The organism is Schaalia odontolytica (assembly GCF_002847525.1).
Classification (GTDB): domain Bacteria; phylum Actinomycetota; class Actinomycetes; order Actinomycetales; family Actinomycetaceae; genus Pauljensenia; species Pauljensenia odontolytica_B.
The window spans coordinates 77615-124710 of record NZ_PKKM01000008.1; the positions used below are offsets into that span (position 1 = coordinate 77615).

Annotated in this window: 40 protein-coding genes (1 of these 40 cut by a window edge); 20 read left to right on the forward strand and 20 right to left on the reverse strand. The window is 65.8% G+C overall.

Going from position 1 to position 47096, the window contains the following annotated elements; all coding sequences use genetic code 11:
- Positions 1–1648: the 5' portion of a DNA primase gene (gene dnaG, locus CYJ22_RS06730; RefSeq protein ID WP_007589531.1), read on the reverse strand. 326 nt of this gene lie to the left of the window's left edge; only the first 1648 of its 1974 coding nucleotides appear in the window; its start codon is at positions 1646–1648; its stop codon lies beyond the left edge, outside the window.
- 45 nt (positions 1649–1693) lie between these two features.
- The gene (locus CYJ22_RS06735; RefSeq protein WP_101602035.1) at positions 1694–2998 is read right to left on the reverse strand and encodes a deoxyguanosinetriphosphate triphosphohydrolase; all 1305 of its coding nucleotides are present in this window, start codon (positions 2996–2998) and stop codon (positions 1694–1696) included.
- A 184-nt stretch (positions 2999–3182) separates the two neighbouring features.
- On the opposite strand from CYJ22_RS06735, the gene CYJ22_RS06740 reads away from it, so the two are divergent.
- The 4 genes from CYJ22_RS06740 (at position 3183) to CYJ22_RS06755 (ending at position 8636) form a co-directional block, all read left to right on the forward strand.
- Positions 3183–5228 (forward strand): glucose PTS transporter subunit IIA, encoded by a 2046-nt coding sequence (locus tag CYJ22_RS06740; RefSeq protein WP_101602036.1) that lies wholly within the window; start codon positions 3183–3185, stop codon positions 5226–5228.
- A gap of 206 nt (positions 5229–5434) precedes the next feature.
- A complete protein-coding gene (locus tag CYJ22_RS06745; RefSeq protein WP_101602038.1) occupies positions 5435–5911 on the forward strand; it encodes a DNA recombination protein RecF in 477 nt (158 codons plus the stop codon).
- Positions 5912–5937: 26 nt separating this feature from the next.
- The gene (locus CYJ22_RS06750) at positions 5938–7437 is read left to right on the forward strand and encodes a hypothetical protein (RefSeq protein ID WP_101602040.1); all 1500 of its coding nucleotides are present in this window, start codon (positions 5938–5940) and stop codon (positions 7435–7437) included.
- Positions 7416–8636 (forward strand): S8 family peptidase, encoded by a 1221-nt coding sequence (locus CYJ22_RS06755; protein ID WP_101602043.1) that lies wholly within the window; start codon positions 7416–7418, stop codon positions 8634–8636. Before CYJ22_RS06750 ends, CYJ22_RS06755 begins: the two co-directional genes overlap by 22 nt.
- Positions 8637–8730: 94 nt before the next feature.
- Here the strand turns inward: CYJ22_RS06755 and aroD are convergent, their stop codons facing one another.
- From aroD to CYJ22_RS06800, 9 genes are all read right to left on the reverse strand, one after another.
- Positions 8731–9555: a type I 3-dehydroquinate dehydratase gene (gene aroD, locus CYJ22_RS06760; protein ID WP_101602046.1), complete on the reverse strand. Its 825-nt coding sequence runs from the start codon at positions 9553–9555 to the stop codon at positions 8731–8733.
- An 11-nt stretch (positions 9556–9566) separates the two neighbouring features.
- Positions 9567–10859, reverse strand: a complete 1293-nt coding sequence (dusB, locus tag CYJ22_RS06765; RefSeq protein WP_207760520.1) for a tRNA dihydrouridine synthase DusB — start codon at positions 10857–10859, stop codon at positions 9567–9569.
- A 40-nt stretch (positions 10860–10899) separates the two neighbouring features.
- Positions 10900–12288: a glycine--tRNA ligase gene (locus tag CYJ22_RS06770; protein WP_060566737.1), complete on the reverse strand. Its 1389-nt coding sequence runs from the start codon at positions 12286–12288 to the stop codon at positions 10900–10902.
- 805 nt (positions 12289–13093) lie between these two features.
- Positions 13094–13798, reverse strand: coding sequence for a hypothetical protein (locus tag CYJ22_RS06775; protein WP_101602049.1), 705 nt, complete (start codon positions 13796–13798; stop codon positions 13094–13096).
- Positions 13795–14688, reverse strand: a complete 894-nt coding sequence (locus CYJ22_RS06780) for an ATP-binding cassette domain-containing protein (protein WP_101602052.1) — start codon at positions 14686–14688, stop codon at positions 13795–13797. The genes CYJ22_RS06775 and CYJ22_RS06780 overlap by 4 nt, the downstream gene beginning before the upstream one ends.
- Positions 14685–15074: a GntR family transcriptional regulator gene (locus CYJ22_RS06785; protein ID WP_101602054.1), complete on the reverse strand. Its 390-nt coding sequence runs from the start codon at positions 15072–15074 to the stop codon at positions 14685–14687. Before CYJ22_RS06785 ends, CYJ22_RS06780 begins: the two co-directional genes overlap by 4 nt.
- A 443-nt stretch (positions 15075–15517) precedes the next feature.
- Positions 15518–16414, reverse strand: a complete 897-nt coding sequence (locus CYJ22_RS06790) for a sugar ABC transporter permease (RefSeq protein WP_101602057.1) — start codon at positions 16412–16414, stop codon at positions 15518–15520.
- A complete protein-coding gene (locus tag CYJ22_RS06795; RefSeq protein WP_165782132.1) occupies positions 16414–18006 on the reverse strand; it encodes an ABC transporter permease subunit in 1593 nt (530 codons plus the stop codon). The genes CYJ22_RS06790 and CYJ22_RS06795 overlap by 1 nt, the downstream gene beginning before the upstream one ends.
- Before the next feature lie 214 nt (positions 18007–18220).
- A complete protein-coding gene (locus CYJ22_RS06800) occupies positions 18221–19444 on the reverse strand; it encodes a sugar ABC transporter substrate-binding protein (protein WP_007589478.1) in 1224 nt (407 codons plus the stop codon).
- Positions 19445–19610: 166 nt separating this feature from the next.
- Between CYJ22_RS06800 and CYJ22_RS06805 the strand changes: the two genes are divergently transcribed.
- From CYJ22_RS06805 to CYJ22_RS06830, 6 genes are all read left to right on the forward strand, one after another.
- Positions 19611–20627, forward strand: coding sequence for a LacI family DNA-binding transcriptional regulator (locus CYJ22_RS06805; protein WP_101602062.1), 1017 nt, complete (start codon positions 19611–19613; stop codon positions 20625–20627).
- Positions 20628–20689: 62 nt separating this feature from the next.
- Positions 20690–21730, forward strand: coding sequence for a metal ABC transporter substrate-binding protein (locus tag CYJ22_RS06810; protein WP_101602065.1), 1041 nt, complete (start codon positions 20690–20692; stop codon positions 21728–21730).
- Positions 21727–22551 (forward strand): metal ABC transporter ATP-binding protein, encoded by an 825-nt coding sequence (locus CYJ22_RS06815; protein ID WP_101602067.1) that lies wholly within the window; start codon positions 21727–21729, stop codon positions 22549–22551. Before CYJ22_RS06810 ends, CYJ22_RS06815 begins: the two co-directional genes overlap by 4 nt.
- Positions 22552–22564: 13 nt before the next feature.
- A complete protein-coding gene (locus tag CYJ22_RS06820; RefSeq protein ID WP_101602069.1) occupies positions 22565–23491 on the forward strand; it encodes a metal ABC transporter permease in 927 nt (308 codons plus the stop codon).
- Positions 23492–23507: 16 nt separating this feature from the next.
- Entirely contained in the window at positions 23508–23897 is a 390-nt protein-coding gene (locus CYJ22_RS06825) for a Fur family transcriptional regulator (protein WP_101602072.1), read from the forward strand.
- 112 nt (positions 23898–24009) lie between these two features.
- Positions 24010–24552, forward strand: a complete 543-nt coding sequence (locus CYJ22_RS06830) for a hypothetical protein (protein ID WP_007589481.1) — start codon at positions 24010–24012, stop codon at positions 24550–24552.
- Here CYJ22_RS06830 and CYJ22_RS06835 read toward each other — a convergent pair.
- Both CYJ22_RS06835 and recO read right to left on the reverse strand, forming a co-directional pair.
- A complete protein-coding gene (locus CYJ22_RS06835; protein ID WP_101602074.1) occupies positions 24549–25373 on the reverse strand; it encodes an isoprenyl transferase in 825 nt (274 codons plus the stop codon). The two genes, CYJ22_RS06830 and CYJ22_RS06835, sit on opposite strands and share 4 nt — an antisense overlap.
- Entirely contained in the window at positions 25370–26107 is a 738-nt protein-coding gene (recO, locus tag CYJ22_RS06840) for a DNA repair protein RecO (protein WP_007589483.1), read from the reverse strand. Before recO ends, CYJ22_RS06835 begins: the two co-directional genes overlap by 4 nt.
- A 242-nt stretch (positions 26108–26349) precedes the next feature.
- Here recO and CYJ22_RS06845 point away from each other — a divergent pair, with 242 nt between their 5' ends.
- Both CYJ22_RS06845 and CYJ22_RS06850 read left to right on the forward strand, forming a co-directional pair.
- Positions 26350–26889, forward strand: a complete 540-nt coding sequence (locus CYJ22_RS06845; protein WP_007589506.1) for a TetR/AcrR family transcriptional regulator — start codon at positions 26350–26352, stop codon at positions 26887–26889.
- 249 nt (positions 26890–27138) lie between these two features.
- Positions 27139–27720, forward strand: coding sequence for a TetR-like C-terminal domain-containing protein (locus CYJ22_RS06850; protein WP_007589516.1), 582 nt, complete (start codon positions 27139–27141; stop codon positions 27718–27720).
- A 70-nt stretch (positions 27721–27790) separates the two neighbouring features.
- Here the strand turns inward: CYJ22_RS06850 and leuA are convergent, their stop codons facing one another.
- The gene (gene leuA / locus CYJ22_RS06855; protein ID WP_101602077.1) at positions 27791–29545 is read right to left on the reverse strand and encodes a 2-isopropylmalate synthase; all 1755 of its coding nucleotides are present in this window, start codon (positions 29543–29545) and stop codon (positions 27791–27793) included.
- A 182-nt stretch (positions 29546–29727) separates the two neighbouring features.
- Here leuA and CYJ22_RS06860 point away from each other — a divergent pair, with 182 nt between their 5' ends.
- The 5 genes from CYJ22_RS06860 (at position 29728) to CYJ22_RS06880 (ending at position 35640) form a co-directional block, all read left to right on the forward strand.
- Positions 29728–31389: an L-lactate permease gene (locus CYJ22_RS06860; RefSeq protein WP_101602100.1), complete on the forward strand. Its 1662-nt coding sequence runs from the start codon at positions 29728–29730 to the stop codon at positions 31387–31389.
- Positions 31390–31801: 412 nt separating this feature from the next.
- Positions 31802–32116 (forward strand): hypothetical protein, encoded by a 315-nt coding sequence (locus tag CYJ22_RS10105; protein WP_007589525.1) that lies wholly within the window; start codon positions 31802–31804, stop codon positions 32114–32116.
- Between the two features lie 444 nt (positions 32117–32560).
- Complete coding sequence (locus tag CYJ22_RS06870; RefSeq protein WP_101602079.1) at positions 32561–33358, forward strand: (Fe-S)-binding protein; 798 nt, start codon at positions 32561–32563, stop codon at positions 33356–33358.
- A gap of 1 nt (position 33359) precedes the next feature.
- A complete protein-coding gene (locus CYJ22_RS06875; protein ID WP_101602081.1) occupies positions 33360–34964 on the forward strand; it encodes a LutB/LldF family L-lactate oxidation iron-sulfur protein in 1605 nt (534 codons plus the stop codon).
- A gap of 1 nt (position 34965) precedes the next feature.
- The gene (locus CYJ22_RS06880) at positions 34966–35640 is read left to right on the forward strand and encodes a LutC/YkgG family protein (RefSeq protein ID WP_101602084.1); all 675 of its coding nucleotides are present in this window, start codon (positions 34966–34968) and stop codon (positions 35638–35640) included.
- A gap of 97 nt (positions 35641–35737) precedes the next feature.
- On the opposite strand, the gene CYJ22_RS06885 is transcribed toward CYJ22_RS06880, so the two are convergent.
- The 5 genes from CYJ22_RS06885 to CYJ22_RS06905 are packed head-to-tail and all read right to left on the reverse strand — an operon-like array spanning position 35738 to position 42289.
- Positions 35738–38203 (reverse strand): excinuclease ABC subunit A, encoded by a 2466-nt coding sequence (locus CYJ22_RS06885; protein ID WP_101602085.1) that lies wholly within the window; start codon positions 38201–38203, stop codon positions 35738–35740.
- 1 nt (position 38204) lies between these two features.
- Positions 38205–39437 (reverse strand): GTPase Era, encoded by a 1233-nt coding sequence (gene era / locus CYJ22_RS06890; RefSeq protein WP_101602086.1) that lies wholly within the window; start codon positions 39435–39437, stop codon positions 38205–38207.
- A 1-nt stretch (position 39438) separates the two neighbouring features.
- Positions 39439–40794: a hemolysin family protein gene (locus CYJ22_RS06895; protein ID WP_101602087.1), complete on the reverse strand. Its 1356-nt coding sequence runs from the start codon at positions 40792–40794 to the stop codon at positions 39439–39441.
- A complete protein-coding gene (gene ybeY / locus CYJ22_RS06900) occupies positions 40791–41240 on the reverse strand; it encodes an rRNA maturation RNase YbeY (protein ID WP_007589511.1) in 450 nt (149 codons plus the stop codon). The genes CYJ22_RS06895 and ybeY overlap by 4 nt, the downstream gene beginning before the upstream one ends.
- Positions 41237–42289, reverse strand: a complete 1053-nt coding sequence (locus CYJ22_RS06905) for a PhoH family protein (protein ID WP_101602088.1) — start codon at positions 42287–42289, stop codon at positions 41237–41239. Before CYJ22_RS06905 ends, ybeY begins: the two co-directional genes overlap by 4 nt.
- Positions 42290–42356: 67 nt before the next feature.
- Between CYJ22_RS06905 and CYJ22_RS06910 the strand changes: the two genes are divergently transcribed.
- Together CYJ22_RS06910 and hrpB are read left to right on the forward strand one after the other, a co-directional pair.
- Positions 42357–42479 (forward strand): toxin-antitoxin system antitoxin subunit, encoded by a 123-nt coding sequence (locus CYJ22_RS06910; protein ID WP_101602089.1) that lies wholly within the window; start codon positions 42357–42359, stop codon positions 42477–42479.
- 41 nt (positions 42480–42520) lie between these two features.
- Positions 42521–45124, forward strand: coding sequence for an ATP-dependent helicase HrpB (hrpB, locus tag CYJ22_RS06915; protein ID WP_101602090.1), 2604 nt, complete (start codon positions 42521–42523; stop codon positions 45122–45124).
- Positions 45125–45149: 25 nt separating this feature from the next.
- Here the strand turns inward: hrpB and CYJ22_RS06920 are convergent, their stop codons facing one another.
- On the reverse strand, positions 45150–45404 hold the full coding sequence (locus CYJ22_RS06920; RefSeq protein WP_034496846.1) for a type II toxin-antitoxin system Phd/YefM family antitoxin: 255 nt from the start codon (positions 45402–45404) through the stop codon (positions 45150–45152).
- 216 nt (positions 45405–45620) lie between these two features.
- Between CYJ22_RS06920 and CYJ22_RS06925 the strand changes: the two genes are divergently transcribed.
- A complete protein-coding gene (locus CYJ22_RS06925) occupies positions 45621–47018 on the forward strand; it encodes a dihydrolipoyl dehydrogenase family protein (protein ID WP_101602091.1) in 1398 nt (465 codons plus the stop codon).
- The last annotated feature ends 78 nt before the right edge of the window (positions 47019–47096 follow it).

The window sequence follows — 47096 nt, forward strand, 5'->3', positions numbered from 1 at the left end:
CGGCCTGGCGCATCATCTGCGTGAAGGCATCGAGCCCGCCGACCGCGCGGATCGCGTCGTGGACGGCGCGGTGCGTGGGCACCGTGAAGGACTGCCCATCGAGCTCCTCGAAGCCCGATCCCACGGCGTAGAGCGGATGTTGGAGGACGGCCTCGAGAGCCTGGCGCTCGATGCGGCTCACCGGGTCCTCGGGGCCTCGGCGCTCGGGGGTGGTGGGGCCGGGGCGGCCCGCTCCCGCCATTTCGATCTCACCCGGGCGCGCCTCGTGCGAGACGACCTCGACGCGACCGGCCGCGCGAATCGCCTGCTCGACCGTGGGGATGTCCATGCCGAGCCACCCCGCCAACTGGCGCGTGTACTCCGCGCGCAGGGCGCGATCCTTGATGTGCGCGACGATGCCGGACGAGGCGCGCAGCCCCTGCACGCGGCCCTCGGCGCTGCGCAGGTCCATCTGAGACAGGACCGAGCGGATCGCGAACTCAAAGAGCGGGATGCGCGAGTTCACCAGGTCGACGATCGCCTGATCGCCCTGGGATAGACGCAGGTCGCAGGGGTCCTGGCCGCCCGGCGCCACCGCAACAAAAGTCTGGGCCGCGAAGTTCTGGTCCTCGCCGTAGGCGCGCAGCGCAGCCTTTTGCCCGGCACTGTCGCCGTCGAAGGTGAAGATGACCTCCGATCCGTGCGCGCGTCCCGTGGACAAGAGCACGCCGGCGGCCGGATCCGCATGGTCACCCAGCAGGCGGCGAATGATCTTGACGTGCTCGGAGCCGAAGGCAGTGCCACACGTGGCCACGGCGTTGGTTACCCCCGCGACGTGCGCGGCCATGACGTCCGTGTATCCCTCGACGATGACAACCTTGTGCTCCGTCGCGATCGTCTTCTTCGCCAGGTCCAGGCCGTACAGCAGCTGCGATTTCTTGTAGATCGGCGTCTCGGGGGTGTTGAGGTACTTGGGCGACTCCTTGTCGCTGTCGTCCAGGCGACGCGCGCCGAAACCGACCGTCGCACCCGTGATGTCGCGGATCGGCCACACGAGGCGCCCACGGAAACGGTCGTACACGCCGCGATTACCCTGCGAGCCCAGGCCCGAAATCTGGATCTCCTGATCCGTGAAGCCCTTCGAGCGCAGGTGGCGCGTCAGGGAATCCCACGAGGCCGGGGCGTAGCCGACCCCGAAATGCGCGCACATCGCTTGGGTGAAGCCGCGCTCGGCGAGGAACGTGCGACCCTTATGCGCCTCGGGGGAAGCCAGCTGCTGCTGGTAGAACTCTTCGGCGACGCGGTGGGCGTCGAGGAGGCGCTGGCGCTTGCCCGGCTCTTCGGTGCGCACGCGCGCCCCGCCCTCTTCGTAGTGGAGGGTGATCCCGGCCTTCGCCGCCAGCATCTCGACCGCCTCGGTGAAAGGCAGGTGGTCGATCTTTTGCACGAAGGAGATGACGTCACCGCTTTCACCGCACCCGAAGCAGTGGAACATGCCCAGGTGGGGGCGGACGTTGAAGGAGGGGGTGCGCTCGTCGTGGAAGGGACACAGGCCCTTCAGGGAGCCGATACCCGCGGGTCGCAGCGCTACGTGTTCGCCGATGATCTCGTCGATCTTCACTGCGTTACGTACCGCTTCGATGTCGTCCTTACGAATCAGACCCGCCATGATCTCAGTCTACCGATGCCCGCCCGCGTCTGCGTCCAATCATGCTCACAGCTGCGAGGACAGCATGCCGCACCAGCGCGCGTGCCACGCGGAGGCCGACACGTCGGTGAGCGAGGCGACCTGGTCGATGACCGCGCGCAGGCGCACGCCGTCGTCGGAGGCGGCCCGCCACTGCGCGGCGAACACGGGTTCCAGGGCGTCGGCCCCGGCCTCGTAGAGGGCGTCGACGAGGTCGGCCAGGAGCGTGCGCTGCTGGTAGTACACCGGCTCGGTCTCGCGCGGGCTCATGACGTAGTGGACGGCCATGCCCTTGAGGATCTGAATCTCGGCGCGAACCTCGCGTGGAACGACGAGGTCCGCACGGTAGCGGCCCAGCGGCTCGTGCCCGAAGGTCTCGCGCGTGGCGGCCACGGTCGCCGAGCAGAAGCGGCCGATCAGCTCGCTCGTCGCGTCCTTCAGGTGTGCGAGGGAAGCGTAGGAGCCGTCGAAGGAGCGCAGCCACACGGGCATGGAGACGATGCGCTCGAGGGCCTCCTCCAGGTCCGAGCGCGCCACCGAGGGCCCGTACCAGTCCAGGGTCGAGGCCACGACCGCCGAGCAGTGCGCGTCATCGAAGAGGTCTGCGGGGTCCAGCTTGCGGGTCGCGACCGCGTCCTCCATGTCGTGCACCGAGTAGGCGATGTCGTCCGAGAGGTCCATGATCTGGGCTTCCAGGCATCGCCGCCCGGCCGGCGCCCCCTGGCGCATCCACGCGAACACGGGCGCGTCGTCGGGGTACACGGAGTACTTGCGGGTCGACTTGGCCAGGTCAGGGCCACCGGCCTTCACCCACGGGTACTTGCAGATAGCGTCCAGGGTCGCCCGCGTCAGGTTGAGGCCCGCGGGAACGCCCCCCGCGCCGATGACCTTGGGCTCCAGGCGCGTGACGACGCGCAGAGTCTGGGCGTTGCCCTCGAACCCGCCGATCGAGGCGGCCGCCGCGTCCAGGGCGCGCTCGCCGTTGTGCCCAAAAGGCGGATGCCCGAGGTCGTGGGACAGACACGCCGCGTCCACGACGTCCGGGTCGGCCCCCAGCTCCTTGCCGAGCTCGCGCCCTACCTGGGCAACCTCGAGGGAGTGCGTGAGGCGGGTGCGCACGAAGTCGTCCGAGATCGGGCCCAGCACCTGCGTCTTTTCGCCGAGGCGACGCAGCGCCGAGGAGTGGAGGATGCGCGCGCGGTCGCGCTCAAACTCGGTGCGCTCGGAGGACTTGTGGTCCTCGGGCACCCAGCGCTCGGAATCGGCGGACGCGTACGGGCGGCGCGCGTCGCCACCATCAACACCGGGGATTGCCAGAGAAAACTCATTCACGTGGCCATTTTACTAGGGAAACGCTTGCGCAGAACGAGCCCGTGCCTCGTTACTGTCAAAGCACCACAAATTACCAACAGAATACTGTGAGATACCACGTCGGATCTTTCAGCATTTGTTCAAACATGCTAATTGTCAAGTGTCGCATTCAGCGTCGAATCCTCATCCACGGAAGGAGTCCCGCGTGTCCAACACGGCACAGGAAATCCTCGATGCGGTCGGTGGCCCCGGCAACATCACCCACTTCACCCACTGCGCGACGCGTCTGCGCTTCGAACTCAACGACGCGTCGATCATCGACAAGGACCGAGTCGAGGCCATTGACGGCGTCCTCGGTGCCGTCCCGCAGTCGGGGGACCGCTACCAGATCGTTATCGGCGGTGCCGTGCAGTCGGTCTTCAACGAGATCAACAACCTGCCGTCGATGAAGTCGGGCGCCGCAGCCTCGAACGACGACGTCAAGGCCGCCGCCCGCGCGAAGGCGCGTGGCAAGAACGCCATCGTCGACGCGTTCTTCGAGTACCTGTCGGACTCGTTCCGCCCGCTGCTTCCCGTCCTCCTCGGCGCCTCCCTGATCCTGGCGTTCCTGGCGGTCCTCGACTCGCTCGGCGTCGTCGACACGCGCGCCGACGTCATCCCCGCGTGGCTGGGCTACGTGAACTCCATGTGGCGCGCGGTGTTCTACTTCCTGCCCGCGATGGTCGCCTACAACGCGTCCAAGAAGCTGGACATCGACCCGTGGGTCGGCACCGCCGTCATCCTGTCGCTGCTCACCCCCAACTTCCTGGGCCTGAGCAACACCTCCTCCTTCACTGAGACGACCTGTACGACCACCGCGCTCGGCTCCGAGCAGTGCGTCACCCAGATCGGCAACCTGCCCCTGCAGCTGGCCGACTACGGCGGCCAGGTCTTCGTGCCACTGCTGATGGTGCCGATCCTGGCGGTCGTCTACAAGGGCCTGAAGAAGATCATCCCCTCGAACGTCCAGATGGTGTTCGTCCCCTTCATCTCCTTCATGGTCATCATGCCGCTCACCGCCTTCCTGATCGGCCCCCTGTCGATCTGGATCGGTAACGGCCTGGGTGGCGGCCTGGCCTGGCTCAACGGCCACGCCCCCATCGTCTTCGCGATCATCATCCCGATCATCTACCCCTTCCTGGTGCCGCTCGGCCTGCACTGGCCGCTCAACGCCCTGCAGCTGGCCAACATCGCGTCGACCGGCTCCGACTTCATTCAGGGCCCCATGGGCGCGTGGAACTTCGCGTGCTTCGGCGCCACCGCCGGCGTACTCTTCCTGTCGATCCGTGACCGCGACACCGACATGCGCCAGACCGCGTCCGGTGCCCTGGCGGCCGGTCTCTTCGGCGGTATCTCGGAGCCGTCCCTGTACGGTATCCACCTGCGTTTCAAGCGCATCTACCCGCTCATGCTCACCGGCTGTGTCGTCGGCGGTCTGGTCATCGGCATCGGTGGCGGCGCCACCACGAACACCTTCGTGTTCACGTCGCTGCTGACGATCCCCGTCTTCACCCCCATGGCCGTCTACGGCCTGGGTGTCGCCGCCGCGTTCTTCACCGCGTTCCTCATGGTCGTCTTCTTCGACTACCGCACGAAGGAGCAGAAGGCTGAGGCTCGCGCCAAGAAGGAGGCCGCGAAGGCTGGCGTGTCCGCTGCTCCCGCCGCCGCCCCGGCTCCCGTTGTTGCCCCCGCCGCTCCCGCAGCTGAGGCCGCTCCGGCTCCCGCTTTCAGCGACGAGGCAGTAGCTGATCTGACGCTCACCGCCCCCATGGCGGGCGAGCTGGTCGCGCTGTCCGACGTGGCCGACGAGGCCTTCGCCGCCGGCGCGCTCGGCCCCGGCATCGCCGTGTCCCCCGCCGCTGGCGCCGTGGTTGTTGCCCCGTGTGACGGCAAGGTGTCCGTCGCGTTCCCGACGGGCCACGCCTACGGCATCAAGTCCGCGTCCGGCGTCCAGGTGCTCATCCACATCGGCATGGACACCGTGAAGCTGGAGGGCAAGGGCTTCACGCCGCGCGTCGCCAAGGGCGACGTCGTCAAGCGCGGCGACGTCCTGGCCGAGGTCGATTGGGATGTCATCCGCGAGGCCGGCTACGACACGATCACCCCAATGGTCGTCACGAACAAGAAGAAGTTCGGCGACATCACCCCAGCCGCTCCCGGCCCGGTGGGTATCACTGACACGGTCGTGACGGTGTCCCCCAAGGAGGCGTGAGCTTTCCGAGCATCACTGACACAGCCGTGGTGGGCGGGCCGGTTGGCCCGCCCACCACTTTTTATTGCATCGTCGGTTATCGACGTTCTTCCCTCGAGCCTGCGCATGTTCTTGCACAAGCCCAAGCGAGGCAGCTAAACTGTTTGACCACTCGGTTACCTTGCCGCAGGAGTGCGAGGTTCCACGGAGCAAAGGAAATTGGAGCGATGCCAGACCTTGCATTCGACTCACAGCGCCACGCACAGGTGAGTGACGACATGAGCGCCGGGGGTGGCGAACTCACCACCTCCGCAACATCGGCAATGATGTTGGCTGCGGCGCAAATATTCGGGCACTGGACGACTGAGAGCGCGGCCCAGAGCATGGGAGATACCGTGCAGTCGTTCCTCACGTCATTTTCGACGAATATGCTGAACGAGGCGCAGTATTTGAGCGATCTCGACACGAAAGTCGCTCAGGCCGTCTCTGACTTTACCGGCACCGAAGAAGATGCCCGCGCTGCGCTGGCAGCCGTCGGTACCGCCCTGCTGGCTCTCAACCAGGGCGAAAGCGCCCAGAAGGTCTATTCCGAGAAGAGCATTGAGCAGATCACCAGCGAGAATACGCCCGCTCAGTCGGAGACCGGCGATGAGTCTGGCGTTCCAGTGGACACAGTCGTTGATTCCGGGCCCGACGAGTACTGAGCACGAGCGCACACAAGGAGACAACAATGGTGTCATCACCCATGTACGACCGGCTCATGGAGTTCGCGAACAGTGCGCCGGACAACGAGAAGCTCTACGGTTGGGACGACGAGCATTCCGCCATCGTCAAGGCCATTCGTGAGGCGCGCGACAAGGTCAATCACTTCAAGGAGTACCAGGGGTTCACTGGCCAGGCCGGCCAGGCGATGTCCGACGAGGCCACGCGCGCAATCAAGCGCTTTGACAAGCAGGCCAACTTCTACATGACCGGCATGTCCTACTACGTTGAGGCGCGCCGCGCGATCATGCTCGCGGCGGAGGACGCGCGCCAGCTCTCCCCCACGCTGTTAGACCCCATGACGGAATCCCTGCGCCACGCGGGCGAGGTGACCATCCCCATCGCCTCAAAGTTCGGCTTGCCCGGCAAATTCGTCAATTCCCTGGTGGCAGACGGCCTGGCTTACGTGGAGGGTGTTGAGGCACAGGCGAATGCCCAGCGCGAGGCGAAGGCCACGGAGATCATCGAGCGCTTCGAGTCGACAATGAACGACCTGAATGCGAGGCTCTCAGAGCACAGCAATACACCCCCAGCCGACGTCGATTTTAACGGCTGGACCCCGATTCCTGAGCTCCCCGCGGATGCCGCTGATGCCCTCAGGAAGGGCCACATCGTCATCTCGCCCCACGAGGGAGGAGCCTACGGTCGTTCCCGTTCGGATGCCTTCGGCAACGCCGGGCTGCGCGGGGCGGACTCGGGCCTGTATCCGGGTGGATACGACGAGGGCGGTGACATCGACCAGCGTGTCATGCACTCCCCGCGCGTCCCCAATCGCTACCTGCCCGAGGGCGACCTCGGATCACGGACGAATCCGATCACGGACCCGCAGGATCTCATGGACGTGGACCTGCTGCACACCCGAGTCAACGGCGATCGGCACGCGAACGGTGTCATCGGCGGTCACACCCCCGCTCCCCCGGTCGATCGCGATCATCCCCTCTGGGGACTCAATACGGCGCGCGCGGCAGAGGCTCAGTCTGCCGGGCGCCTCGGCGGCGCGGGGCTGCTCGGGGCTGGGGCCCTGGGCCTGCGCGGGGCGGCGCGCATGGGTGGACCTGCGTTAGGTGGCCTCGGGCGCACGGGTGTCCTCGGATCCGGCGTCACCGGTCGGATGGGGGCGGCTGCGGGTGCCTCGACGCTGCGCGCCGGATCGTTCAGCGGCACTGGCATGGGCACCTACACGCCCCCGGGCAGCGCGACTGGAGCGGGTTCGGCGGGGCGCGGCACGGGAGGACCTGCGGGACAGCAGGGCGGTTTCATGGGCGGTTCCGGCGCGGGAGCTGGCGGCGGGGCGAAGGACGAGAAGAAACGTCGTCGCCGCAGGTATGAGGCCTTTCGCGTCGAGGACGAGGAGGACGAGGGCATGCCGCGCGGATACGTCAATCCCCTCTCACAGACCTATGGCTCGGATCGTACGATGACCCCAGCGAAACGCAAGGACGACGGATGGGATATCAGCCAGTGGTGAGCGCACGCATTTTTTCGCCGATTGGTCGGGTTTTTAACCTCCGCACTGCTGGTACCCTGTGCTCCACGCTGGCGCTCACGGGCATCGCCACCGGCTACCCGCTCACTCCCGCACGGGCCGATGATCGCCCCATCACGGCGGCTGACCAGGCCTACTACTCCTACTATCACCTGGACTCCGCACGGGCCAAGGGCTACACGGGAGCAGGCGTCACCATCGCGATCATCGATGGCCCTGTCGACACCTCCGTCCCTGAGCTGGCAGGTGCAAACATTACGGATAAAAGCCCATGCTCAGTCACGTCCAGCTCTGCCCACAGAAGCCACGGCACCACAGTCGCTTCCCTATTGGTGTCAGACGCTTACGGGACGGTACCCGATGCCACGCTACTCGCTTACCAGCGCCCCGATGACGCCAGCTTTGTGGGGGCCGATTGCCCGATGAAAGCTGGTATTCTGCCTACGGAAGTATCATCGTTGATCAACAAAGCAATTGATGATGGAGCATCGATCATCAATTACTCCGCGTCCTCGCTTTCACATTCAGACCACCTCAAGTGGGCAATCGCTCGGGCGATGAGTCAAGGAGTCATCATCACTGCCGGTGCAGGTAACGCGCACGAGGACGACAACGAGACATCACTGTCGTGGTGGTCGGGTGTCGTCGGTGTTTCCGCCATTGATACCGACGGAAAGTTCGCTTCCTATTCCTCCTGGGGGCAGGGTGTCACCACGACTGCCGTCGGGGGCCCTATTGTTGCGCGCGATGAGAGCGGACAGATTTCCTCCACTCAGGGCACCTCTTTTTCGTCCCCTATTGTCGCTGGCGCTCTCGCGCAGGCGCGTGCCAAGTGGCCCAACGCTACCTCGAATCAGCTCCTCCAGCTCCTCGTCAATACGGCGAGCACACCTGAGGGCGGCAGAGACATCTACGTGGGGTATGGACCAATTAACCCCGGAAAGATGCTCAACACCGATCCGAGCCAGTATCCGGATGAGAATCCCCTGGCGGACAAGGGAGGTGGCTCAAGCCCGACTCCCGCGGAGGTCCAGCAGTACGCCGATGGCCTCGTCGATCCAGCCCAGATCGCGTATGACAACTCCTACGCCTATCGCGGCCTCGACGAATCGCAGGCAACCAACAAAGACAACCCCTACCCCACACACCTGGGCACCAGCCCACGCTTCCACAGGCAATAGCCACAGGACGGAGAGCGAGGGGCGCTGGAGAACACTCCAGCGCCCCTCTTTTTCGTCGCTTGCTTCGTGGCCGCGTTGACACCGGCAATCAGGCTTAGCCCTCCGAGGCCTCGACAATGTCGAGGACAGTTCGCACTTGCTCGACGGTGAACTGTCCGGGGGCGCTGCCTTCCCACCCGGGCAGGGTCGCGAAGGTGGCCGCGGACCCGAGGGCAGAGCCCACCAGGCGCGTGGGCGCACCGTTGGGGCCCATGGCGATGCCGATAACGGGACGGTCGTAGGCCTCGCGCGCCCACGCCTGCGCCGCCAGCACTCGGGCCGCGTCCGTGGCGCTGTTGGCCATGCACGCGAACTTGAGGACGTCGGCGCCCGCGTAGTTCATAGCCGCCAAGACCTCGGCGAGCTGCTCGTCGCCGGGAGTCCCCTCAAAATCGTGGAAGGAAGCGACGACGATCGCCCCGGCCTCGTGCGCGTCCTCAATGAGCGAGGAGGACCCATCGCGCGAGATCTCCACGTCGACGCCGCCCGCAAAGGACGAAAGCGAACGCACGAGGGCGCAGTATTCCTCGTCGTCCAGGTAAGCCTCGCCCCCCTCGACCGACGTGCGAATGGTCGCCAGCAACGGCAGGGGCGAGGAATCCGCGACGTAGCGGGCCATCCGCACCAGGTCCGACTCCACGTCCGATGCGGCCACGAAGTGCGACCCCACGAGGGACGACAGGAAGGTGTCTACCCTCCACTCAACGATGTCCGCGCGGCACGAGGCCAGCGCCTCGACCTGCCCGCTCAGGGCTGCCGCGTCCCCGCTGACGGGAACGATGACCTGGGTACGTCCCCCGAGCGTCGCCTTCTTGGCGGCTTTCCCGATGGTGACGAGTCCGGGCGCAGGGTCGGGGTCGGGCGCAGATGGGTGAGGCATGATTCCTTCGCTTAGTATCCGATTTCTGCCAGGTGCAGGCGATCTCGTTCGCTCTGCGTGAGGTAGGGGTGGTCCAGCCAGCCGTCGGGCAGGTGGGGGGTCTTTTCGCCGCCTGCTCGGCCGCGAGGTCCGCGTGCTGCGGGCGGGAAGGCCTGGTCGAGGTCGAGGTCCGCGAGGCGCTCGTGGAGCTCCTGCAGCGTGGAAACCATCGACAGGGCGTGGCGCTGGGGGCCACCGACGGCGAATCCGCGCAGGTACCAGCCGATGTGCTTGCGCATCTCGCGCAGCGCGCGCCCCTCGTCGCCCTGGTCGACGACGCACCAGGCGGCGTGACGCTCGATGACGGAGACGACCTCGGCGAGGCTGGGGCCGGGCGGGATGGACCCGCCGTGGTAGGCGGCGACGATGTCGCGGAAGATCCAGGGGCGTCCCTGGGCGCCGCGCCCGACGCTGATGCCGTCGCAGCCGGTGCGCTCCAGCATGGCCAGGGCGTCGGCGGCCTCGAACACATCGCCGTTACCAAAGACGGGGATGTCGAGCAGGTCCTTGAGGCGTGCAATTTCGTCCCAGTGGGCCTGGCCCGCGTAGTGCTGGTTCTGCGTGCGCGCGTGCAGGGTGAGCGCGGCGGCGCCAAGCTTTTGCGCGGCGAGGGCGGCGTCCGTCGCAGTCTCGTGCTCGGAGTCGATGCCGATGCGGATCTTGACGGTCACGGGGATCTCGCGCCCGATGTGCTCCCCGGCCTCGTCGCAGGCGCGCACGACGGCGCCCACAAGGTCGGAGAACAGATCGCGCTTCCAGGGCAGGGCAGCTCCCCCGCCCTTCTTCGTCACCTTGGGGACGGGGCACCCGAAGTTCAGGTCGATGTGGTCGGTGAGGTCGCGCTCGATGAGCATCGTCGCGGCCTTCGCCATGACGGCGGGGTTGACGCCGTAGAGCTGCAGGGAGCGCACGCGCTCGGCGGGGTCGGGGCGCACCATCTCCAGGGTGCGCTCATTCTCCTCGACGAGGGCGCGGCTGGTCACCATCTCGGTGACGTACAGGCCGGCGGGCGCGTCCACGCGCGGGATGGCGACGCGATGCGGCGCGGCGAGGGGCTCACCCGCAGTCGTCTCGCCCGGGGTGCTCGGGGACGAGGCCGTGGCCCCCTCCCCCGACTCGGCCGCCCAGGAGGGGATGCCGGTGGGCCGCAGGTGGTCGGGCAGGCCCGACTCGCCCATGATGCGGCACAGGCGTCGGAAGGGCACGTCCGTCACCCCGGCCATGGGGGCCAGGACGACGGGTGTCCACAGGCGCAGCGGCCCCACGCGAAGAGGGGCCGCTGCGGATGTTGAGGCTACCTGCAAGTCAGCAGCCCAGGCGTTCGATCAGGTACGACTTGACCTTGTCGAGCGGGATGCGCACCTGCTCCATCGTGTCACGCTCACGGATGGTGACGGCGTGGTCCTCGATCGAGTCGAAGTCGTAGGTGATGCAGAAGGGCGTGCCGATCTCATCCTGGCGACGGTAGCGGCGGCCAACGGCGCCGGCGTCGTCGTAGTCGACGTTCCAGATGCCGCGCAGCTCGTCGGCCAGCTCCTGGGCGGGGCCGGTCAGTTCGGGCTTGCGGGACAGGGGCAGGACGGCGGCCTTGACGGGGGCCAGGCGCGGGTCCAGCTTGAGCACGACGCGCTTGTCGACGCCGCCCTTGGCGTTGGGGGCCTCGTCCTCGTGGTAGGCCTCGATGAGGAAGGCCATGAGGGAACGGGTCAGGCCCGCCGAGGGCTCGATGACGTAGGGGGTCCAGCGTTCCTTGGTGTTCGGGTCGAAGTAGTCGAGCTTCGCGCCGGAGGCCTCGGAGTGGACGGTCAGGTCGTAGTCGGTGCGGTTGGCGATGCCTTCGAGCTCGCCCCACTCGCTGCCCTGGAAGCCGAAGCGGTATTCCAGGTCGACGGTGCGCTTGGAGTAGTGCGAGAGCTTCTCCTGCGGGTGCTCGTACTCGCGCAGGTTCTCCGGGTCGATACCCAGGTCGACGTACCAGGCCTTGCGGTAGTCGATCCAGTACTGGTGCCATTCCTCATCGGTGCCGGGCTCGCAGAAGAACTCGAGTTCCATCTGCTCAAACTCGCGGGTACGGAAGATGAAGTTGCCGGGCGTGATCTCGTTGCGGAAGGACTTGCCGATCTGGCCGATGCCGAACGGCGGCTTCTTGCGCGCGGCGTTCATGACGTTCGCGTAGTTGACGAAGATTCCCTGGGCGGTCTCGGGGCGCAGGTAGTGCAGGCCAGCCTCGTCATCGACGGGGCCCAGGTAGGTCTTGAGCAGGCCGGAGAAGGCGCGAGGCTCGGTCCACTGGCCGCGCACGCCACAGTTCGGGCACGCGATGTCGGCGGTGGTCAGGGAGGACTCTTCGACCCCCTTCTTTTCGGCGAGCTCTTCGATGAGCTGGTCCTCGCGGGCGCGCTTGTGGCAGTTGAGGCACTCGATGAGCGGGTCGGTGAAGGCCTTGACGTGGCCGGAGGCGACCCACACTTCGCGCGGGAGGATGACGGAGGAGTCGAGGCCGACGACGTCGGCGCGGCGGCGGACCATGGCGTTCCACCAGGCGCGCTTGATGTTTTCCTTCAGTTCCACGCCGAGCGGGCCGTAGTCCCACGCGGAGCGGGTGCCACCGTAGATGTCACCGCAGGGGAAGACGAAGCCGCGGCGCTTGGCCAGGCTGATCACGTTGTCGAGGCGGGAGGGTCCCTTAGCCACTTGTCACTCCTTGAGTATTTGGGGCACGACTGGCTGTCGTGTCGCCATCGATACTAGCCGATAACTACTGTTTCGGGCGCTTCCGGGCCCCTCCGCGCTCATGGATCCCACCACAGGTGCGGGCTTGAAATGCTGGCTGGGCTGTGCAGTGCCCTCCCCCGCAATTCTCCACGGGATTCTGCCCGGAGTCCTATCTGAGCACCGCTGCGTGCCTCGCTCGGCTCTCTCGCGGATAGGTTATGAGCATACGGATAGGTTATGAAGATACGGATAGGTTATTAAGCTATCCGCATGTGAATAACCTATCCACATCGCCGTAACCTATCCGCATAAGGAAGGGGCAGGCTCCGCTGCGGCGAGGACAGGCTCCGCTGCGGCGACGACGAGCACGCCGACTTCGAACCTATCCGCATGCGCGCATGCCAGCACCGACAGAGCCGACAGCGCCGACAGCCACCACCCACGCTCACCAAGCACAGCACTCCAAAAGTCGCAGGCAATTCCCCTTGACATATTTCAAGTTCCGAAATGGCGTCGTTGATATTCCAACGTTTTCAACACGTGCTTGAACATTCCATCGTCGAATTGCATGCGAAACTGCAGGGCGCGCACAGAACTACGGTGCCGCACTCAGCAACAAGTAGCGCCTGAGCATCCCCCCACAGCAACTCGCAGCGCCTGGACACTCACATGGCGCCACCACAACACGCCCGAATGCATAAAACAGCCCCGGCCTCGTCGCTCCAACGGGAGGGACGAGGCCGGGGCCGGGTCTGGGGTCACGCGCCCAAAGCCCAACTGACGTTCAGTTGAGGCCGCGGATCCTGCCCGTGAGGGTCAGGCGCCAGTTCGCGATCACGACGACGAGGGGAATGATTCCCAACAGCCAGAGGGACGGGGGCATGGGACCGGTGACTCCGGCCTTGTGAATGAGGGTCAGCGGCAGCCAGGCAGCCGGGACGGCGACGGTAAGGGCGCCCACGAACGACGCGATGGCGACTCTCCATCCCCCACCACGACGCCGGAACACGTTCGCGCCGAGGCGACCTGCGGCGTCACAGGTGATCCAAAAGACCACGACGAGCAACCAGGTGTCGACGCCGGGGGTGTAGACCGTTTTCGGCAGGAAAAACAGGTACGGCCGGACCAGGATGAGCACCCACCAGATGATGCTGCCCATGGCAATGCACACGACGGAGGTGACGTAGCTCGCGAGCGCCAGGGTGCGGCGCGGTGCTCCGCTCAGCGACCCTGCGCGCATGTACGAGATCGTCTGGTTGACCCCTGCAACGACGAGGACGATCCCCACAACTAAAGCTGCGTTAAAGGCTGCCAGACTGACGGACTCCGGGCCCCTATCGCTGCTTGCACCGAAGACGATGGCGAAGAGTGCGTTGAGTGCATACTGCGCGGCGATGCCGCCGAGGCAGGAAAGGACTGCAGGCCAGATACTGACCATGCCGAGGCGCCAGGCGCTGGGGGTGCGGGAGACGGTGGTTGCGGTGCTCATTGGTCGTTCTCCTGGATGAGGTAGGCGAAGGCGTCCTGAAAGGAACAGGGCGAAGAGGTCAGGGAGTGGGTTGCTAGCTCAGTTTCTCCGACGGCGCTAGCGCGCAGGTCCACGACGATTTCTCGCGTGGGGCCGAGTTCGCGGCTCGCGATGAGGGCGAGGTCCGGGTGGGCGGCGAGAAAGCGCTCAACATCGGAGGCGTGGCCGGTCAGTGCACAGACTCTGCAGGTGAAGTCGTCGATGCTCTCGTGAGCGAGAAGCTCACTCTTTTTCAAGACGACGACGTCTTCGGCGACCTTTTCGAGTTCGGACACCATGTGCGAGGAGATGATGAATCGGCGCGGTGCTCGCTGTCCTTCCATGACCTCTCCCGCCAGGGCGAGGATCTCCTCGTAGAGCGCATAGCGCGTGGGCACGTCCAGGGGCGCCTGGATCTCATCGAGGAGGGTGAGGGGCGCGCCCGACGCCAGGGCGATCGAGCCGGAGAGAATGGCTGCCTGCCCGCCGGAGAGCTTGCGCACAAACTTGCGGTTGACTGTCAGGTCGAAGCGCTGGGTGTAGTGGGCGAAAAGCTGCTCGTCCCAGGTGGGTCGCAGACGCGCATAGGTGACGAGGGACTGGCTGGACAGGTTATCGAAGTCGCGGGCGGAGGAAGCGATGATCGAGCCGGTGAGCAGGTCGTCACCGCTGGCCTGGCTACCGTCGATGGCAATGCTCCCCGAGGTGGGGACCATCAGGCCGCCGAGGATCTGCATGAGCGTCGTCTTGCCCGAGCCATTGGGGCCGACGAGGGCGGTGACGGTGGCGTCTCCGAGGGTGAGGGAGACATCGCGCAGCGCCGCCTCACTCTCTCCCGGATACGTGTGACTGATGGAGTTGAGGGTGATCATGAGTTGTCCTTGGCGGTTGTGTCGGCGCCGTAGGCGCGGACGTGGTCGATGATGGCGTCGATATCGAGGCCCAGGGCCAGGCCCGCTTCGACGGCGGGGTTCAGGGTCTCCTCCACGTAGGTGGCGAGCCCGTCGGCCACAAGCGCGTGCTGTGCGCCTTCGGCGACGAACATGCCGATGCCACGCCGCTTTTCGACGAGCCCCTCGTCGACGAGGATCGCAAAGGCCTTGCCGACGGTGGCCGGGTTGATGCGGTAGGTCGCGGAGTATTCCGTGGTGGAGGTGAGCTGATCCCCGGCACGCAGGGCGCCGCGCAGGATCTGCGCGCGGATGTCGTCGGCGATCTGTACGTAGATCGGGATCCCCGAGACGAATGTGGGTGCCATGCGTACCCTCCCTTCAGCTTCAGTGGTTCATTACATGACTAATGAACCATATAACCAACTAACCTGTCAAGCGCTCTCACCACACGAACCTCGGGAAGCCCCCTCCCCCACGCCCACGCCATCTCTCACGCCCGCCCCCAAATGTCGCAGGCAATTCCCCTCAGGCAGCTTTCAATACCACCCACAAACGTTGCAATTCCAACGATCCCATTTATATATTTGAAAGGTTTACATGGGAATTGCATGCGACATTGTCGAAGAACTACGTCAGTAATGCCCGCAATGCTTGCAATGCCGGGACTATCCACATCTGCACACTGGCCCCCAAAGAACAGCGACCTCATCCCACTTCCCCGCGCCCGAATGCATAAAACAGCCCCGGCCTCGTTCCACGGGGATAGGGGACGAGGCCGGGGCTGGCCATGCAGGAGGGCGCGGAGCGCTTACTCCTTGACGCCGCCGGCGGTCAGGCCGGAGACGATGTACTTCTGCAGGTACTGGAACAGCAGGATCACCGGGATGGCTGCGATCACGGAACCGGCCGCGAAGATGCCCCACGGGGCGGTACGCTCGTCAGATGCCCACATGTACATGCCGACGGCCAGGGTGAACTGACTCTGATCCTGCAGGACAACCTTCGCGATCACGAAGTCGCCGAGCGAGGAGATGAAGCTCAGCAGGCCGACGACCGCCAGGACGGGGCGGACCAGCGGCATGATGATCGTCCAGAAGGTCTGGGCGTGCGTCGCGCCGTCGATCATGGCCGCCTCATCCAGCGAACGCGGGATCGAGTTGAAGAAGCCGTAGAGCAGGAAGGTGTTCGAGCCGAGCGCGCCACCGAGGTAGACGCAGATCAGGCCCAGCTTGGAGTTCAGGCCGAGGACCGGGAAGATGTCCTGGATACCCAGGAGCAGCAGGTACAGGGCCACGAAGGCCAGCATCTGCGGGAACATCTGCACCAGCAGCAGGCCGGTCAGGGTCGCGCGGCGTCCCTTGAAGCGGAAGCGGCTGAACGCGTAGGCGGCAGCCGCGCCCATGAGGACGGTGCCCACAGCGGTCGTGGTCGACACGATGAGGGAGTTCAGGACCCACGACCAGTAGCCGGCGTATTTGCCGGAGCCCAGCGCCAGGTAGTTCTCGAAGGAAAACGAGGAGAAGAGCTTGTTTGAGCCAGCGAGCGTACCACCCGGGTTCAGGGACACCGACAGGACGTAGAGCAGCGGGATGAGGCAGTAGATGATCATCAGGATGGCGACGATGTGGCGCCAACCGACCTCTTTCCACCAGCGCCCACCCTTCAGGGTGGACTCGCGATTCTTCTTCACAGTTGCAGCGCTCATCACAGCTCCTCAAGGGTCTTCGTCTGGCGGAAACCGAGCCACGCGATCACGCCCACGACGATGAAGATGACGATGGACATGGCCGAGGCCAGGCCGTAGTTCGGGGAACCCGACTCGATCGCGATCTTGTAGACCATCGAGATCAGGATGTCAGTCTGGCCGACATCCAAGCCCGGGTAGTTCGGGCCGCCGCCGGTCAGCATGTAGATGAGCGAGAAGTTGTTGAAGTTGAACGCGAAGGAGGCGATCAGCAGCGGCACCGTGGACTGCAGCACGAGCGGCAGCTTGATGGACCACACGGTACGCAGGCCGGAGGCGCCATCGATCTTCGCGGCCTCTTCGACGTCACCCGGCAGGGACTGCAGGGCACCCAGGCACACGAGGAACATGTAGGGGAAGCCCAGCCACAGGTTCACGCCCAGGATCGAGAATTTCGCCAGCAATCCGTCCGTCAGCCACGGAATTTTCGTTCCGCCGAGCAGCACCTGGTTAATCAAGCCGAAGTCCGTGTTGAGCATGCCCTTCCACACCAGGGTAGCCAGGAAGGCCGGGAAGGCGTAGGGCAGGATCATGAGGGACTGGTAGATCTTGCGACCCTTGATGCGCTTGTCCGCGAACACGAGGCCCAGGATCAGGCCGAGCGCGAAGGTCGACAGGACGGATGCAGCGGCGAAGACGAAGGACCACAGCAGGGCCTTCAGGAACGGACCAGCCAGGTCGCCGCGGGCGAACATGTTCATGTAGTTGTCGAAGCCGACGAAGACGCGCCAGCCCGGATCGATCTGGTTGCCGTCCGCGTCGACGAAGGCGCCAATCTTGTTGTTGGCCGTGTAGACGACGCCGGTCGTCGTGTCGGTCAGGGTGTCGGCGGCCTCGTCGTAGTTGTAGCGGGACTTGGCCAGGTAGGCGCTCGAGCCGTCGTCGGTGCGGTAGCTTCCGTCGTTGGGGTCGGAGGAAGCCGGAACCCTGATGGCAGAGACCTTCTGCTGAACCTCAGGCTTGAGGATCTCGGCGATCGTCAGGACCTTGTAGCCGTCAACCGCGCTCAGCATGCCGGCGGCGTAGGTGCCGGACACTTCGTGCAGCGGAGTCTCGGAGTCACCCACGCGGATGGTGCCCGTCGCGGTATCGACAACCGCGAGCCCGAGGCCGGAGCTGTCCTCGACGACAGCGGCGGGCAGGTTCGGCGCACCCTCGGCGCGCTGCTCGGACGCCTGCAGGATCGACGCGACGGCGTCGTCCTTGCTGGAGTTATGGCCCTGGCCGTAGTTCGTGAAGGACACGTAACCCGTGTACCCCATGACGAAGACCTGGTAGATGAGCAGGAATACCATGCCGGGAACGAGGTACTTCGCGGGAATAGTCCGCTTGGAGAAGTACACCCAATTGACCACGAGAAGCAGGACGGCCAGGACGGCGAGAACCGTCCACGACTTCACCAGGTACGCGGTGAACATGCCGTAGATTCCCAGGGCATCGATGAGCATCATCAGGACAAGTTTGACGAAGAAACCGGGCCTGGTCACTTCGCTAGCGTGAGAGGCAGTGCGCGCCTCTTTTTTCTTTTCTGCAGCCTTCGCTGGCTCAGACATCGTGTCCTCCACACGTGCGCAGTTTGCGCGTCATTGCGACGATACCCGCCTGCGGCGGGTCGGGAAGCACCCGTGGGTGCGAGTGCGCCGCACTGCGGCGCGAGCGTTTTGTGGGCCTCGCACCCGCCCGCCGCGTGGGACGCGGGCGGGTGCGAGGCTGGGTGCTCGCCTCAGGCGAGCGGGGTACCGGCCGTCTCGCGTCCGGCGGGTTCCATCACTTGGAGGCGATCGCGTTGTTGATATTGGTGATCATGGTCGCCCAGCCTTCGGCCGGGGTCTCGGTGCCACTCACGATGTTGGCCTCGGTCTGGCCCCAGTAGTTCCAGACGGAACCCATCGCGGGGATCGCGGGGGCGAGAGCGCCGGACTCGGCAACCTTCGCGAAGTCCTTGATGTCCTGGTCATCCGACTTGGCGGAGACCTCAGGCATCGCGGAGGCGCGACCACCAAGGTTCTGCATCTCTTCCTGAGCCTCGGGGGTGGCGAGGTAGTTGAAGAACTGCTTGGCGGCGACCGGGTTGGCGGACTTGGCGCTCTGGTAGAACATCTGGACACCAACGAAGGGCTGGGCAGCCTGAGAGCCAGCAGAGGGGATCGACAGGACGGAGACGTCCATGCCGGCCTCGCGGAAGGCGGCGACGTTCCAGGGGCCGGTCACCGTGTAGGCAGCCTTGCCGTCGAGGAAGGCCTGCTTGGCGATGTCGCCCGTGATGGACGGGGAGATGACGCCCGCGTCGCCCTGAGCCTTCAGCCAGTTGGCGAAGTCGGTGCCGCCGGAGCCGCCCATGGCCAGCTCGGAGGTGTACTCGCCGTCAGCGTTGGTGTTGAAGACGGGGGCACCGAAGGAGGTCTGGAAACCGTAGAAGTGGTACGGGTCGCCCTTGTCGCCCATCTGGATGATGAAGGGGTACTCGACGCCGGTAGTCTTGCCGGAGGCGATCATGTCGTCGTAAGTGGTGGGGGCGTCCTTGGTGAGCGCGTTGTTGCGCACCAGGGCAACGGACTCAACGGCGTAGGGAACGCCGTAGGTCTGGCCGTTGTAGGTGACGGCCTTGACGGCGACGTCAGCAAACTTGGACTTGGCCTCACCCAGGTCCACGGGGGCGACGACGCCGTTAGCGACGAGCGCGCCGAGCTTGTCGTGGGCCATGACGATCAGGTCGGGGCCGTTGCCGGTGGGCACCTGGGTGGTGAACTCGGTGTCCATGTCGGATTCGGACTTCTGCACGACGTTGACCTTCACACCGGTGTTGGTGGTGAAGTCCTCGGCGAGGCTCTCAACCTGGGAGAAGCGGGTGTCGTCCGCCCAGATCGTCAGCGTTGCCGCGGCATCGCCGCTGTTGTCAGAGGACGAGGAAGAGGTCGTCGTGCCGTTGTTGCAGGCGGCCAGGGCGGTAGCCGCCGCGAAGACGCCGAGTGCTGCGATGCCACGTCGCATTATTACTCCTGTGTTGGTCAGGCCGGTCGCATCCATCAGCGACCCGCTACAAGAGTCACTGTAATACCCCCGTTTTTGTTTCTGCAACAATTTTCACAATTGTGTGCAAGCTGTTACATTTGAAGGGAAACAGCTGCACTCGGACACCCAAAGGAGCGTTGCGCCGATGACCAAGAATCGTACAAGCATGGCCGATATCGCCACGCACGCGGGCGTCTCAACCGCAACTGTTTCACGCGTTTTCAACGGCGTCGGTCAGGTTTCTGCCGAGACGCGCCGCCGAGTACTCACCGCAATCGATGAATTGGGATACGACCGCCCCAGCCCCGAGCGCACCCCCAACACCCCCACCATCGGTGTGATCGTGCCCGAGCTGACGAATCCGATCTTCGCTTCCTTTGCCCACCACCTCCAAGAGGAGATCTCGCGCGCGGGCGGCATCTGCCTCATTCGATCACAGACACCGGGCGCGACGTCCGAGTTTGACCACCTCTCCTCTCTCATTGAACACCATGTCGACGGGCTCATTTTCGTCTCCGGCAGACACGCTGACCTCCTCGCCGATCTCGCCCCCTACCAGGATGTCGCCGACCGAGGCATCCCCTTCGTGACGATTAACGGCGCACGACCGGAGGTTCCGGCCTCCGATTTCTCCACGGGGGACGCGCTCGGCATCCGCGCGGCGGTTACGCACCTGCACGAGCTGGGGCACACGCGCATCGCCCTGCTGACGGGGCGCACGCACATCGTTCCAGCACTGCGCAAGGCGGAGGCTTTCAGCCAGGTGATGGACGAACTGCTGGGCGACCGCTCCCCCATCATCGAGGAGACCTTCTATACGTACGAGGCCGCGGCTGCCTACACGCACGCCCTCCTGGAGCGCGGCGTGACGGCGATTATCACGGGCTCAGACCTGCAGGCCCTCGGCGCGATCCGCACGATCTCCTCGCTCGGACTGTCGGTCCCGGGCGACATCTCGGTCATCGGTTTCGACGACACGTTCCTCATGAGCCACCTGGATCCGGCTCTCACGACGATTCACCAGCCCGTTCAGTCCATCGTCTCTTCCGCGGTGCGCGCCCTCTTCGAGGCATTAAACACAGTCGACTACACTCCCACGCACGCCGATTACGTCTTTTCGCCGGATTTGATCGTGCGAGGCTCGACCGCGCGCGTACGCTAGGCCTTTCATCAAGGGTCCGACCTCCGAGAATGACTTGACAAAGATTCTCAATCGCAAAGAGAATGATTCTCATGTCGAAGAGAATTCTTGCTGCCGCGTGTGCGGCTGCCACAGCGCTCGCCCTGTCCGCCTGTACCTCCACGGCCTCGTCCGGAGATAGCTCCTCCAAGGACGGCTCCCTGACCGTCATGGCCTCCTTCTACCCCCTGAAGTACCTGGCTGAGAAGATCGGAGGCGAGCACGTCTCCGTCACCTCGTTGACCCCGGACGGCGCTGAGCCCCACGACCTCGAGCTCTCCCCCAAGATGGTTGACTCGCTGTCCTCCGCGGACGCGGTCATCTACCTCGCAGGCTTCCAGAGCGCGGTCGACGAGGCCATCGAGCAGCAGGCCCCCAAGACCGTCATCGACGTCTCCTCCGCGGCCGAGCTGGTCGAGGCTGGCAGCGACGCGAACCACCCCGCCGAGGAAGAGGAAGAGGCCACCGATGAGGCCCAGTCCGGCGAGACCGAGGCCCACGACCACGACCACGAAGGCCACGACCACGAGGGTCACGACCACGCCGATCACGATCACCACCACGACATGAGCGCGGACCCCCACTTCTGGCTGGACCCCATCCGCATGGCCAAGGCCGCGACCCTGGTGGGTGACAAGCTCGCCGAGGCTGACTCCGCCCACGCCGACACCTACAAGGCGAACGCGAAGGCTCTGGCCGAGGAACTCACCACGCTCGGTGACACCCTGGTCGCCAAGACCTCAACCTGCAAGGTCAAGACCTTCGTCACCGCCCACACCGCCTTCGGCTACCTGGCGGACCGCACGGGCCTGACCCAGGTCGGCATCTCCGGCCTCGACCCCGACTCCTCTCCCTCCCCGGCGCGCCTGGCTGAGATCAGCCAGATCGCCAAGGAGCAGGGCGTGACCACGATCTTCACCGAGGCCCTCATCGACCCCAAAGTCGCGCAGACCCTGGCCGACGACCTCGGCATCACGACGGCCGTCCTGGACCCGATCGAGTCCCAGACCGACGCGTCCAAGGACTACACCGCGGCGATGAACTCCAACATTGACGCCCTGACGAAAGCTCTCGACTGCCAGTGACAACAACTGACAACCCCACAACGGCGGGAGCCTCCCACGCGGAGGCGACCGCCGTCGTGCGTCTCGACAACCTGCACGTGGCCTGGGATACGGACCTCATCCTCCACGGGATCTCGCTCGATATCCCTGCCGGCCAGACCGTGGCGATCACGGGCTCGAACGGATCGGGCAAGTCCACGACCCTCAAGGCCCTGCTGGGCACCGCACCCATCACGAGTGGTGACGCCCAGCTCTTTGGCCACTCGGCGACCACGCGCCGCCGCGTGCCGTGGAACAAGATCGGCTACGTCCCCCAGCGCATCTCCTCGGGCGGCGCCATCAGCGCCAGCGCGATTGAAGTCGTGCGTTCCGGCCTGCTCGGGCCCCGGCGCCTCTGGGCACTTCCGGGCGATACAGCGAAGGCTCTGGCCGCCCTCGAACGCGTCGGCATGGCCCACCGCGCCCACTCCCCCCTCAACATTTTGTCGGGCGGGCAGGCCCAGCGCGTCCTCATCGCGCGCGCACTCGTGCGACGACCCGAGCTGCTCATCATGGACGAGCCGATGGCGGGAATCGACGCCGCCTCACGCGCGCGCCTGGCCGAGATCGTCGCCGATGCGAAGGCGGAGGGGACGACGATCCTCATCGTTTTGCATGAGCTGGGAGAACTCGGCCCGCTCCTGGACCGCGAGCTGCACATCAGCGCGGGTCACGTCTCCTACGACGGTCCTCCCCACATCGAGGACGATCACGAACAGCACCACGGCGGAGGCGACCACTGCCACCCCACAACCGAGCCCGGCCCGAGAACGACCGACCGTGGCCTCGTGAGCGGAATCTAGAGGGGAGCAACGCATGATTGACGCATTCACTACTCTCCTATCCTCACCGATGATGCAGCGCTCGCTGCTGGCGGCCCTCATCGTGGGTCTCACCGCCCCGATCATCGGCACCTATCTCGTGCACCGCAGGCTCGCGATGCTCGGTGACGGAATCGGTCACATCTCCTTGACCGGCGTCGCGTTGGGATGGCTGGTGGGCGCGTTCGCAAACGTGAGCCCCGCGGATTCCTGGGCAATTCCGGGCGCGGTCATCGTCTCCCTGCTGGGAGCGATCACGATCGAGCTGGTGCGTCAAAGCGGGCGCACCTCCGGAGATACGGCCCTGGCCATGCTGTTTTACGGCGGCATCGCCGGTGGCGTCCTCCTGATCGGCCTGGCGGGCGGCACCTCCGCCCAGCTGAACTCCTACCTCTTCGGGTCGATCTCGACCGTTCGATGGAGCGACATCACGCTCATCACCATCTTGGGCATCGCGATCGTCGCGCTGGGCATCGGACTGGCACCCGCGCTCTTCTCGGTCACCAACGACGAGGACTTTGCGCGCTCGACGGGTCTGCCCGTGCGCACGCTGTCCCTCGTCATCGCGGTTCTCTCAGCTCTAACAGTCGCCGTGGCAATGCGGGTCGTCGGCTCGCTGCTCGTCAGCGCACTCATGGTGATCCCCGTGGCAATTGCGCAGCTGGGCGCACGTTCATTCCGCTCCACAATGGGAATTGCTATGGCGCTCGGCGTCATTATCTGCACGTGCGGACTCTCCCTGACCTACTTCGTCGACCTGTCGCCCGGAGCGACGATTGTTGTGGGCGCCATCGCTCTGTACGCGATTGGTTTCGGGATCAGGGCTATTGTGGATCGTATCCGCAGGGTGCGCAGGCTCCGCGTCGCTCGCGGCCACAACCAGCACCCCGAGCGCGAACACCTCACCCCCGCAGACGCATGACGACGAAGGGAACACCATGCAGCGCATGACGAAGCAGCGTCAGGCCGTCCTCGATGAGCTGACGCGCGTCAACGACTTCCGTAGCGCCCAGCAGATCTTCGAAGACCTGCACCGTCAGGGGCAGCGCGTGGGTCTGGCGACCGTCTACCGTTCGCTCCAGAGTCTGGCGGATGACGGCCGCGTCGACACGCTGCGTTCCTCCGACGGCGAGGCCCTGTACCGCTCGTGCACGACGCACCACCACCATCATCACCTGGTGTGCCGCGCGTGCGGCTTCACCGAGGAGATCGAGCAGTCGCAGATCGAGTCGTGGGTGGATTCTGTGGCATCTGCGCATGGATTTAGCGACGTCGAGCACTCCCTGGAGCTCTTCGGGGTGTGCAGCTCGTGCCAGTCGAAGCAGTGACCTACTGAGGCCGTATCAGTCACGACGAGGCCTGGGAAGCGGACGACGCTTTCCCAGGCCTCTTGCGTAGGTTAGGATAGGCTTCGTTTGGTCACCCTCACTTTGGAGCATCATGTTCGCCGCCGGAATCGATTCCATGGTCCCCGCCTTTGCACGCGAGGGTATCTGGCTCTTCGTTTTCCTCTTCTTCGTCGTACTCTTCCGTGCGCAGGCGACCTACTGGCTGGCCCGCGGCGCAGCCTCGGGTGCCGTCCTGGCGACCGGCCGTCAGGGTTTTCTCGGCGCCGTCGCACGCTGGTTTGATGGCCCCGTCCCTCGCAAGGGTGCTGCCATGCTCGACAAGTGGGGCATTATCGTCATCCCCCTGTGCTTCCTGACGGTGGGTATCCAGACGGCGGTCAACGCGGGCGCGGGCCTGGTGCGCATGCGCTGGAGCACCTACACAATTGCCATGATCCCGGGGTGCATCCTGTGGGCGCTGCTGTACGGCCTCGGCACGCTCGCCGTCTTCGCCGCGGCCATCCGAGCCGTCGCCGGCTCCCCCTGGGGCTGGGCGGGTCTCGCCCTCATTATCGCGCTGATCGTCGCGAAGATCGCGTGGGGCCGCCGTAAGCGCCGCACGGTCGACGCGGCACTGGCTACGGACAACGCCTAGGACTGAGCGACGCGGTCAACCGCACCACCGAAGCGGCGGTCGCGCCCGGCAAACTCCTCGAGGCATCCCCACAGCTCCTCGCGGTCGAATGCGGGCCAGGGGGTGTCGACGAACATCATTTCCGCATACGCCATCTGCCATAGGAGGTAGTTGGACAAGCGCTGCTCCCCCGACGTGCGGATCATGAGGTCGACGTCGGGCACATCGGGCAGGTAGAGGTGTCGTGACAGCGTCTTTTCGGTGACGCCGCGCGGGCTCAGGCGCCCAGCCGCGACATCCTCGGCGATGGATCGGGCAGCATCCGCCAGCTCGGCCCGACCTCCGTAGTTGACACACATGACCAGATCGAGGGTTGTGCAGTGCGAGGTCGCCCGATCGGCCTTCTCCAGCGCGTTGATGACGCTCTTCCACAGCTTGGGCCGGCGCCCGCTCCACCGCACGTGCACGCCCCACTGGGCGAGCTGGTCGGTGCGCCGCGCGAGCACGTCGGAGGCGTAGTTCATGATGAAGGAGACCTCGGCGGGCGAGCGCTTCCAGTTTTCGGTCGAGAAGGTGTAGACGCTCAGATAGCGCACGCCCGCGTCAATGGCGCCCGCGATCGTGTCCATGAGCGCATACTCCCCCGCCCGATGCCCCTCGGTGCGGGCCAGACCTCGACTGTTGGCCCAGCGTCCGTTCCCATCCATGATGAGCGCGACGTGTGCGGGCACCTCGCCCTTGCGGAAGACGGGCGCCTCGCAGTGCCACTGGCCAGGCCCGAGCAGTGGCGCGGTGGGGTCGTGCGGGGCGCGGTCCATGGGGGTGGGTCGCAGGTTGGTCATGAATGACTCCTATCGATGACGCTCAGAGAGCGCAGGCGACGTTCCAGATGCCATTGAGTGTACGAGGAGATGAGGCCCGAGGCCTCGGAACGCGCATACGGTTCGCAACGGTCGGCGCGCTCCCAGTCACCGCTGAGCAGCTGGCCGAGCAGGGCCACCGTGTCCGGCGCAGGCGACGAGGCACCGGGTGGGCGGCAGGTATCGCAGACGGTGCCGCCGTCGGGGATGGAGAACGAGGAGTGCGGCCCCTGAGTACCGCACACGGCACAGTCAAAGCAGGAGGGGGCCCATCCGGCCAGCGCGAGGGCGCGCAGCGTATACGAGGTTCGAATCAGGGTGGGATCGTGGCGCCCTCGAGCAAGGGCATTGAGGGCGCCGAGGAGGAGAAGGTACTGGGAGTGGGTGCCGTCGTGAGCATCGGCAGTGAGGCGCTCGGCGGTCTCGACGACGACGGTGGCCGCGAGGTAGAGATCGTAGTTAGCGGCGATGGAGTCGCCGTATTGGGCGATCGATGCGACCTGGGTGAGGGTGTCGAGGGTGCGTCCGCGATGCAGCTGAGCATCGATGACAGAGAAGGGCTCGACGCGCGCCCCGAACTTGGAGGTTGTCTTGCGCACTCCCTTGGCGACTGCGCGAACCTGCCCGTGTTCTGCGGTCAGTAGCGTGATGATGCGATCAGCTTCGCCCAGCTTGTGGGTGCGCAGGACGATCGCCTCGTCTCGATAGGACTTCATCACACGAACATTGTGTCACGCCCGGGCGCACGCGGCGGATTCATCCGACGCGCATCGCGCCGCGCGAAAACAACTGTGAAGTGCACTGTCACATCCATCGACAAGCCCACAGACACGTGCTGACAACAATATATGAGAAACTGACAGCGTGGTCGGTTACACAGCCGGCAAGTGGTTTTCGAGTAGATAGTTTCTTCGTAACTGGTTATGGTTTACTCATAACCGTCGAAGGAAGGAAAAAGATGGCACCCCCGATCGATGCCCGCGAAAAGCTTGGCACTGCACTGCGTCAAGCCCTGATGCAGACCCCCCTGTCAAAGATCTCTGTCAGCGCGCTGACACGTTCCGCAGGGGTCACCCGTCAAGCGTTCTATTACCACTTCAACTCCCTCAGCGACCTGAATGCCTGGGTTTTCCGCGAGGAAGTCACATCTCGTCTGACCGCCAGTTCGGGAGAATGGCTTGACGCCATTGAGGCGACGATGACCTGGATGCACGAGCACCGCGACGAGACAGCGTCGGCCATGAAGACCATCGAAGCCAACGACCTATGGGCCTTCCTGGCCTCTCACATCCAGGAACTCATCGAATCCCGCCTCCCCGGCTCCGCCACGGCCACCGCGCGCGACGTCGTCGCCCAGCACTTCGCCCTGGCAACCACCGCCCACATGGCTCAGTGGATGCTCTCCGGCCTCGAGGTCAACCCCTCGCTCGCGATCGCTCGCATGCGAGTGCTCATGACCGACCAGACCACCCCCGCCCTGGCTCGCCTGGCCAAGTAGCGCGGTTACTCCCACCAACCGCGCAAGGACAGACAGACAACCTTCTCAGCCCCGACCTCGTTCATTCATCGACGAGGCCGGGGCTGAACCATACACTCCCCCAGCTCGCCCCGCGCTTTCCGGATGCATACAAGCCAATCTGAGCTATACAATTGGTCAGCCGAACATTGCACTGAAATTTCGCGGATCCGCGATTCAGCCTGTACAGTTTGCTCGTAACCTCTCTTTTCATGTCGACGAGGACCACCCATGCCCCACACCGATGCGAAAACGATGCTCGCGCAGGCGCTGCGCAACGCACTTCAGACCGTCCCACTATCGAAGGTGACGGTCTCTGGACTCACGCGCACCGCTGGCGTGACCCGCCAGGCGTTTTACTATCATTTCGCCGACATCCGCGACCTGACCGTCTGGGTGTTCAAGCGCGAGGTCGCCGACCAGATCATCGCCCACGCCACCCACGAGGACTGGGCCGACGGCCTGCTCGCCATGTTCACATGGATGCGCAACCACCCCGAAGAGACGCGCTCCGTCATTGCCTCGCTGTCCATGGAGGATCTACAAATCTTCCTCTACAAGCAGCTGCGCGCCGTCATGGAACCCATCGTCGACCACTACAGCGACGGCCTCACTGTCACCGCAGACGATCACGAGTTCGTCACCGAACACTTCACGCTCAGCGTGCTCGGCCATGTGTCTCAGTGGCTCGCCACCGACATGAGCGCCGATCCCGCCATCCTGACCGACAGGATCGCCCGAGTCCTCGACGGACAGGTGCGCCACAGCCTCGAGCTGTTCGCCTCCTCCCCCCAGGCACCCGCGCGCGCCTGAACAAACGTCGAACCCCGGCCTCGTTTCTCCGTCAACGAGGCCGGGGTTCGTGTCGTTTATCTGCGATCAGTTAGCGCAGGGCGCGGTTGACAGCCGAGATGACCGCCTTGTAGGAGGCGCGGGTGATCGAGGAGTCGATGCCGACGCCCCACACGATCTGACCGTCGACTGCGGCCTCGACGTAGGCGGCGGCGCGGGCGTCGCGACCCTGACTCATCGCATGCTCGGAGTAGTCGAGGATACGAACATCCAGGTCGAACTCGTGCAGCGCCGAGACGAAAGCATCGATCGGGCCCGTACCCGTGGCCTGGACCTTCACGGCCTCACCGGCGTCGATGAGCGTCGCGTTGAGCTCAACGTGTTCGTCGTCGATCGACGAGACCTGCGAGGAGCGCATCTCGAAGCGGCCCCATGGCTCCAGGCCGGGAGCGGCGCTCGTGGGCAGGTACTCGTCCGCGAAGATCTGCCATAGCGTGGCCGCATTGATCTCGCCGCCGTACGTGTCGGTGTGGCGCTGAACGATGCGGGAGAACTCCACCTGCAGGCGGCGCGGCAGCTCAAGCGCGTGCGCCGTCGACATGAGGTAGGCGACGCCACCCTTGCCGGACTGCGAGTTCACGCGCACCACGGCCTCGTACGAGCGACCCACGTCGTGCGGGTCGATCGGCAGGTAGGGCAGCTCCCAGACGACCGCTTCCTCGTCGCCGCCGGCCGCGTCAACCTTGGCCTTACGGGCGGTGAAGCCCTTCTTGATCGCGTCCTGGTGTGAACCGGAGAAGCTCGTGTAGACGAGATCGCCGACGTAGGGGGCGCGCGGCGAGGTCTCCATCTGCGTGCAGTACTCGACCGTGCGGCGAATCGCGTCCACGTCGGAGAAGTCGATGCCCGGATCGATGCCCTGGCTGAACAGGTTCAGGCCCAGCGTCACCAGGTCGACGTTGCCGGTGCGCTCGCCCTGGCCCAGCAGGCAGCCTTCGATACGGTCCGCGCCGGCCAGGAGCGCCAGCTCGGCCGTCGCCACTCCGGTGCCGCGGTCGTTGTGGGGGTGCACGGACAGGGCCACGTACTCGCGGCGGCTCAGGTTTCGGCTCATCCACTCGATCTGATCCGCGAAGACGTTCGGGGTGGAACGCTCGACCGTGGAGGGCAGGTTCAGGACAATCTCGCGTCCCTCGCCCGGCTCCCACACGTCCATGACGGACTCGCACGCCTCGAGGGCGAAATCGAGCTCGGTGTCCACGAAGATCTCGGGCGAGTACTCGAATCCGAAGATCGTCTCATCGCCCAGGCGCTTCTCAGCCTGCGCAATAATCTCACGCGCACCGGACTGAGCGAGCTCGATCGTCTGCGCCTTATCCGCATGGAACACGACCTCGCGGAACACGGGAGCCGTCGCGTTGTAGAGATGCACCGTCGCGCGCGGGAAGCCCACCATGGCCTCGACCGTGCGCTCGATCAGCTCAGGACGCGACTGGGTGAGCACAGAGATCGTCACGTCCTCGGGCACCGCGTCGTCCTCGATCAGGGAGCGCACGAAGTCATAGTCGGTCTGCGAGGCAGCGGGGAAACCGATTTCGATCTCCTTATAGCCCAGCTTAATGAGCAGGTCGAACATGCGGCGCTTGCGCGCCGGGTCCATCGGCTCGATGAGGGCCTGGTTGCCATCGCGCAGGTCGGTGGACATCCAGCGCGGCGCCTTCGTGATGCGCTTGGAGGGCCACTGGCGATCCGGCAGGTCCACGGGATTCGTATCGAGGAACGGCCGATACTTACGAATCGGCATGCGCGAGCCGGAGGGGACGGGAACAGCGGATGTAGTCTTCACAATTCGTAGTCTATCGACGAGGCTCCGCCCGCGAGTAGACGCTGCGCATACTGGACGTGAGATGCGGCGCGCTCCCCCACCCGACACTGACAAAGAAAAACGCTCAAATATGCGTACGCCTCTGCGTTCATATGTCATGATAATTGGGTCCAATGTCCCACACACTGACGCGCGGAGCAGCCATGACTTCTCTCTTGTTAGCCCAATCCTTTACCCCGTCGACGACGGCAGTCGCGGGTAACGTCTTCCTGACAGCCGTCGTCGGGCTCCTTCCGCTCGTCGTCTTCTTCGTCCTCATGGGCGTCTTCAAGGTCGCCACCCACTGGTGTTCGATCATCTCCCTCGTACTGTCCCTGGGCATCGCGGTCTTCGCCTTCAAGATGCCCGTCGGTATGGCGCTCCTGTCCGGCACGCAGGGTGCCGCAATGGGCTTCATGCCGATCATCTACATCATCATCGCGGCCGTGTGGCTCTACAACCTCACCGAGAAGTCCGGACGCAGCTCCGACCTGAAGGCCGTCTTTAATACGATCGGCCGAGGCGACCAGCGCGCCCAGGCCCTCATCGTCGCCTGGTGCTTCTGCGGCCTGCTCGAGGGCCTGGCGGGCTTCGGCGCTCCCGTGGCCATCACCTGCGCCATGCTGGTAACACTCGGCGTCCCGAAGATCAAGGCCGCCGTCGTCACCGTCGTCGGTAACGCCATCAACGTGGGCTTTGGTGCCATGGCGATCCCCACGACCACCGCTGGCAAGCTCGGTGGCGCAGACCCCGTCGTCGTCGCCGGCGACATGGGCCACCTGACCTGGATCTTCTGTCTGTTCATCCCGGTCCTGATGCTGTTCATCCTCGACGGTAGCCGTGGCGTGCGCCAGCTGTGGCCCCTGGCCCTCGTTGCGGGCGCCGCAGCAGGCATCGGTCACTTCTTCACCCCCTCGGTCTCCTACGAGCTGACCGCCGTCGTCGCCTCCCTGCTCGGCTTCGCCGCCTGCTACGTCTTCCTGCTGGTCTGGGGCCCGACGACCCCCGCGGAGTGCGCGACCGAGGCCGACGAGGCCGACAAGCCCACCGGCTCGCGTATCGGACTGGCCCTGCTGCCCTATGTCCTCGTCGTCGTCATCATCGCGATCACGAAGCTGGCCAAGCCCGTCGCAGCTTTCTTCTCCTCGACCGACGTGAAGATCCCGTGGCCCGGCATCTACGGCAGCCTGCTGACCGGCGACGGATCGCCCTCGACCGCCGCGATCTACTCGCTGCAGATCCTGTCCAACCCCGGCACCTGGATCTTCGTCACCGGCATCATCGTCGCCATCGTGTACGGCACGAACTCCTCGGGCGGTCGCTTCCAGAGCTCCGTCGGTGAGATGTTCGCGGTCCTGCCGCGTACCATCTACTCGCTGCGCATGGCCATCCTGACGATCGCCTCCGTCATGGCCCTCGCCTTCGTCATGAACTTCTCCGGCCAGACCACCTCGATCGGCGCTGCCCTGGCGACGACGGGCGCGGCCTTCGCCTTCCTCTCCCCCATCCTGGGCTGGATCGGCACGGCCGTTGCAGGCTCCGCGACCTCGGCGGGCGCGCTCTTCGCGAACCTGCAGTCGACCGCCGCAGCCGGCGCGGGCCTCGACCCGTCCATCCTGCTGGCCGCCAACACAATCGGCGGTGGCATCGGCAAGATCGTGTCCCCGCAGAACCTCGCGATCGCCGCGACCGCGGTCGATTCGAAGGGCTCCGACGCGGAGATCCTCAAGAAGGCTGCCCCCTATTCGATCGGCCTGCTCCTCGTGCTGTGCACCCTGGTGTTCATCGCATCCCAGGGCTGGCTCGGCGCCTACATGCCGCACTGATCGTTGCTGCAAGCGCTGGCGAGGTCCCGGGAAGCAAGTTGCTTCCCGGGACCTCCCGCTTGTAGGCTCCCAAGACAAGCACCGGAAGGAGACGACAGTGAGCAACAGGTATTCCTTGCGAGTTCCTCGGCTGCGGACGACAGCTCTCGGACGAGGCATCATTGCCCTCGTCGCCGTCACCATGCTGTGCTCGGCGTGCTTGCCCTCCTCCCGAGGTGCCTCCGGGCGTTCTTCCGGACGAGACACAGGACCTCGCGCATCGCAGATAGACTCTCGATTCCTTGAATTTCCCTACACCTATAAGAAAACACCGGAGATCCAAGAGCAGACTGACGATCTGAACAACCGGTGGCCAGCGCTAGCGGCCACGAATGGGCACCTCACCCTTGCATACTCGCGCCAAGTCCCTTTCATGCCCGACATCGAACCCGAATTTTGGATGACCGGTGTCGCGAACATTTCCGATGATGCAATCACAATGCTCCTTGAGAAGCCCAACAACTACAAAACCCTGCTGCCCGGCATCTACCCGGACCTGTACAAGTATGTTCCTCAGGACTGCAGCTTCACCAATATCGATCTTCAGCACGCGAACGACTCCCTCCGGGTTCCTTTATCGTCACCCGGAGTGCCACCAACAATTGATCCGATGATCATCCAGGGCCTCGCAGTGTCACAGGACTGCCATTTGATGGTCATCACCGCCCTCGGTCACCGCGGCAGCTGAGAGCCGCACCTCCACAGACCCCGCATTGCATATCCGCGACCGACACTTCGAGGTGACTCATGAAACGTCCCATCAGGCTTGTTGCACCATTCCTGCTGAGCGCAGTGCTTACCTCAGCGTGTCTGCCGTACAGCTACGCCCCCTGTACGTTGCCCTCTCGACTGCGCCCCGGCCTCGTCCATTTTCGAGGCCGGGGCGACCTCTTGCACACACAGAATCATCGCAAAACTGAAAAACGAAAACTCACCCTGAGCTAAGTCGCGCCCCGAAGGTCCTAAAACGCCAAATGAGAGGCCAATTTTCATTGATTAGCAGCAGAGATTTTTCCGCGCGAAATAGCGGGAAAATCGACCTCATCCACATCGTCTGGACACAAACGGCCGCTGGGACCTCGGACCCAGTCATAACCTGAGTTGGACAGCACCCACGAGGAAGGATCTCCCAGTGCGCATCGCTCTCTTTTCCACCTGCCTGGCAGACGTCATGTTCCCCCAGGCTGCCCAGGCCACAGTGACCCTGCTTGAACGCCTCGGCCACGAGGTTGTCTTCCCTGAAGACCAGGTCTGCTGCGGCCAGATGCACGCAAACACCGGCTACTTCGAAGACGCTGCGAAGATTACCCGCAACCACGTCAAGACCTTCGAGCCCGTGCTCGACGGCCAGTGGGACGCCATCGTCGTCCCCTCCGGCTCCTGCACCGGTGCAGCGCGCCACGAGCAGAAGGTTGTCGCCGAGCACGTTGGCGACGAGCATCTCGCAAAGCAGTCCCAGCGCATCGCTGAACACACCTACGACCTCACTGAGCTCATCACCGACGTTCTGGGCCTCGAGGACGTGGGCGCCTACTTCCCCCACACGGTCACCTACCACCCGACCTGCCACTCGCTGCGTGTCGCCAAGGTCGGCGACCGCCCCTACCGCCTCCTGCGCGCCGTCGAGGGCCTCACCCTCGTCGACCTGCCCGACGCCGAGGTCTGCTGCGGTTTCGGCGGCACCTTCGCCATGAAGAACTCCGAGACCTCCACTTCGATGCTCGCGGACAAGGTCACCAACGTGATGTCCACGCGCGCCGAGGTCCTCGTCATGGGCGACTACTCGTGCCTCATGCACGTCGGCGGCGGCCTCTCGCGTCTCAACTCGGGCATCCGCCCGATGCACCTCGCCGAGATCCTGGCATCCACCAAGGATCAGCCCTTCGAGGGCAACATCTCCTTCGCACCCGAAAGCGCACAGGTGATCTGACATGACCGCAACGTTCATCGGAATGCCCTCCACCCCCGAGTCGCACACCGGCGGATGGCGCACCACCGTCACCATCCCTGAGGACACCCTCCGCTGGGGCACGACCTTCCCGGAAGGCGCCCACAAGACCCTGGCCAACACCCAGATGCGCCGCAACCTGGGCCACGCCACCCGCACGATCCGCACCAAGCGCGGACAGCGCGTCGCGGAAATGCCCGACTGGGAGGACCTGCGCAGCGCAGCCGAGGCCGTCAAGTTCGAGGTCGAGTCCCGCATGCCCGAGCTCCTCGAAGAGTTCGAACGCAACGTGACCGCTCGCGGTGGCATCGTCCACTGGGCGCGCGACAAGCACGAGGCCAACCGCATCATCGCAGACATCATCAAGTCCAAGGGTGTCGACGAGATCGTCAAGGTCAAGTCCATGGCCACCCAGGAGACGAACCTCAACGAGTACCTGAAGGAACAGGGCATTCACGCTCGCGAGACCGACCTCGCCGAGATGATCGTCCAGCTGGCCGACGACATGCCCAGCCACATCGTGGTCCCCGCGATCCACCGAAACCGTTCCGAGGTTCGTGGCATCTTCCTGGATCGCATGGAGGACGCTCCTCGCGACCTCTCCGACGATCCGACCGAGCTGACCGCCGCGGCACGCTCCCACCTGCGTAAGAAGTTCCTGCACGCCAAGGTTGCTGTCTCCGGCACCAACATGGGCGTCGCGGAAACCGGCACGGTCTCGATCTTCGAGTCCGAGGGCAACGGCCGCATGTGCTTGACCCTGCCCGACACGCTCATCACCCTGATGGGCATCGAGAAGCTGGTCCCCCGCTTCCAGGACGTGGAGATCTTCTCCCAGCTCCTGCCCCGCTCCGCCACCGGCGAGCGCATGAACCCCTACACCTCCATGTGGACGGGCGTCACCCCCGGCGACGGCCCCCAGGAATTCCACCTGATCCTCATGGACAACGGCCGCACCAAGGTCCTCGCCGACCCGATCGGCCGCCAGGCCCTCGCCTGTATCCGCTGCGGCTCGTGCATGAACATCTGCCCGGTGTACCAGCACACTTCCGGCCACGCCTACGGCTCCGTCTACCCGGGCCCCATCGGCGCAATCCTGACCCCGCAGCTCACCCAGGGCCTCGACGAGCACGATCCCGTGCACACCCTGCCCTTCGCGTCCTCCCTGTGTGGAGCGTGCGGCGAGGTCTGCCCCGTCAAGATCGACATCCCAACGATCCTTATTCACATGCGTGCGCGCACGGTTGACGTCAAGCGCAACCTTGTGCCGGACGTGTGGGACCTCGCGATGGGCCTGTCTACCCCGGTCATGTCGAACGCGAAGCTGTGGAAGGCCGCGAACGTGCCGACCAAGGCGACGCGCCTCTTTGCGAAGAAGGGCGCCATCGGCGCACTGCCCTTCCCGGCCTCGCTGTGGACGCGCGCACGCGACTTGCCGGTCGCCCCGAAGGAAACCTTCCGCGAGTGGTGGAAGCGCACCCACAAGGACTCCGACGCCAACGCGCCGCGCACCGACGCCCCAGCGACGGGCATCCCGCTCGCGTCCGAGCATGGCATGACCACCAACACGACCCCGAAGGAGGCGTGACATGAGCACCACCACCATGGACGCGAAGACCGCGATCCTGGCTCGCGCACGCGACGCCATCTCTCGTTCCCAGCAGGACCGTCCGGTGCGTCCGATCCCCCGCGACTACATCCGCTCCACCGAGCACGCGCCCGGTTCGCAGGCCGTCATTGACGAAATGATCGAGAAGCTCGAGGACTACTCGGCCAAGGTCGTCGTGGTCTCCAAGGAGTCCGAGGTCGTCGACGCGATCTCGACCTTCCTGGCCGACCAGAAGGCCACCTCCGTCGTGGTCCCCACCGGCCTGGACGACGCCTTCAAGGAGGCCGCCGCCCGCGACGGCCGCACGGTCCGCGAGGACAGCCGCGAGCAGTCCATCCCGACGCTGGAGCTCGACCAGATCGATGCCGTCGTCACGCGCTGCCGCGTCGCGATCTCTATCTCCGGCACCATCGTCCTCGATGGCGAGCCCGACCAGGGTCGCCGCGCGATCACGCTCGTGCCCGACACTCACGTCGTCGTCCTGCGCGCCTCCGACATCGTCCCCACGGTGCCCCAGGCCGTCGAGATCCTCGGCAAGAACCCGACCCGTCCGATGACCTGGCTCGCCGGCGGCTCGGCGACCTCTGACATCGAGCTCGTCCGCGTCAACGGCGTGCACGGCCCCCGCTTCCTGCGAGTCGTCATCGTCAAGTGATCTGATCACGACGTAAGTGTGCCCGGCTGCCTCACGGCAGCCGGGCACCATGCTTATCGGGGACTACGCCCACCCGCTGTTTTCCTGCGACAGAGTCTCAGCGCAGGTAGCGTCCCGTCACCGAGGCCTCGCTGTCCACGATATCGCTCGGAGTACCCTGCGCGACGATACGACCACCCTCAATGCCGCCGCCCGGGCCCATATCAATGACCCAGTCAGCGCAACGGATCAGGTCCAGGTCGTGCTCGATGACGAGGACCGTCGCTCCGTGCTCTATGAGGTGCTGGAGCACGTTCAGGAGGACCTGCACATCATCCGGGTGCAGGCCGATCGTCGGCTCGTCGAAGACGAAGAGAGTGCCCTCCTGGCGCCTACCCATTTCAGAGGCAAGCTTGAGGCGCTGGGCCTCGCCACCGGAGAGGGCGGGAGTGGCCTCCCCGAGAGTTAGGTAGCCCAGGCCAAGGCCCGCGAGGGTCTCCAGGATCGCTCCCGCCTTCTTCAGCCCTCGCACGGCCACCCGGGCCTCGTCAACACTCATCGCCAGAATGTCCGGCAACGAAAGCCCATCGCGGCGGATCTGCGACGCCTGCGCGCCGTAGCGGCTCCCTCGACAATCTGTGCACTCGATGTCCACGTCGGGCAAAAATTGCACATCCAGGGTGATCTGCCCGGTACCGTCGCACGTGGGGCATCGAAGCGAACCCGTGTTGTACGAGAATGCACCGGGCTTCAACCCGGCAGCCTGCGCCTCCTCGGTACGCACAAACGCCCGGCGCAGTTCATCCAGGACACCGGAGTACGTGGCCACGGTCGAGCGCACGTTCACTCCGATCGGCGTCGCGTCGATCAGGTTCACCCGTGAGATACCGGCGGCATCCACGTCGCGCACGTGCGCGGGCAAAGGCTCACCAGCAAGGCGCGCACGCAGCGCGGGAACCAGCGACTCAAGGACGAGTGTCGTCTTACCAGACCCACTGACGCCCGTCACGGCCGTCAACGAACCCAGCGGAATATCAACACTCAGGGGTCGCACCGTGTGGATCTGGTTAGTCTCCAGGTGAAGCGCACCGCGCCCATCGATATCCGCGCCCTGATCTAACTTCCCCGCTGCACGCTCAACCCGACGCAACCCAGCCATGTACGGGCCGATGCGGGACGCGGGGGCGTGGGAGGCCTCGTTGATGGGGCCCTGGAAGATGACGCGACCACCGTCCGCTCCCGCTCCGGGTCCGATCTCGATCAGGTGATCCGCGGCTGCGAGGACACGTGTGTCGTGGTCGACGACGACAGCGGAATTCCCGTCGGCGAGGAGTTCCCGGATGATCGCCAGGACGCCGTCGACGTTGGAGGGGTGCAGGCCGATGGTCGGCTCGTCCAGCACGTAGAGGACCCCGGTCGTCCGGTTGCGTACGGCACGGGCGAGCTGCATGCGCTGGCGCTCACCGTTGGACAACGTCGAGGACGCGCGGTCGAGGGACAAGTAGGACAGGCCGAGCTGCACGAGGCGATCCATCGGCTCGGTCATCTCGTCGACGATGACGCGGGCCATGGGAGCTACCTCATCCGGAACGAGGCCGGGGACGCGCTGGACCCACTCGCGCAGCTCCGTGAGCGTGAGGCGCGAGGCCTCGCCCAGGTCGATGCCCTCGATCAGCGTGGAGCGCACACGTTCCCCCAGGCGCGTGCCGTCGCACGCGGGGCATGTGCGGGTGATGAGGTATTTTTCCACGCGGGCGAGGGCCTTCTCATCTTTCGCCTTCGACAAGGCGTTTTCGACCGTGGCGACCGCATTGAAGTAGGTGAAGTCCAGCTCCGCGCCACCGGTCTTGGTGGGGACGACGATGTGACGTTTCTCGGCGGGCCCCTCGTAGACGATCGCTTTCTCCGCATCGCTCAGGTCCCGGAAGGGCACGTTCGTGCGCACGCCCATTTCACGGGCGACGTCCTTCATGAGCTTCCACATGAGGGATCCCCACGGGGAAACTGCGCCCTCGTCAATAGTGAGGGATTCATCGGGCACGAGGGATGCTCGGTTGACGACGCGCTGGACGCCCGTCCCCTCACACACCGGGCACGCACCGCCCGAGTTAAATGCCATCTCCTCCGCACCGAGGCCGTAGAAGGAGGCTGCACACTGCGGGCACGTGAGAGGCACTTCTAGGGCCACGCCCAGCGAGGGCGGGACGCGGTGCCCGTTGGGGCACAGGTAGGAGCCAACGCGTGAGAACAGCAGGCGCAGGTAGTTGAGAAGCTCCGTCGCCGTACCGAAGGTGGAGCGCACGTCAGGTACACCTGGGCGCTGGCGCAGCGCGAGCGCGGCGGGCACGTGCGCAACCTCGTCGACCGAGGCCTTGGCAGCCTGGGAGATGCGCCGACGCGTGTAGGTCGCCAGGGACTCCAGGTAACGCCGCGATCCCTCTGCATAGAGCGTGCCCAGGGCCAGGGAGGATTTACCCGACCCGGACACGCCCGCGACTGCGACGAATTCGTTCAGGGGAACGTCAACGTCCACGTTTTTCAGGTTGTGGACGCGGGCGCCACGTACACGGATGACGCTGGGCATGTCAGAACCCGAGGCGTCCCAGCATCTTCGGGTCGGACTGCCAGTCCTTCGCGGTGCGCACGTGCAGGTCAAGGTAGACGCGGCGGCCCAACAGCTCCTCGATGTGCGCGCGGGCCTGGGTGCCGATCTGCTTGAGGCGCGAGCCCTTGCGGCCGATGATGATGGCCTTCTGGGAGTCGCGCTCGACGTAGACGTTCACGTGAATGTCAAGCATGGGCGGGCGGTCGTCACCCTCGCGGCGCGGCCTCTCGATGATCTCCTCGACCTGGACGGCCAGGGAGTGCGGCAGCTCGTCGCGCACGCCCTCCAGGGCAGCCTCGCGGATAAACTCGGCGATCAGGGTGTCGCGTGACTCGTCGGTGACGTCACCTGACGGGTACAGCGGCGGCGACAGCGGCACAGTCTGCGCGAGCACCTCGCGCAGGTGGTCGATACCCTTGCCCTCCACGGAGGAGACGGGGACGATGGCGGCCCACTCCCCCAGCTTCTCGATGGACAGCAGGTGCTTCATAACGCGGTCGCGCGGCACGGCGTCACACTTGGTCGCGACGGCGATAATCGGGCGCTTGATGCCGCGCAGCTCACGTGCGATGAACTGGTCGCCGGGGCCGATGCGCTGGTCGGCGGGCAGGCAGAAGAGCACGACGTCGACCTCGGAGAGGGCCTCACGCACCATGTCATTGAGTCGCTTGCCCAGCAGCGTGCGCGGGCGGTGGTATCCGGGGGTGTCCACGAGCACCAGCTGGTAGTTATCCCCGTGCACGATGCCGCGAATGTTATGGCGCGTCGTCTCGGGACGGCCCGAGGTGATCGCAATCTTGTGCCCGACCAGCGCGTTCGTCAGGGTCGACTTACCGACGTTGGGACGCCCGACGATCGAGACGAAGCCGGCGCGGAAGTCCTCCGGGAAGTCCGGCATCTCGATGGTCGCGGCCGCGTCCTCGCGCAGGGAAGCCAGCGAGGTCATCGCCTCGAAGGCATCGAGGTCGGCGTCCTCCTCGTCCTCCAGGCCCTCGAGGTCCTCGTACTCGTCGTCGTCTTCCTCGGAGTCTTCACAGTCCTCGTCGTCGCCCGGCTGCGCCCCGGCCTCGTCCGCGGTCTCTTCGCCGAGGCCGGCGTCGATCTGCGCGCGAGCGTCGGCTTCCGGGTCGGCGGCGTCGGGGGCAACCTCAATGCGAGCGTCGCCGAAGGCGTTGGGGCCGGCCATGAGTTCGTCATCGGAGGGGAATCGCATGTCAGTTGTCCTTGTCGTCGGCGGGGTTGAGGTCGGGGGTCAGGAGCTGCGCGTCGGGGTCGAGGCGGCAGAGGATCGTGGAGACTTGGCGGCGGCGCCCACGCGCCTCTTCCGCCGTCATTATGACGCCGGCGAGGGTGCCGGTCGCACCGGGCAGCGGAACGCGCCCAATCGCCTTGGCGAGCAGGCCGCCAACGGAGTCGACGTCCTCGTCTTCGATCTCGCGGTCGAGGAGCTCACCCAGCTCGGAGATCGGGTAGCGTGCGGGGACGCGCCAGACGCCCGGCTCGACTTCCTCGGGTTCGATGGAGTGGCGGTCGTGCTCGTCTGTCAGCTCGCCGACGACTTCCTCGAGGATGTCCTCGAGCGTGACCAGGCCCGCGACGCCGCCGTACTCGTCGATGACGATGGCCATGTGGAAACGCTCGGCCTGCATCTGGCGCAGCATGTCGTCCGCGGGCTTCATCTCGACGGCGAACTCGGCGGGGCGCATCATCTGCTCGGCGCGCATGTCGAGCTGGCCGCCCGTGGCCTCCCAGCGCGACACAAGGTCCTTGAAGTACAGGATGCCGCGGATGTCGTCTACGTCGTCGCCCACGACGGGCACGCGCGAGAAGCCGGAGCGCACGAACAGGCGCAGGGCGGAGGGGGCGGGCGTGTCGGCGTCGATGGTCACCATGTCCGTGCGCGGCACCATGACCTCGCGGACGAGCGTGTGCCCAAGGTCGAGGACGGAGCGGACCATGTCGCGGTCCTCTTCCTCGAAGCTCTCGGGTTCGCCGACCTCGTCGACGATCTCACGCAGGTCGGAGATCAGCTCGGCACGCACCTGGGCCTCGGTGGGCTCGGGGGCGGGACGCGAGGAGCGCACGCGGGTCAGAAGCGGGTCAACCAGGTGGCTGAGGCGCGCGAGGCGATCCGCGAATCTGGCGCCTGCCAGGGCGATGCCCTCGGGGTTGCGCGCGCCCCACTGGGCGGGCAGGAAGGACACGAAAAGCAGTTGCAGGGCCGCGATCACCAACACCGCGATGAGGGCGACCGCCCACCACGGCAGGCGGGTATCGACCAGGATGATCGTGCCCATGACCGCGTAGACGACCTGCCAAAAGGTACGAAAGGCGCGCAGCGACAGCAGAGTGCGCTGGCGGTGATCGACGAGGCCATAGAGGACGCGCGCGTTCCGGCGCTCTTCCTCGATGAGGTCCTCGACGCCGGCCAGGGTCAGGCGCTGGACGGCCTGCTCGACGCTCTGGGCGACAGACGCGAACGCCAGGGCGACGACCGCGAGGACCAGGAGCGCCACGGAGGGCACATCCAGGATCGACGAGGCCGGGGACGCCTGCAGGGGAAGGATCATCGGGTGGCCAGGAAGGTCAGCAGGAGCTTGCGCTGGAGCGCAAACATGACCTCACGCTCGGCGTCGGTCGCGTGATCGTAGCCCAAGAGGTGCAGCATGCCGTGCGTGGCCAGGAGGAGCATCTCCTCGGCGGCGCTGTGGCCGGACTCGGCGGCCTGGCGGGCGGCGACCTGCGGGCAGATACAGATGTCACCGAGCATGCCCGGGGGCGTGGGGTGATCCGCCGTGCCGGGGCGCAGCTCGTCCATGGGGAAGCTCATGACGTCGGTGGGGCCGGGCAGGTCCAGCCAGCGCACGTGCAGGTCTTCCATCGGCTCGGGCTCGATGAAGATGATGTTGACTTCCGCGTCGGAGCTGACGTGCATCTGGTCGAGCACGTAGTCGGCCAGCGCGGAAAACTCGGCTTCGTTGATCTCGTAGTCGGTCTCGTTGATGACCTCGGTCATGACGTGTACTCCCTGCGTGCGGTGTTGTGGCTGCGCGCGCGTGCGCGACGCGCGGCGTTTCGATCGTCAAAGCGCTGGTAGGCATCAATGATCGCGCCGACCAGCTCGTGGCGCACGACGTCGGCACTGGTCAGGTGGCAGAACTCGATGTCGTCGATGTCGCCGAGGATGTTTTCAACGACGGACAGGCCGGAGGTCTGGCTGCCGGGCAGGTCGATCTGCGAGGCGTCGCCCGTGACAACGACCTTGGAGCCGAAACCCAGGCGGGTGAGGAACATCTTCATCTGGCCGACCGTCGTGTTCTGGGCCTCGTCCAGGATGATGAAGGAGTCGTTGAGGGTGCGTCCGCGCATGTAGGCCAGGGGCGCGACCTCGATCGTGCCGGCGGCCATGAGCTTGGGCAGGGCTTCGGGGTCGAGCATGTCCCCCAGGGCGTCGTAAAGGGGACGCAGGTAGGGGTCGATCTTGTCAGTGAGGGAGCCGGGCAGGAAGCCAAGGTTCTCCCCCGCCTCGACGGCCGGGCGGGTCAGGACGATGCGGCGGACCTCGCCGGAGAGGAGGCGGCGCACGGCCTGGGCCATCGCCAGGTAGGTCTTGCCGGTGCCCGCGGGGCCGATACCGAAGACGACGGTGGCGCGGTCGATGGCGTCCGTGTAGGCCTTCTGACCGGGGGTCTTGGGGCGAATCGAACGCCCGCGCGCGGAGAGGATCTCTTCCGTGGGGGCCTCGCCCGAGGTGAGGCGTCCGAGCAGGCCGATGGCCTGTTCGACGGCAGTGGCATCCAGAGCAGTGCCGCGCCGGGCCATGCCGATGAGTTCTTCGAGGAGGCCCGCGGCCACGTCGATGTCTGCCTGAGTGCCGGCCAGCGAGATTTCTCGCCCGGTCACGAGGAAGCGGATGTGCGGGAAGCCGCGTTCGAGGGCGCGCAGAACCTGGTCTGCGACGCCGAGGACCACGATCGGGTCCATGTCTGCGGGGATGGTGACGCGCCCCGTGGTGTGTGCGAGGGTGGCCGCCGCGAGCGCCGGCGCTGTGTTCTCCGTAGTCATACTGTTTCCATTCTACTCTGCGGCCCCATCTTCCTCAGCCTCATCACCTTCGTATTAGCCTGTGTGTATGAACAAACAGACCGTGCACGTAGAAGCTGTCAGCGAGGACCAGATTGATGCGTGGGTCGCAGAGGCAGAAGCAGGGTACGACGTTGAAATGCTGCGAAAAAATGGCAGCTCTACGCAATGAAAGCCCGTCAGCAGTATCACTCTCTTTTGGAAGAAAGAGCCATGCCCACCCTCGAAGAACTCGTTTCACACCCGCCACAGCTGCCGGTCACGCGCGCCCTGGGCGATATCGTGGCGGCGACGCGGCCGGGCGGCTGCGCAGTGATCACGGCGCCTCCGGGCACGGGTAAGACGACGCTGCTGCCGCCCGCGGTGGCGGTGGCATTGGCCCAGCACGACGCATCGGTGGGGCGTGTTCTCGTCACGCAGCCGCGCAGGGTGGCCGCGCGGGCCGCTGCTCGCCGGATCGCCCGTCTGCTCGGCGAGGAGGTCGGCGGGCAGGTCGGCTATTCGGTGCGCGGGGATTCGCGGGTCAGCGAGCGCACGCGCGTGGAAATGGTGACGCCGGGCGTGGCGCTGCGCCGCCTGCAGCGCGACCCGGAGCTGCCCGGGGTATCTGCCCTGATCGTCGATGAGTTCCACGAGCGGGACCTGGACACGGACCTGGCGCTGGCATTCGCGCTGGACGCGCGTTCGGCGCTGCGCGACGACCTGTTCGTGGCACTCACCTCGGCGACGCTCGAGGCCTCGCGCACGGTTGATCTCCTGCGCGCCTCGACGGGCGAGGAGCCCGCGCTCGTTGATATTCCGGGCGATATTTTTCCGCTGGAGCTGCGCTACGCTCCCCCGCCGCGCGGCGTCGAGGCCGTGGGTGCGATCGGGAACGAGCGCGTGGGTGTGCGCCGCGAGTACCTGGCGCACGTGGCGCGCACGGTCGAGGAAACGGTTGCCGCCACCGAGGGCTCGGTCCTCGTGTTCCTGCCGGGTGTGGGCGAGATCGAGACCGTCCGAGGCAACCTGCACCTGGGCGACATTCCGGTCCTGACGCTTCATGGACAGCTCAGCGCCGCCGAGCAGGACCGCGCGCTCTCCCCCGCTTCCGGTCGCCGCGTCATCCTCTCCACGTCCATCGCGGAGTCCTCGCTCACGGTTCCCGGCGTGTCCGTCGTCGTGGACGCGGGGCTCGCGCGCGAGCCGCGCTTCGACGCGGGGCGTTCCCTCTCCTCTCTCGTGACCGTTCCGGCCGCGCTTGCCCGACTCGACCAGCGTGCGGGACGCGCCGCGCGCACCGGCCCGGGCATCGCCGTGCGCGTCATGGACTCGGTGGACGTGGCCCGCAGGCCCGCCCAATCCGCGCCGGGGATCGCCACGCAGGACCTGACGGACGCGCGCCTGCAGGTCGCCTCGTGGGGCACCCCGGTGGAGGAACTCGCCCTACTGGACGCTCCACCCGCGGGCACGTGGGAGGCAGCTAGGCAGCGTCTGTCCTCCCTGGGCGCCATCGACGAGGCCGGGGCCGCCACCGCTCTGGGCCGCACGCTGGCGTCGCTGCCGTTGGACCCGCCCTTGGGCAGGGCGCTCCTCGCGTCGAGCGCGATCCTGGGGGCGTCGAAGGCGGCACGTTTTGTGGCCCTCCTGTCGGAGGACCTGCGCGTTCCGGGGGCTGACCTGGGTGCGCTGGAGCGTCGGCTGGGTCGTGGTGGCGCCAGCGATGCGGGAGTCGGGAAGGCGCAGGCGGCGCGGGTGAAGGAGACGCGGGAACGCTTGGAGCGTCTGGCGCAGCGTCTGCCGGCTTCCGCGTCGGACGAAGCCCTCGCATCCGTTGCGGCTGCACACCGGCAGGCGGGTTCGCGCACCAGCGAGGACGAGCTGGCTCTGACGTGCGCGCTGGCGTACCCGGAGTGGATCGCGCGGCGCCGCTCGGGGTCCGCGGCCTACATTCTGGCGGGCGGCGTGGGCGCCGAGCTGCCGCAGGGTTCCCCCTTGGAGGGCCAGGAGTGGCTGGCCGTGGCCTCGATTGACCGGGCTCCGGCCTCGCGCCACGCGCGCATTCTCGCCGCGGTGCCGCTGTCGGAGGAGGACGCCCTGGCAGCCGGCGCGGCGCTCCTGGAGACCCGCACGCAGGCCTTGATCGACAAGGGAGCTCTGAAAGCCACCCGCACGCGCACCCTGGGAGCTATCCCCCTGAAGGCCGCCCCGACCTCGTCCCTGAGCGAAGAAGAGGCGACCGCTCTGGTGGCCGAACACCTGGCCGCGCGCGGGCTGAGCGATCTGGGCTGGGGGAAGGAGGCCTCATCCCTGCGCGAGCGCATGCGGGTGCTCCACGAGGTGCTCGGCGATCCGTGGCCCGACGTGTCGGATGAGGCCCTCGCGGGCAGCGCGCCGCAGTGGCTTGCACCCTGGGCGAAGCGCCTCGCACAGGGCGGTTCCTTGAGTGGCGTGTCGATGCTCGACGCACTGCGCTCGATGCTGCCATGGCCTCAGGCGGCGCGCCTGGATGAACTGGCGCCGGAAAAGATGCCGATTCCTGCGGGAGGCACGCGTCCCATCGACTGGAGCGGCGCTCACCCGGTGCTGACGCTGCGCGTCCAGCAGGCCTTCGGGTGGACGGACACGCCCCGACTGGTGGACGGGCGTGTTCCCCTGGTGCTGCATCTGACGGATCCGGCGGGTCGCCCAGCGGCGGTCACCTCAGACCTGACGTCATTTTGGGCGGGGCCGTACCGGGACGTGCGCGCGCAGCTACGCGGGCGCTATCCGAAGCACCCGTGGCCCGAGGACCCGCTAAACGCGGAACCCACGAACCGCGCCAAGCGCCGGGGGTAGCCACTGGCTCCCCCGCGCCAGGCGATCAATCCTCCAGTTTGCCCACGATCCCCCGCCCGTCGGGCAGGTTCTTAGACGGCATCTGATAGGCGTCGAGGTCCGCCATAGCGGGACGCTCGAGGCCCAGTTCGCGCAGCTGCGCGTAGGTCGACATGCGCACGGGACCCAGCTCGGCGACAGGCTGGCCTTCCTCGGTGAGCGTGACGACTTCACCGGATGAGGCGCGCGCCAGAGCGGCCCCCACATCCTCTTTAAAATCACCAATTTCTAGAGCCCTCATAATCTAATCTAAGCATGCCGAAGGGTGTTTGAACCAACGGCACGATCACTATGTGACCCTTCGATCCCTTACACCCGCCAAACGAGCGTCATACAGCCAAAACATCGTGACAATAGACACCTCTGCTGTGACCATCTGGTGGACATTTCTGGTGGATGGAATAGATCCGGTCGCACTGCGTTGAGATAGGGAACCCTGTTCTACCCAAGGAGAAACATGTCCACGAACGAAATCGAGAACGTCGACCTGCTGGTTGTCGGCGGCGGCAAGGCCGGAAAGTCCCTCGCGATGGAGCGCGCAAAGGCGGGCTGGAAGGTCGCCATGGTGGAGCGCCAGTTCGTTGGCGGCACCTGCATTAACGTCGCCTGCATCCCCACGAAGTCGCTGGTCAACTCGGCTCGCCGCCTGAACGATGCCCGCACGGACGAGGCGTTCGGCGTCGTCGGCACCGAAGGCGCACACGTGGACCTGGCCAAGCTCCGCGCCCACAAGGAGGGCATCGTCGGCGCCATGGTCGGCGCACACGAGAAGATGTTCGCGGCCCCCGGCCTGGACTTCATCCGTGGCGAGGCCCGTTTCACGGGCGAGCGCACTGTCACCATCGCGCTCGAGGACGGCGGCGAGCGCACGATTCGTGGCGAGCGCGTCCTCATCAACCTGGGCTCGCGCCCGGCGCGTCCCGCGATCCCCGGCCTGTGGGAGTCCGGCGCGTGGACGAACGAGGAGATCCTGCGCCTCGAGGAGCTCCCCTCGTCCCTGGCGATCATCGGCGCCAGCTACATCGGCGTGGAGTTCGCGTCGATGATGGCGACGTTCGGCGTGGACGTCACTCTCATCTCCTCGGGTGATCACGTGCTGCCTCGCGAGGACGAGGACGCCGCCCGCGTCGTCGAGGCGGGCCTGGAGGCCGTCGGCGTGCGTATCGTGCCCGGCCGCGCCGAATCGGCCTCGCGCGAGGGCAACACGACGACCCTGACGCTCTCCGACGGCTCGACGGTGTCCGCCGAGGCGGTCCTGGTGGCCGTGGGTCGCGTGCCCAACACGGACGGCATCGGCCTGGACGAGGCTGGGGTTGAGCTCACCGATCGCGGTTTCGTCGCGGTCGATGAGCACCTGCGCACCTCCGCTGAGGGCGTGTGGGCGGCCGGCGACTGCGCGGGCACCCCCATGTTCACGCACGCATCCTGGTCTGACTTCCGCATCATCCGCGCGCAGCTGACCGGCGCATCCCTGGACGATCCGACGACCACCACGAAGGGCCGCACGATCCCCTACGCCGTGTTTGCCACCCCCGAGCTGGCCCGCATCGGCCTGTCCGAGGGCGAGGCGCGCGAGGCCGGCCTCGACGTGCGAATCGCCAAGGTTCCCACGGCCGCGATTCCGCGCGCCAAGACGATGCGCTACGTGGGCGAGGGCTTCTGGAAGGCCGTCGTGGATGCGAACACGCACCAGATCCTGGGCGCCACGCTGATCGGCCCGAACGTCTCCGAGGTCATCACGGCCGTGCACGTCGCCATGGCCGGCGGCCTGACCTACGAGCAGCTGCGCTTCCTGCCGATCGCGCACCCGACCATGGGCGAGGGCCTTCAGGTCCTCTTCGACTCCCTGGGCTGAGAGCCCACCGCGCCCCTGGGCACCGTTGGGGGCGCGCCCGGATCCCTCCCGGGACGCGTGAGGGAACAACGGGGCGGG

What these genes read in the sequence shown, in the direction of transcription:
- CYJ22_RS06875 (WP_101602081.1), top strand. Translation starts at nt 33,360, where the DNA reads ATGACCGCAACGTTCATCGGAATGCCCTCCACCCCCGAGTCGCACACC.
- CYJ22_RS06830 (WP_007589481.1), top strand. Translation starts at nt 24,010, where the DNA reads ATGTTCGCCGCCGGAATCGATTCCATGGTCCCCGCCTTTGCACGCGAG.
- CYJ22_RS06850 (WP_007589516.1), top strand. Translation starts at nt 27,139, where the DNA reads ATGCCCCACACCGATGCGAAAACGATGCTCGCGCAGGCGCTGCGCAAC.
- CYJ22_RS06845 (WP_007589506.1), top strand. Translation starts at nt 26,350, where the DNA reads ATGGCACCCCCGATCGATGCCCGCGAAAAGCTTGGCACTGCACTGCGT.
- CYJ22_RS06785 (WP_101602054.1), bottom strand. Translation starts at nt 15,074, where the DNA reads ATGGCACCCACATTCGTCTCGGGGATCCCGATCTACGTACAGATCGCC.
- CYJ22_RS06790 (WP_101602057.1), bottom strand. Translation starts at nt 16,414, where the DNA reads ATGAGCGCTGCAACTGTGAAGAAGAATCGCGAGTCCACCCTGAAGGGT.
- CYJ22_RS06805 (WP_101602062.1), top strand. Translation starts at nt 19,611, where the DNA reads ATGACCAAGAATCGTACAAGCATGGCCGATATCGCCACGCACGCGGGC.
- CYJ22_RS06750 (WP_101602040.1), top strand. Translation starts at nt 5,938, where the DNA reads ATGGTGTCATCACCCATGTACGACCGGCTCATGGAGTTCGCGAACAGT.
- CYJ22_RS06795 (WP_165782132.1), bottom strand. Translation starts at nt 18,006, where the DNA reads ATGTCTGAGCCAGCGAAGGCTGCAGAAAAGAAAAAAGAGGCGCGCACT.
- ybeY (WP_007589511.1), bottom strand. Translation starts at nt 41,240, where the DNA reads ATGACCGAGGTCATCAACGAGACCGACTACGAGATCAACGAAGCCGAG.
- CYJ22_RS06820 (WP_101602069.1), top strand. Translation starts at nt 22,565, where the DNA reads ATGATTGACGCATTCACTACTCTCCTATCCTCACCGATGATGCAGCGC.
- CYJ22_RS06835 (WP_101602074.1), bottom strand. Translation starts at nt 25,373, where the DNA reads ATGACCAACCTGCGACCCACCCCCATGGACCGCGCCCCGCACGACCCC.
- CYJ22_RS06780 (WP_101602052.1), bottom strand. Translation starts at nt 14,688, where the DNA reads ATGATCACCCTCAACTCCATCAGTCACACGTATCCGGGAGAGAGTGAG.
- CYJ22_RS06745 (WP_101602038.1), top strand. Translation starts at nt 5,435, where the DNA reads ATGCCAGACCTTGCATTCGACTCACAGCGCCACGCACAGGTGAGTGAC.
- CYJ22_RS06880 (WP_101602084.1), top strand. Translation starts at nt 34,966, where the DNA reads ATGAGCACCACCACCATGGACGCGAAGACCGCGATCCTGGCTCGCGCA.
- CYJ22_RS06825 (WP_101602072.1), top strand. Translation starts at nt 23,508, where the DNA reads ATGCAGCGCATGACGAAGCAGCGTCAGGCCGTCCTCGATGAGCTGACG.
- era (WP_101602086.1), bottom strand. Translation starts at nt 39,437, where the DNA reads ATGCGATTCCCCTCCGATGACGAACTCATGGCCGGCCCCAACGCCTTC.
- CYJ22_RS06895 (WP_101602087.1), bottom strand. Translation starts at nt 40,794, where the DNA reads ATGATCCTTCCCCTGCAGGCGTCCCCGGCCTCGTCGATCCTGGATGTG.
- CYJ22_RS06755 (WP_101602043.1), top strand. Translation starts at nt 7,416, where the DNA reads ATGGGATATCAGCCAGTGGTGAGCGCACGCATTTTTTCGCCGATTGGT.
- CYJ22_RS06885 (WP_101602085.1), bottom strand. Translation starts at nt 38,203, where the DNA reads ATGCCCAGCGTCATCCGTGTACGTGGCGCCCGCGTCCACAACCTGAAA.
- recO (WP_007589483.1), bottom strand. Translation starts at nt 26,107, where the DNA reads ATGAAGTCCTATCGAGACGAGGCGATCGTCCTGCGCACCCACAAGCTG.
- aroD (WP_101602046.1), bottom strand. Translation starts at nt 9,555, where the DNA reads ATGCCTCACCCATCTGCGCCCGACCCCGACCCTGCGCCCGGACTCGTC.
- CYJ22_RS06925 (WP_101602091.1), top strand. Translation starts at nt 45,621, where the DNA reads ATGTCCACGAACGAAATCGAGAACGTCGACCTGCTGGTTGTCGGCGGC.
- CYJ22_RS06860 (WP_101602100.1), top strand. Translation starts at nt 29,728, where the DNA reads ATGACTTCTCTCTTGTTAGCCCAATCCTTTACCCCGTCGACGACGGCA.
- CYJ22_RS06810 (WP_101602065.1), top strand. Translation starts at nt 20,690, where the DNA reads ATGATTCTCATGTCGAAGAGAATTCTTGCTGCCGCGTGTGCGGCTGCC.
- CYJ22_RS06920 (WP_034496846.1), bottom strand. Translation starts at nt 45,404, where the DNA reads ATGAGGGCTCTAGAAATTGGTGATTTTAAAGAGGATGTGGGGGCCGCT.
- hrpB (WP_101602090.1), top strand. Translation starts at nt 42,521, where the DNA reads ATGCCCACCCTCGAAGAACTCGTTTCACACCCGCCACAGCTGCCGGTC.
- CYJ22_RS06910 (WP_101602089.1), top strand. Translation starts at nt 42,357, where the DNA reads ATGAACAAACAGACCGTGCACGTAGAAGCTGTCAGCGAGGACCAGATT.
- CYJ22_RS06775 (WP_101602049.1), bottom strand. Translation starts at nt 13,798, where the DNA reads ATGAGCACCGCAACCACCGTCTCCCGCACCCCCAGCGCCTGGCGCCTC.
- CYJ22_RS10105 (WP_007589525.1), top strand. Translation starts at nt 31,802, where the DNA reads ATGCCCGACATCGAACCCGAATTTTGGATGACCGGTGTCGCGAACATT.
- CYJ22_RS06800 (WP_007589478.1), bottom strand. Translation starts at nt 19,444, where the DNA reads ATGCGACGTGGCATCGCAGCACTCGGCGTCTTCGCGGCGGCTACCGCC.
- CYJ22_RS06905 (WP_101602088.1), bottom strand. Translation starts at nt 42,289, where the DNA reads ATGACTACGGAGAACACAGCGCCGGCGCTCGCGGCGGCCACCCTCGCA.